Below are 57,671 nucleotides of genomic sequence, written 5' to 3' on the forward strand. Positions count from 1 at the left end.
TTTCTGCCCTCCTATAAATGCAACTAATGCCTCGATTTCTTCAAATCATGTTGGATCACATACTATTGATTTTGATAAGCCAGTATTGAATCCTCGTTTAATGATAAGTTCAATGAATACAGGAGCAACGTTCCCTCATGATGTAATTGTAATTCAAGGAGGCGTGGCTACCGTTCGAAATAATATTTCAGGTTGTGAGTGTGATGCTACAGTAATTTTCCCGGGTGTATATAATCAAATTACTTGGACTGGTGGAGGTAACGAAAATAGTATGAGTATTAGTGTGACTCTTGAAAACGTCATGTCAACAGGCACCGTTCCTTATATTCAAACGGATATTACCTTAGGAGAGTGTATCGATATTGTTACAGATCAAGATACTGATGGTGATTCTATTCCTGATAGACTAGATTTAGATTCTGATGGTGATGGTTGTTCGGATAGTGTAGAATCAGGAAATATCTCAATAGCTAGTAATGACATTGCTAATTATAATACAGGTACTGATGCCAATATGAATGGTTTGTTAGATGAATTTGAAGATGGAGCAACAGGTAGCATAAACTATACTTCAACTTATGAACAATATGCCTTAAGTGATTTCTTAAACTTTTGTGTAGACACTGATGGAGATGGAATTAATGATTTAGTTGACTTAGATGATGATAATGATGGTGTTTTAGATGCCACAGAATCTCCAAATTGTTACTATACATTATCTGAAATAGCAGTACCTTCTGAGGTTACTACGGAGTTAACTACCAGATCAAATGAAGGAATTGAGAGAAGTTTTGATAATGATTTAGCTACTTATTCATCTTTTAATCCAACACAAAATATTGTCAATATTACACTATTTGAAATAACCCCAGTAGCACCAATTGCTATTAATGCAATTAATTTTGAAATGGTTAGCTGGTACATGACTACTAATGCGAGTTCTGAGGTTAAACTTCAAGGCTATGATGGAAGTACATGGATTGATTTATCATTGGCAGAAGCGCATAATACCATAGCCAATGGAGTTGATACTTTTATAAATACGATCCACCCGAATACGGTTTATGAAAAGTATAGAATTTATGGTGTTGCAGGAACCAATTATTACAGTGGGGTTAAAGAGATCACATTCGATATAAATAATTTTATTTCTGAGTTATATCCTAAACCTACCTGTTCTTCAGATACTGATGGAGATTCAGTTTACAATCATTTAGATTTAGATAGCGATGGAGACGGTTGTAGTGATGGTGTAGAAGCAGGAAATACCTCTATTTCAAATAACGATGTTACAAATTACAATACAGGAAGCGATTCAAATCAAAATGGCTTATTAGATCAGTTTGAAGAGAGTACCACGGGTACAATCAATTATACGTCAAGCTATACAGAGTATGCCTTATCTGATTTCTTAAATTTTTGTGTAGATACAGATGGTGATGGAATTAATGATTTAATTGATTTAGATGATGATAACGATGGTGCGTTGGATGCAACAGAATCACCAGATTGTTACTATACTGCAGACGAGGTGGTCATTTCAAATGTTACAACCACGCTAACAAATTACAATACAAGCTCTTCTTATCAGTTTTCAGAATTGTATAATGGTATTTTAAATGACATAGCTTCCTATGGAGTGTACGATACAGATATTGCTGGTGAAACTGTTTATGAATTAGAAATGTTATTTCCAGTAGAATTATCTGAGATAGAAGTTATTTTCAATTATAGTATTTTTAGAACTACGGCCACCTTTAAATGGCAAGGGTATGATGGGACAAATTGGGTTGATGTAACAGGCGTTTTAAATGAAACAGAAACTACAAATAACACGTATACTTATTCTTTTAATGCAACAGGTAGTACTTATTCAAAATATCGTTTGTTGGGTATTTCAGGGAAAACCTATTATAACCGTATTTATGAAATCATACCTAAAGTTGATGCTAATGTATACCAATCTTCTTTGCATCCAAAATCGAGTTGTACCAATGATACAGATGAAGATTCAGTTTACAATCATTTAGATTTAGATAGTGATGGAGATGGCTGTTCCGATAGCGTAGAATCAGGGAATACTTTAGTAAATGATAACGATATTGCTAATTATAATTCAGGGGCAGATTCAAATCAAAATGGATTATTAGATCAGTTTGAAGATGGAACCTCAGGTACTATTAATTATACTTCTACCTATAATTATGCTAATTATAGCAACTTAAATGCCTGTTTAGATACCGACGGGGATGGTGTTGGTGATTTAATTGATATCGATGATGATAATGATGGGATCTTAGATATTGATGAGTTAGCTTGTGAAGCTTCAGGTATAAACGATTATATTGGACCAACCTATATAGAAAGTATATCTGTTGAAAATATTGGTACTATTAACAATACTGATGTAATTTTTCCAGATCATCTTATTGATGGGGATACTGTATTAGGTAATACCCATTGGATAGATATAAGCGGTGATGATTCTAACTATGATATACCAATTTTATATAATTTAACCTTGGTAGCCCCTCTTACGGTTACTGGTTTTTTAATTTATCAAGATTATGTAATTCCAGCAGATGGAATTGCTGAGGCAACTATTTTTATATATGATGAAAATAATTTTTTATTAGGAGAAGAATACCTATCAAGTATACCAAATGATCCAAATGGGGCAACCTATGTTGATTTTTCTAAATTGTATTATAATGTCAAAAGATTTGTAGTATCTCAAACTAAAACATTTCCTGGTGGTGGTGCAGGAAATACTACCCAAATTAGAGAAATGGGATTATTTTCTAGCTTTGTTTGTACAAATGATACTGATGATGATGGTATTTCAAATGCTTTAGATTTAGATAGTGATGGAGATGGATGTTCTGATAGTGTTGAAGCAGGTAATACCGCAATAGATGGCAATGACATTGCTAACTATAATTCTGGTACAGATGCAAATTCAAATGGATTGTTAGATCAGTTTGAAGACGGTAATACGGGTAACATAAACTATAGCTCGACCTATTTGCAATATGGAGTCAGAGATTTCTTAAATTTTTGTATGGATACTGATGGAGATGGAATTAATGATTTAATTGACTTAGATGATGATAATGATGGTGTTTTAGATGCCACAGAATCTCCAAATTGTTACTATACATTATCTGAAATAGCAGTACCTTCTGAGGTTACTACCGAGTTAACCACCAGATCAAACGAAGGAATTGAAAGAAGTTTTGATAACGATTTAGCTACTTATTCATCATTCAATCCAACACAAAATATTGTTAACGTTACGCTTTTTGAAATTACACCAGTAGCACCAATTGCTATCAACGCAATTAATTTTGAAATGGTGAACTGGTATATGACAAGTAATGCGAGCTCTACGGTTAAACTTCAAGGCTATGATGGAAGTATATGGATTGATTTATCATTAGCAAAAGCGCATAATACGGTTTCCAATGGAACTGATACTTTTATAAATACCATCAATCCAAATACTGTTTATGAAAAATATAGAGTTTATGGTGTTGCGGGAACTAATTATTACAGTGGGGTCAAAGAGATCACATTCGATATAAATAATTTTATTTCTGAGTTATATCCTAAACCTACCTGTTCTTCAGATACTGATGGAGATTCAGTTTACAATCATTTAGATTTAGATAGCGATGGAGACGGTTGTAGTGATGGTGTAGAAGCAGGAAATACATCTATCTCAAATAATGATTTAATTAGTTACAATCTAGGAGCTGACGCAAACAGTAATGGGTTACTCGATCAGTTTGAAGATGGTATTACAGGAAATATAAATTATATTTCTACTTATGAATCATTTGCATTGGATGCTAGTACTAATGCATGTACAGATACTGATGGAGATGGAATTAATGATTTGGTTGATATTGATGATGATAATGATGGAGTATTAGATACAGATGAACAGAATTGTAATGTATTGGAAGTTACAAAATCAGGAGATATAACTTGGCATGGAACAGCTGAATCCAATGTGCAATCGCCTATTTCAACAACTTTATCAGTTACAGGAACTGCATGGTCAACTGCTTACTCTGATCAAATTTTCACTTTACCATTAGTAATAGAAGGTACTGTTACATCAGCATCTAATGGAATGATAGGTTTTTTACCAGTTAGCGGAACAGAAATTACAGGTTCAAATTGGGATGATGGAGGATATAAATTCCAATTTGATGCGTCTAATGGAATGTATGTTCGCCACGGAACCGCAGTTAGTGGATGGCATGGTCCTTCGATTTTAGGAACTACATTTAGGTTAGAAGTAGATGTTGCAGGAAATATGAGTTATATTCATAATGGAACGATTGTTTACACTGGTATAGTTCCATTGGAAGATTATAAAATAACTATTTCAACGGGACCTTTTAATATTGAAAATTTTACAGTTTCAGATAAATCAACTACCTGTTCCGATATCGATAATGATGGAGATACGATTCCAGATCATCTCGATTTAGATAGTGATGATGATGGTTGCTCCGATGATGTTGAAGCAGGTAATACCTTTGCAACAGAAAATGATACTGTTGGATATAATACTGGAATTGATGCCAATAAAAACGGATTATTAGATCAATTTGAGGAAGGAGTGTCAGGAAATATTAATTATGTTTCTACTTACAGCCAATATGCATTAGATGATGCTCAAAATTTATGTAATGATTGGGATGGAGATGGTATTGGAGATATTATTGATGTGGATGATGATAATGACGGAATTTTTGATACAGATGAAAGAAATTGTAACCCAATAGCATCAACAAATCCAGAAAATTTGTCTTGGCACGGAGCAGCTGCTTTAGATATCACCGCTCCAATAACGACTAGGCTACAAGTTGATGGAGCAGCTTGGGCAACGGCTTATTCCGATCAAACCTTTACCTTACCAATCATAATGGAAGGAACCATAACTAATGCAGGAAACGGAATGATAGGCTTTTTCCCCGTTAGTGGAACGGAAATTACAGGAAATAACTGGGATGATGGTGGATACAAGTTTCAATTCGACTCAGCGAATGGGATGTACATACGTCATGGAGCTGCGAATAGCGGTTGGTACGGACCATCTATTATTGGAGCTACCTTTAGATTGGAAGTAGACGAATTGGGAAATATGACATATACCCATAATGGAACTACGGTGTATACAGGTACTGTTCCTCTGGAAAACTATAAGATAACCGTAACACGTGGTGGCTTTACTATAGAGAATTACACGGTATCTGGAAGACTAGAAGGATGTTTCGATATTGATAGTGATGGGGATACAATTCCTGATTATTTAGATTTGGATAGTGATAATGATGGGTGTTCTGATGCCAATGAAGCCTATGGAAACCTTGTCGATGGAAGTGATGGAGGGCAGTACGGAACTGGAGATCCTCTTACTGTAGCAGGAGGTCAAGTAAATTCTGACGGGTCTGTTATTGGTGCTTCTTATACGACAGGAGTAGTCATTGCAGTTACGGATGACACAATATCAATTGTTTGCCCAGATGATATCGACAAAGATGGCGTTATTGATGTTATAGATTTAGATAATGATAATGATGGTATTTTAGATGTTGATGAAAAATCATTGACATCTTTTGTTACAGAATCAAGTGGGAATTGGAGTTTGTCAACTGGTTTTTTAACTGGTTTTGGAAATTATAATTGTTGTGGAGTATCAGCTACAGAAGGTACAGATATTTTACATTGGAATAGTAGTAATACAAATTCGGTTGGGACGGCTTTTATTGATTTAGGAAGTTTTAATGTAGCTGGTGAATATAAGGTTTTGGTTGATATTATGAATTTTAATAATCAAGGATATCCTACGAACATCAATTCAGGTCTCACTCAAAATGGATCGTCAGGCGATTCTCCTGGTGATATTATCTTGGATCAAACCTCTAGAACTCCAGTTCCTGTAAGTGGTCAAACACTTACTTGGGAATATACAATAATTTTAAATCCTGGAGATCCTCGCATAGGGACTAATTTAGGATTTTATTTTAATATCGATTTTAACGGACAACCTAATAATTTAGGAATAGATAATTTAAGAGTTTACAGTCCGATAGATACAGATGGAGATGGGATATACGATCACTTAGACACCGATAGTGATAACGATGGTTGTTTTGATGCATTGGAAGGAGCAGGAAGTTATGTATATACACAACTGTCATCAGGAGCATTTACAGGAGGAGTAGATGCTAATGGTGTTCCTTCAGTAACTTCTGGAGGTCAATCTACCGCAGCTCCAGTTACTGATAGTTCTGATAGTATATCATGTTGTGATGTTTCTATTTCTGGTTTTGCAGATAATGATTCAGATGGTGTAGCTGATTCCTGTGATTTGGATAATGATAATGATGGGATATTAGATGCTGTTGAAAATAAAGGATCATGTATTATAACGGATGTAGGTAGTAGTAGTGGAGATACGACAGGTTCTTACTTAAATGATTTTGGCGAAATAGTCAATTATACTGCGACTTCTCCTGGTCCGTATTTGATTGGGAATAGTTGTTTGTCAGGTGCTGGTCGTGATTGTTCAGGAGAAGATTATACCTCCGTTGTTGGTGCTACGAATATTAATATAGGTAGAACTTTTACAGTAACTTTTGATAGGGTTGTAAATGAAGTTACTTTTATTATGGGATGTATGGAGGATACAGAAAGTGGAGATTTCATTACAAATACAACAGGAAGCCAATCTGTAATATCTAATTGTCCTAGCGAGACTACTATCGTTAATAATAGTTCTGTTAATACTTCTGTATCACATAGCTCAATGTCTACGGTAGAATTAACCCTTTCTTCAGTAGTTGGTTTTACAGAAGTTTCTTATACAGTTACATCTACTAATCATGGTACTGTAAACATGAAAATTTGTTCTTCAGTAGATACAGATGGAGATGGAATACAAGACTATCTTGATTTAGATAGTGATAACGATGGCTGTTATGATGTTTTAGAATCAGGAGGAACCGATGGCGATTCTGATGGATACTTAGACGGAACAGGATTTGATGGTAATGGACAAGTTACCGGAGGAACAGGAGGTTATGATGGTTTAACGGGTAACGAAATAGAAGCCAGTAGTTTACAAGTAGATACCCAACCTAGCGATACCACCATCTGTTTAGGTGAGAATGTAACCTTTACGGGAGCAGCTTCCTCTTTAAGTACAACGACATTTACAGGTACAGCACCGGCAACCATACCAGATTATAGCGGAAGTACACCCAATACTGCAGATTTAGTATATCAATGGCAAGAACAATTAAATACTAGTAGCTCATGGACTAATATTCCTAACGGAGGAATTTATAGCAATGCAACAACAGCAAGTTTAACTTTAACGAATCCTTTGGTAGGAGCTTCGAATAATAAATACAGATTGTTAGTAACCAGTACAAAAAACGGATGTGCTAGTGTAACGACTTCGGAAGCTACTTTAATTATAAATGATGTAACAGGTGGAACTGTTGGATCAAATCAAACAATTTGTTTAGGAGATGATCCGGTCGCCTTTACAGAAACAGTAGCTTCCACAGGAAGCGGAACTTTGAGTTATCAATGGGAAAGTAGCACCGACGGATCTATCTTTACACCTATTGGAGGAGCTACTAATGCCACGTATGATGCAGGAGTGCTTACTCAGACCATGTGGTATAGAAGAGAAGTATCTTCTTTACTTAATGGAGTTACTTGTACTGCCTTAAGCAATGTTGTACAAATTACTGTAGATCCAGTTCCGACGATTAGCATTGATGATGTTACGGTTGCTGAAGGAACCATAGCAAATTTTACAGCTACTATAAGCCAAGCGATAGCCTGTGATGTTACTTTTGATGTAACTACGAGTGATGGCACGGCAATGGGAGGAAGTGATTACACATCACAAACGAGTCAAAGTTACACGATTACCGCAGGAAATACTACGGTAACGATTCCAGTAGTAACGACTAATGATAGTACGTATGAACCAACGAATGAAACGTATACAGTAACATTGAGTAATGTTCAGACAGGAACGGGAACTTTAATTACAACAACTGACTTGGTAGGATCCGGAACGATTACCGATTTAGGCGATAGTGCTCCAACGATTAGTATCGATGATATTACAGTTGTCGAAGGAAGTACAGCAAACTTTACGGCTACCTTAAGTCATCCCTCCCAATATGATGTTACTTTTGATGTAAGCACGAGTGATGGCTCGGCCACCGCAGGCGATGATTATACATCACAAAGTAGTCAAAGTTATACGATTCCAGCCGGAAGTACCACAGTAACGATTCCGGTGGTAACGATCAATGACACTACCTACGAGCCAACCAATGAGACCTATACTGTTACGATGAGTAATGTAAGTATTGGTTCAACTCCAGCAGAGGCCATTACAACAACTGACTTGGTAGGATCCGGAACGATTACCGATTTAGGTGATAGTGCTCCAACGATTAGTATCGATGATATTACAGTTGCCGAAGGAAGTACAGCAAACTTTACGGCTACTTTAAGTAATGCTGCTCAGTATGATGTTACTTTTGATGTAAGTACGAGTGATGGCTCGGCCACCGCAGGCGATGATTATTCATCACAAAGTAGTGTACTTTATACGATTTTAGCCGGAAGTACCACAGTAACGATTCCGGTGGTAACGATCAATGATACTACCTACGAGCCAACTAATGAGACCTATACTGTTACGATGAGTAACGTGAGTATTGGTTCAACTCCAGCAGAGGCCATTACAACAACGGACTTGGTAGGATCCGGAACGATTACCGATTTAGGTGATAGTGCTCCAACGATTAGTATCGATGATATTACAGTTGCCGAAGGAAGTACAGCAAACTTTACGGCTACCTTAAGTCATCCTTCCCAATATGATGTTACTTTTGATGTAAGCACGAGTGATGGCTCGGCCACCGCAGTCGATGATTATACATCACAAAGTAGTGTACTTTATACGATTTTAGCCGGAAGTACCACAGTAACGATTCCGGTGGTAACGATCAATGATACTACCTACGAGCCAACTGATGAGACCTATACTGTTACGATGAGTAATGTAAGTATTGGTTCAACTCCAGCAGAGGCCATTACAACAACGGACTTGGTAGGATCCGGAACGATTACCGATTTAGGTGATAGTGCTCCAACGATTAGTATCGATGATATTACAGTTGCCGAAGGAAGTACAGCAAACTTTACGGCTACCTTAAGTCATCCCTCCCAATATGATGTTACTTTTGATGTAAGCACGAGTGATGGCTCGGCCACCGCAGGCGATGATTATACATCACAAAGTAGTGTACGTTATACGATTCCAGTAGGAAGTACTACGGTAATTATTCCAGTAGCAACGACTGATGATAGTACGTATGAGCCAACTAATGAGACCTATACTGTTACGATGAGTAACGTGAGTATTGGTTCAACTCCAGCAGAGGCCATTACAACAACGGACTTGGTAGGATCCGGAACGATTACCGATTTAGGTGATAGTGCTCCAACGATTAGTATCGATGATATTACAGTTGCCGAAGGAAGTACAGCAAACTTTACGGCTACCTTAAGTCATCCCTCCCAATATGATGTTACTTTTGATGTAAGCACGAGTGATGGCTCGGCCACCGCAGGCGATGATTATACAGCCCAAAGTAGTGTACGTTATACGATTCCAGCCGGAAGTACCACAGTAACGATTCCGGTGGTAACGATCAATGACACTACCTACGAGCCAACCAATGAGACCTATACTGTTACGATGAGTAACGTAAGTATTGGTTCAACTCCAGCAGAGGCCATTACCACGACAGATTTGGTAGGATCCGGAACGATTACCGATTTAGGTGATAATGCTCCAACGATTAGTATCGATGATATTACAGTTGCCGAAGGAAGTACAGCAAACTTTACGGCTACCTTAAGTCATCCCTCCCAATATGATGTTACTTTTGATGTAAGCACGAGTGATGGCTCGGCCACCGCAGGCGATGATTATACAGCCCAAAGTAGTGTACGTTATACGATTCCAGCAGGAAGTACTACGGTAATTATTCCAGTAGCAACGACTGATGATAGTACGTATGAGCCAACTAATGAGACCTATACTGTTACGATGAGTAACGTGAGTATTGGTTCAACTCTAGCAGAGGCCATTACAACAACGGACTTGGTAGGATCCGGAACGATTACCGATTTAGGTGATAGTGCTCCAACGATTAGTATCGATGATATTACAGTTGCCGAAGGAAGTACAGCAAACTTTACGGCTACCTTAAGTCATCCCTCCCAATATGATGTTACTTTTGATGTAAGCACGAGTGATGGCTCGGCCACCGCAGGCGATGATTATACAGCCCAAAGTAGTGTACGTTATACGATTCCAGCCGGAAGTACCACAGTAACGATTCCGGTGGTAACGATCAATGACACTACCTACGAGCCAACCAATGAGACCTATACTGTTACAATGAGTAACGTAAGTATTGGTTCAACTCCAGCAGAGGCCATTACAACAACTGACTTGGTAGGATCCGGAACGATTACCGATTTAGGTGATAGTGCTCCAACGATTAGTATCGATGATATTACAGTTGCCGAAGGAAGTACAGCAAACTTTACGGCTACCTTAAGTCATCCCTCCCAATATGATGTTACTTTTGATGTAAGCACGAGTGATGGCTCGGCCACCGCAGGCGATGATTATACGTCACAAACGAGTCAGATATATACAATTACCGCAGGAAGTACCACAGTAACGATTCCGGTGGTAACGATCAATGATACTACGTATGAGCCAACTGATGAGACCTATACTGTTACGATGAGTAATGTAAGTATTGGTTCAACTCCAGCAGAGGCTATTACAACAACTGACTTGGTAGGATCCGGAACGATTACCGATTTAGGTGATAGTGCTCCAACGATTAGTATCGATGATATTACAGTTGCCGAAGGAAGTATAGCAAACTTTACGGCTACCTTAAGTCATCCCTCCCAATATGATGTTACTTTTGATGTAAGCACGAGTGATGGCTCGGCCACCGCAGGCGATGATTATACATCACAAAGTAGTGTACGTTATACGATTCCAGCCGGAAGTACCACAGTAATGATTCCGGTGGTAACGATCAATGACACTACCTACGAGCCAACCAATGAGACCTATACTGTTACGATGAGTAATGTAAGTATTGGTTCAACTCCAGCAGAGGCCATTACAACAACTGACTTGGTAGGATCCGGAACGATTACCGATTTAGGTGATAGTGCTCCAACGATTAGTATCGATGATATTACAGTTGCCGAAGGAAGTACAGCAAACTTTACGGCTACCTTAAGTCATCCCTCCCAATATGATGTTACTTTTGATGTAAGCACGAGTGATGGCTCGGCCACCGCAGGCGATGATTATACAGCTCAAAGTAGTATTCTTTATACGATTCCAGCCGGAAGTACCACAGTAACGATTCCGGTGGTAACGACTGATGATAGTACGTATGAGCCAACCAATGAGACCTATACTGTTACGATGAGTAACGTGAGTATTGGTTCAACTCCAGTAGAGGCCATTACAACAACTGACTTGGTAGGATCCGGAACGATTACCGATTTAGGTGATAGTGCTCCAACGATTAGTATCGATGATATTACAGTTGCCGAAGGAAGTACAGTAAACTTTACGGCTACTTTAAGTCATCCCTCCCAATATGATGTTACTTTTGATGTAAGCACGAGTGATGGCTCGGCCACCGCAGGCGATGATTATACATCACAAAGTAGTCAAAGTTATACGATTTTAGCCGGAAGTACCACAGTAACGATTCCGGTAGTAACGATCAATGATACTACCTACGAGCCAACCAATGAGACCTATACTGTTACGATGAGTAACGTGAGTATTGGTTCAACTCCAGCAGAGGCCATTACCACGACAGATTTGGTAGGATCCGGAACGATTACCGATTTAGGTGATAGTGCTCCAACGATTAGTATCGATGATATTACAGTTGCCGAAGGAAGTACAGCAAACTTTACGGCTACTTTAAGTCATCCCTCCCAATATGATGTTACTTTTGATGTAAGTACGAGTGATGGCTCGGCCACTGCAAGCGATGATTATACGTCACAAACGAGTCAGATATATACAATTACCGCAGGAAGTACCACGGTTACGATTCCAGTTGTAACGATTAATGATACTACCTACGAGCCAACCAATGAGACCTATACTGTTACGATGAGTAACGTGAGTATTGGTTCAACTCCAGCAGAGGCCATTACAACAACTGACTTGGTAGGATCCGGAACGATTACCGATTTAGGCGATAGTGCTCCAACGATTAGTATCGATGATATTACAGTTGCCGAAGGAAGTATAGCAAACTTTACGGCTACCTTAAGTCATCCCTCCCAATATGATGTTATTTTTGATGTAAGCACTAGTGATGGCTCGGCCACCGCAGGCGATGATTATACATCACAAAGTAGTGTACTTTATACGATTTTAGCCGGAAGTACCACAGTAACGATTCCGGTGGTAACGATCAATGACACTACCTACGAGCCAACCAATGAGACCTATACTGTTACGATGAGTAATGTGAGTATTGGTTCAACTCCAGCAGAGGCCATTACAACAACGGACTTGGTAGGATCCGGAACGATTACCGATTTAGGCGATAGTGCTCCAACGATTAGTATCGATGATATTATAGTTGCCGAAGGAAGTACAGCAAACTTTACGGCTACTTTAAGTAATCCTTCACAATATGATGTTACTTTTGATGTAAGCACGAGTGATGGCTCGGCCACCGCAGGCGATGATTATACAGCTCAAAGTAGTATTCTTTATACGATTCCAGCCGGAAGTACCGTAGTAACGATTCCGGTAGTAACGATCAATGACACTACCTACGAGCCAACTAATGAGACCTATACTGTTACGATGAGTAACGTAAGTATTGGTTCAACTCCAGCAGAGGCTATTACAACAACTGACTTGGTAGGATCCGGAACGATTACCGATTTAGGTGATAGTGCTCCAACGATTAGTATCGATGATATTACAGTTGCCGAAGGAAGTACAGCAAACTTTACCGCTATTTTAAGTAATCCTTCACAATATGATGTTACTTTTGATGTAAGTACGAGTGATGGCTCGGCCACCGCAGGCGATGATTATACATCACAAAGTAGTGTACTTTATACGATTTTAGCCGGAAGTACCACAGTAACGATTCCGGTGGTAACGATCAATGACACTACCTATGAGCCAACCAATGAGACCTATACTGTTACGATGAGTAACGTGAGTATTGGTTCAACTCCAGCAGAGGCCATTACCACGACAGATTTGGTAGGATCCGGAACGATTACCGATTTAGGTGATAGTGCTCCAACGATTAGTATCGATGATATTACAGTTGCCGAAGGAAGTACAGCAAACTTTACGGCTACCTTAAGTCATCCTTCACAATATGATGTTACTTTTGATGTAAGCACTAGTGATGGCTCGGCCACCGCAGGCGATGATTATACAGCCCAAAGTAGTGTACTTTATACGATTCCAGCCGGAAGTACCGTAGTAACGATTCCGGTGGTAACGATTAATGATACTACCTATGAGCCAACTAATGAGACCTATACTGTTACGATGAGTAACGTGAGTATTGGTTCAACTCCAGCAGAGGCCATTACAACAACGGACTTGGTAGGATCCGGAACGATTACCGATTTAGGTGATAGTGCTCCAACGATTAGTATCGATGATATTACAGTTGCCGAAGGAAGTACAGCAAACTTTACGGCTACTTTAAGTAATGCTGCTCAGTATGATGTTACTTTTGATGTAAGCACGAGTGATGGCTTTGCCACCGCAGGCGATGATTATACATCACAAAGTAGTGTACGTTATACGATTTTAGCCGGAAGTACCACAGTAACGATTCCGGTGGTAACGATTAATGATACTACCTATGAGCCAACTAATGAGACCTATACTGTTACGATGAGTAACGTGAGTATTGGTTCAACTCCAGCAGAGGCCATTACAACAACGGACTTGGTAGGATCCGGAACGATTACCGATTTAGGTGATAGTGCTCCAACGATTAGTATCGATGATATTACAGTTGCCGAAGGAAGTACAGCAAACTTTACGGCTACTTTAAGTAATGCTGCTCAGTATGATGTTACTTTTGATGTAAGCACGAGTGATGGCTCGGCCACCGCAGGCGATGATTATACATCACAAAGTAGTGTACTTTATACGATTTTAGCCGGAAGTACCACAGTAACGATTCCGGTAGTAACGACTGATGACACTACCTACGAGCCAACCAATGAGACCTATACTGTTACGATGAGTAACGTGAGTATTGGTTCAACTCCAGCAGAGGCTATTACAACAACTGACTTAGTAGGAGCCGGAACGATTACCGATTTAGGTGATAGTGCTCCAACGATTAGTATCGATGATATTACAGTTGCCGAAGGAAGTACAGCAAACTTTACGGCTACCTTAAGCAACCCCTCCCAATATGATGTTACTTTTGATGTAAGCACGAGTGATGGCTCGGCCACCGCAAGCGATGATTATACATCACAAAGTAGTGTACGTTATACGATTCTAGCAGGAAGTACCACTGTAATGATTCCGGTGGTAACGATCAATGATACTACGTATGAGCCAACCAATGAGACCTATACTGTTACGATGAGTAATGTAAGTATTGGTTCAACTCCAGCAGAGGCCATTACAACAACTGACTTGGTAGGATCCGGAACGATTACCGATTTAGGTGATAATGCTCCAACGATTAGTATCGATGATATTACAGTTGCCGAAGGAAGTATAGCAAACTTTACGGCTACTTTAAGTAATGCATCGCAGTACGATGTAACGTTTGATGTTTCAACCAATGATTTAACTGCTACATTTGGAACCGATTATTTACAACAAATCAATGTAAGTTATACAATACCTGAAGGAAGTACAACAGTTATTATTCCAATAACAACTATTGACAATAATGTTTATGAGACAACAGAAACTTATGAAGTCTTATTGAGTAATGTTTTTATAGGTTCCCCAAGTCCCGAGGCGATAACTATGACAGATTTAGTTGGTGGAGGAACAATTACAGATAATGATGTAAACAATCCATGTTTACCAGATTCAACAGATACTGATGGCGATGGTTATTGTGATGCTATAGATCCAGGTCCCAATGATCCTTGTATTCCCGATAATACCGATGCTGATAATGATGGCGTTTGTGATACGGTTGATCCAGATCCAAGTGATCCATGTATTCCTGACAATACCGATGCTGACAATGACGGTGTATGTGATACAGTAGATCCGAATCCAAGCGATCCCTGTATACCAGATGCTACCGATGCCGATGGTGACGGTTATTGTGATACAGTAGATCCGAATCCGAGTGATCCTTGTATACCAGATAGTACGGATGCTGATAATGATGGCGTTTGTGATACGATAGATCCAAATCCTACAGATCCTTGCGTTCCTGATAATACCGATGCTGATAATGATGGCGTTTGTGACACGGTAGATCCAAACCCGAGTGATTCTTGTGTTCCCAAAAGTACTGACACAGATGGTGATGGTTATTGTGATATTGTTGATCCAGGTCCCAATGATCCGTGTATACCAGATGCGACTGATAGTGATGGCGATGGTTATTGTGATACTGTTGATCCAGGTCCCAATGATCCGTGTATTCCAGACGCTATAGATGCCGATGGCGATGGCGTTTGTGATACTGTAGATCCAGAAGTTGTAACACCTTGTAGCTCTCTTGATTTAGATAGCGATGGCGACGGGATATGCGATAGTGTTGATCCTAACCCAACAAATCCATGCGTTCCCAATGGAGCAGATAGTGATGGCGATGGCGTTTGTGATATTATAGATCCAAATCCAAGTGATCCATGTGATCCCAATTCATTAGATGAAGATGGCGATGGTTATTGTGACACGGTAGATCCAAATCCCACAGATCCATGTATACCAGATGCGACAGATGCTGATGGTGATGGCGTTTGTGATACGATAGACCCAAATCCCAATGATCCATGTAATCCAAATTCTATGGATGAAGATGGTGATGGTTATTGTGATACTATAGACCCGAATCCCACTGATCCCTGTATACCAGATGCTACAGATGCTGATGGTGATGGCGTTTGTGATACCATAGATCCGAATCCGAATGATCCATGTGATTCAGATAGTGCAGATAGTGATGGTGATGGTTATTGTGATACTGTAGATCCCAATCCCACAGATCCCTGTATTCCAGATGCCAGGGATGCAGATGGCGATGGAATCTGTGATACGATAGACCCAAATCCAAATGAGTCATGTGATCCGAATTCAGTTGATGCTGATAATGATGGCGTTTGTGATACGGTTGATCCAGATCCAAGTGATCCCTGTATACCGAATGCTACAGATGCCGATGGTGACGGCGTTTGTGATACGGTTGATCCAAATCCAAATGATCCCTGCATTCCTACTGGAAGTGATATAGATGGTGATGGCATTTGTGATGTTGTTGATCCGATAGTCACTGACCCCTGTCCTGTAGGAGCTCCAGATAGCGATGGTGATGGTGTTTGTGATACGGTTGATCCAGATCCAAGCGATCCCTGTATACCAGATGCTACCGATGCCGATGGTGATGGCGTTTGTGATACGGTTGATCCAGATCCAAATGATCCCTGTATACCCGATAATACAGATGCCGATGCAGATGGTGTTTGTGATACGGTTGATCCAGATCCAGGTAATCCATGTATCCCAAATAGTCATGATGAAGATATGGATGGTGTTTGCGATACTATAGATCCCGATATAACAGAACCTTGTGTGCCTGATAGCGCCGATAGTGATGGTGATGGTATTTGTGATGTCATAGACCCAAATCCGAGTGATCCTTGTATTCCAAATAGTAACGATGAAGATATGGATGGCGTTTGTGATACAGTTGATCCAGATCCCACAGATCCATGTGTTCCAAATAATACAGATGCTGATAATGATGGGGTCTGTGATGTAATAGATCCAGATCCAGGTAATCCATGTATTCCCAATAGTCATGATGAAGATATGGATGGTGTTTGCGATACAGTAGATCCCGATATAACAGACCCATGTATTCCAGATAACACAGATGCAGATGGTGATGGGGTCTGTGATGTAATAGATCCAGATCCAAGTAATCCATGTATTCCAGACAATACAGACAGTGATGGTGATGGTACTTGTGATATTTTGGATGTTGTGCCTAATGATTCTTGTATGCCAGATCTATTTGCTATAGGAACAGCAGACTGTGATGGTGATGGTATTAGTAATGCTGATGAATACGATTCGAATGGTGACGGCAGTGGTCCTGATGATCAGGATGGTGATGGAATATTAGATGTATTAGATATCGATGATGATGGTGATGGTATTTTAACTAGCGTAGAAGTAGGAGATGATAGAACGAATCCTGACGATACTGATGGTGATGGAGTTCCTGATTACCAAGATTTGGATAGTGATAATGATGGTATTTCTGATTTAGTAGAAGGAGGAGGAGATTCTAATTTGGATGCTAATAATGATGGTGTTATTGATGATCAAACAGATAGTGATAATGATGGCTTACCCGATTTGGTTGATTCAGATAATGGAGGCACAGTTTCCAATACTCCTGATACTGATGGCGATGGTGTTCCAGATTATCAAGATTTAGATAGTGATGGTGACGGAATTAATGATGTTATTGAAGCAGGCGGAGCTGATACTAACAATGACGGTCAAATAGATACCGGTAATTTGATTGATGGTAATACCTTACCAGATGAAGATGGCGATGGAACTCCAGATGTAGAGGAACCGAATAATCCAGACCTACAAGGAAGTTTAGATACAGATGGGGATGGCGTTATCGATGACCAAACCGATAGTGATGGGGATGGTATTTCAGATTCGGTTGATGGTTTAGGTGGCTTTGGTGATGCCTTGACAACGGATACAGATGGCGATGGTGTAGAAGATTTATATGATCTGGATGATGATAATGATGGTATTTTGGATGTTGTAGAACAGTTAGGTGACGAAAATAGAGATACTGATAATGACGGTGTTCCAGATCATTTAGATTTAGATAGTGATGGTGATGGAATTTTAGATTTAGTAGAAAGTGGGCAGAATGCGATTATACTTGATGCCAATAGTGATGGTGTTTTAGATAGTACAACAGATGCCGATAACGATGGTATTATTGATACAGCAGACAATGATGACTTAGATGTATCTGCAGGAGGAATTACTGTCCCCACTGATACAGATGGTGATGGCATATCAGATTTCCAAGATTTAGATAGTGATAATGATGGTATTTCAGATTTAGTAGAAAGTGGTACAGATATATCATTAGATATTGATGGAGATGGCGTTATCGATGATCAAAGTGATACTGATGGCGATGGTTTAGCTGACGTTGTAGATCCAAATCGAGGAGGAACAAGCCCTGGTATTCCAGATACAGATACTGATGGTATTCCAGATTATCAGGATATAGATAGTGATGATGATGGCGTTACGGATTTACAAGAAGGAGGCAGTGATCCATTATTGGATCTTGATGGTGATGGTATACTAGATACTTTCCTTGACAGTGATGGCGATGGTATGTTAGACTCAGTAGATCCTGATACTAATGGAGATGTGCCAGATACTCCAGATTTTGATGGTGATGGTTTACCAGATTACCAAGATATCGATGATGATGATGATGGTATTTTAACGATTTTAGAAGATGTTGATGGCGATGGTAATTTAAGTAACGACGATAGTGATGGCGATGGACTTCCCGACTATTTAGATATCGACGATGATGGTGATGGTATAGCCACGATTGATGAGTCAGCAGATCAAAATGGCGATGGAGGTCCAGAGGATGCATTGGATACAGATGAAGATGGAACTCCAGATTATTTAGACCCAGATACACTACCATGTTTGACGGTTTATAATGAGTTTACTCCCAATGGTGATGGTGCTAATGATACCTTCGTAATTTCTTGTATAGGGGAGGAACGTTATAAGCACAATCGATTAGAGATTTATAATCGTTGGGGGGTATTGGTTTATAGCAAGAATCGATATGATAATAGTTGGTCGGGAGAATCTACAGGTCGATTTAGCATCCAAGTAAAAAAGCAATTACCATCAGGTACTTATTATTATGTATTGGATTTAGGGACTGGAGCTAGTCCAAGGATTGGTTGGCTATATATCAATAGGGAATAAATTATAAAAGTGTTTTTCTTTAGTTATTATAACTAAAAGCATATGTAATTATATTAAGTGCATTTAGCATATCATTTGTTTAAATGCACTTAATTTTATTTAAATCTCCTATACTACATGCTAGATGAATTGGTCATTATTAACGATATTCTGTTTAACATCTTAAAAAGAAGTTTAGTCTAAAGGTATAGTTATCATGCCGTCATAACTTATAATTATATTGGTTAAAGAATTACCTTAGTTTACATACGGGTAGGGGTATTTTAAACAAACATATAATAAATAATAATCGAGACGTGTAGTATAATTATAAACCCCTAAAGTATACGAAGATGAATAAGATAGTACAGAACCTTATAATGCTAGGCCTTTTATTTACAGGCGCTACCCTTTATAGTCAACAAGATCCACATTATACACAGTACATGTTTAATACGATGAGTGTTAATCCTGCTTATGTAGGCTCTAAGGGACATGGAGTTATCAATTTATTAGGCCGAGTCCAATGGGTTGGTATTGAAGGCGCTCCTCAGACGTTTAATTTAAGTTATGATACTCCATTAGGCTATAGTGGAGTTGGTTTAGGTATCAATTTGGTAAATGATGTTATAGGTCCTTCACGTGAAACTTATATAGATGCGAATGTATCTTATACAGTGCGGACTTCTAAGGAAGGTAATTTATCTTTTGGCTTGAAACTAGGTGGAAGGTTATTCAATATAGATTGGACTAAGGGGATTTACAGAGATAAGGGCGATGAACAATTATCAGTTCCTATTAATAGATTTTTACCAACGATAGGAGCAGGTGTTTATTATTATACGAATAAATGGTATTTAGGTTTGGCTGTTCCTAATATTTTACGGACAGAACATTATGATGACACTTTAGCTGGAGGTAGTGTTGCCGTTGAGCGTATGCATTACTTTTTTATAGCGGGTTATGTTTTCGCTTTAAGTAAAAGTGTCAAGTTTAAACCAGCTTTACTAACTAAGGTTGTTAGTGGGGCACCATTGTCATTAGATGTTTCAGCTAACTTTTTATTCAATGAGAAGTTTCGCGCAGGTATTGCATGGCGTTGGGATGATTCGATTAGTGCTTTGTTAGGTTTTCAAGTAAGCAGATCATTATCTTTAGGTTATGCTTATGATTTAACAACATCGAATTATAGTAATTATAATTCGGGTACCCATGAATTCTTATTGCGTTATGAGTTATTTAGACCTCAAACGGTGAAATCACCCAGATTTTTTTAACATAATATAATAATTACAAAAACAGGAGATTATGAAACGGATTATAGTTATACTATTATTAGTTGTTTTTTTTAGCAGTTATGGTCAACGACGTTATGCTGCTGATCGTTACTTTGAAGAGTATGCTTACAGTAAATCAGCGGAGTTATATCAAGGACTTTATGATAAAGGAGATCGTTCTTATGAAGTTATTAGTAAGTTGGCAGATTCTTATTATTTTATTTCATCATATGCTCAGGCGTCTAATTTTTACGAAGTTTTAATGTCTGACTATCAGGGAGTAGCTTCTCCGGAGCATTTATTTCGATATTCACAAGTGTTAAAGAGTACAGGAAACACGATAGATTCCGATAAGTGGTTGTTGAAGTTAAAAAATTTAAAGAGTGATGATAGTAGGGTTATATCATTAGAGGGTAATACGAGTTATTTTTCAGACTATACCAATCGTCCTAAGACATATATTCATATTGAAAATATAGCTGTTAATACAAGATATTCAGATTTTGGAGGTTTTGTTCATGATGGGTATTTATATTTTTCATCCACCCAACCCGATTCGGATAATAAGAAGTTATACAAGTGGAATAATCAACCTTATTTAAATATTTATAGGTCATTAGAGGATCCGTTAAAAGAAGGAGCTAGTTTAAATGTTGGATCCTCTGAGAAGTTGAGTTCTTTAAGTAGTTCCCTTCACGAGTCCAATGCAATTATCAATAAAGAAGGTACGATTATTTATTTTACAAGAGATAACACTTCAGGAGATAAGAGCAAGACCGCTAAATTGAAGATTTATAGAGGCTATAAACAGAATGATGGTAGTTGGGGAGCGATAGAAGAATTACCTTTCAATGATGATGATTACTCAGTGGGTCACCCTTCATTAAGTTTTGATGAAAGTACGCTTTATTTTGTGTCAGATATGCCAGGGGGCTTTGGTGAGACTGATTTATATAAAGTATCGATTTCATCAGATGGGAGTTATGGAGTTCCGGAGAACTTGGGAGGTATCATTAACACAGAAGGTAGAGAGATGTTTCCTTACATTGGTTCTAATAGCCGATTGTATTTTGCTTCAGACGGACATTTAGGGTTGGGCGCATTGGATGTTTTTGAGAGTAGTATTGAAGGATCAGATTACGAGAAACCGATGAATTTAGGATCTCCAATAAATGGTCCTATGGATGATTTTGGTTTTATTTTAGATGATGTTCGTAAAGCGGGTTATTTTTCATCAAACAGGGATGGCGGTAAAGGCGATGATGATATTTATAGTTTTCGTATCTATCAGTGTAAAGAGTCAATAAGTGGTATTATAAGTGATTCTGTTACAGGTTCTGCGATTTCAGGGGCTTCAGTTCGTTTGATAAATAATAAAGGAGAACCACTATCAGAGCAGTTAACAGATAGTAATGGGTCTTATAATTTTACAGAGCTTGATTGTGATCAAGATTTTACAGTAGTAGCATCACAGTCAGATTACAAGCAAGGACAATTAGAGCAATCCACACTTGATGAAGATAAGAAGTCGCTTGAGGTAAATATATCATTACGTTCGTTAATAGTTGATGATCAAATAGTTATTAATCCTATTTATTTTGATTATGGGTCAGCTGCTATCCGTGCAGATGCTGAGTATGAATTGGAACATATTGTTAGTGTAATGAATAGCCATCCTACGATGGTGATTTGTATTGAATCTCACACAGATAACAGGAGCTCAGTATTATTTAATCAACGATTATCACAGCAGAGGGCAAACGCTACACGATCATATCTTTTATCAAGAGGTATTACCCCTGATCGTATAGAAAGTGCGATAGGTTATGGAGAGAGCCAGCCTCAGAATGATTGCGGATCAAATTGTTCGGAAGAAGAACATGAGCAAAACAGAAGGTCTTATTTTTTTATAACAAAAGGATATAAAGGAATATAAGATAGTTAGGGTTATTTTTTAAAATGATTTTTGAGTATAATGATAATAATTTAAAAAATACGCTGTCTTTTTGCTTCAAAAGTTAAAATAGCAGCCGCTACAGAAACATTCATTGAGTCAATTTTCCCATACATTGGTATGTTAATGTTTCGACAATATTCATTTCTCCACAGATTTGTCAATCCGGAGGCTTCTGTTCCTAAAACAATGGCTGAAGGACCAGTGTAATCATTTTTATAATACTCATTTGAATTCTGGAGAGTAGCACTATATATATTTATTTTTTTTTCTTGTAAGAAAGAATAAATCTCCTCAGAGGTTCCTACTCCTATTTGATTTGTAAATACACATCCCACACTTGAACGAATAATATTAGGATTAAAAATATCTGTTTTTGGATTAGCGATCAGAACAGCATCTACATTAGCGGCATCTGCAGTCCTTAAAATAGCTCCTATGTTACCAGGCTTTTCAAGTCCTTCCAAAACTAAAATTAAAGGAGTTTTATTTTTAAAATCGATAAATTCCAAATCAAATTTTTTTGTTTTGACTATACCTACTATTCCTTCTGTTGAATCACGGTAAGCTATTTTCTTATAAACGTCTTTTGAAATTTCGAAAATTTTATTCTCCGAGATTTCAAATTTGGCTATTTTATTTCTTTCAAATAACGAAGGTTCAATCAAAATATTTTCAATTTCATAACCACTTTTTATAGCTAAAGACAACTCTCTTTGACCTTCTATGAGAAAAAGTTCTTTTTTGCGTCGTTCTCGAGATTTACTCTGAAGCTTTATAATGTCTTTGATGAAATGATTCTGCAGACTCTTAATTATTTTCATGAGGCAAAAATACTATTATGAGGATAACAATAAGTAAAATACCTTATAAAAATCAACACCAAGAAATAATTTATTGTTTTTTTATATTTAGTCTTGAAGTTAAATAAAATAAATTAAATAAAGCACGTTTTCTATAAACGTTACTATATTTACCTTGTCTAAGAGGTCTTCCTACAAAATTTTAATTTTAAAATTTTTACGGTTTGAAATGTATAAAATAAATATTTCGATATTTTTTTAACGGAACATTAACGATATCAATATGATGAACTCTTAATTTTATTATAAATTTAAATTAGTTAAGAAAAGATATATGAAGTTTAAGAATGTAATTACGCTAATTGTTTTATTGGTACTTAATGTTTATTTAGTTGAAGCACAGTTAAACTATAGGTATAGGGCGGAGAATGAGAAAAAGTTTGAATTAAAACATACTAAATTAAAAGTTGATTTTAATTTTAATGAAAAAAAGTTGAATGGTGAAGAATGGGTGACAATGAGTCCTTATTTTTATGAAGCTAAAAAAGTTATTTTAGATGCGAAAGGAATGTTAATCAAAAATGTTTCTTTAAATGGAAAAAATCTTGAATATACGTATAATGATTTAAAGTTGTCTATTGTCTTACCAAGGCTATATAAAAGAGAAGAAGAGTTTACATTATATATAAAATATATAGCGAGACCAGAAAAAGTAAAACAGAAAGGTAGTATTGCAATAACCTCAGCAAAAGGTTTGTATTTTATTAATTCTGATGGGAAGGATAAAGACAAACCAACGCAGATTTGGACACAAGGAGAAACAGAAGCAAGTAGTTGCTGGTTTCCGACCATAGATAGTCCTAATCAGAAAACTTCTCAAGAGATTTATATAACGGTCCCTAGCAAATATATTACATTATCTAATGGTAAACTTGAGCATCAAACTAACCATAATAATGGTACCAGGACAGACTATTGGAACTTTAAACAAAAACACGCACCATATTTATTTTTTATGGGCGTCGGTGAATACGAAATAATCAAAGACAAGTATAAAAATATTCCTGTTGATTATTACGTTGAAAAAGAGTATGCTCCCTTTGCTAAAGATATTTTTGGTAATACCCCAGAAATGTTAGCTTTCTTCTCAAAAATAACAGGTATAGAGTACCCATGGAATAAATATGCTCAAATTGTTGGTAGAGATTATGTAAGCGGAGCCATGGAAAATACTACTGCTGTAATACATGGCGAAAGAGCATATCAAATGCCAGGACAGTTAATAGATCAAAATATACATGAAAATACAATTGCGCATGAAGCTTTTCATCATTGGTTTGGTAATTTAGTTACTGCAGAAAGTTGGAGTAATTTAACTGTAAATGAGAGTTTTGCTAATTATAGCGAATATTTGTGGTTGGAATATAAATATGGAAGAGATGAAGCAGATGCTCATTTATATGAAGATAGGGAAGCATATAAAAAGGGGCAAAATTCAGATAAAAATTTAGTTCGCTTTTATTATGAAAATAGAGAGGATATGTTTGATGCTGTAAGTTATAATAAAGGAGGTGCAATATTACATATGTTGCGCAATTATATAGGTAATGAAGCTTTTAATTTAGGTATGAATACTTATTTAAAAGACAATAAATATGGAACAGCGGAAGCACATCAGTTACGTTTGGCTTTTGAAAAGGTTTCTGGTAAGGATTTAAATTGGTTTTTTAATCAATGGTATTTCAGTAATGGGCATCCAAAGTTGGATATTTCATATGATTATAACAAATTAGAAAAAACGGTAACAGTTAATATAAATCAATTGCAGCCTAAAGGTTTTAAATTCCCTTTAGCGATTGATGTTTTTGAAGGTTCTAAAAGAATAAGACATAATGTTTTTATTGATAAAAAAGACACTTCTTTTAAATTAGCTTACAGCATACGACCTAATTTAATTATTATTAATTCCGATGGTGTGTTGTTATGCGATATAAATGAAAATAAAGTCATGAATGATTATATTTTTCAGCTTCAACATGCTACCAACTTTTATCATAAAAAAGAAGCTTTACAGCAGATGACGAATAGCCAACAAGATAAAAAAGTGTTTGAAGCGATTGCAGAAGCGTTAAATGATAAGTTTTACAAAATTAGAATACTAGCGTTGGAAAATATCAGTTTAGCAAATAAATATGCTAAAAAAGAGGTTATATCTAAAATTAAGTTTTTAGCAATAAATGATAAGAAAACATTAGTTCAAGCCGCGGCAATTGAAACCTTAGGAAAACTTACTGATCCTGAACTTAAGCCTATTTTTGAAAAAGGACTTAAAAGTAAATCATATGCAGTTTTAGGAAAATCCTTGGTAGGTATGTATTATATTGATAAGAAATTGGCAATAGAGAAATCAAAAACATTACCTATTGAGGTCAAAAAAATTATAGCGACACCATTGACTAGAATATATTTAGAAGAAAATGATAATGACGAATTAGATTTTATAGCGAGTAATGTAATGTCAGGAATGTTTTTGAGTCAAAATAAAAACATACAATCTTTATATAAAAAGGCCTATGACAAGATAGCAAGTAGTGATAATTTAAAAGCGATTAACAATTTAGTTGATGATATAGTTGAAAAAGGATTAAAGTATAAGCAATATAATTTTGATAAAGTAGGAATTAATTTATTAAGACAAATGATTCAAAATCAAAAAAATAGTTCTTCAGAAAATCGATTTAAAAATATAGAGGTTATCAAATTAGGAATGGAAAAATTATTATAATAATGCATTATATTAAAATATTAATAATTTTATTAATAGGAGGTGTTTTTTCTAAGGCACCTAAGAATTCTTTGTTTCAAGAAAAACAAGAAGGTTTAAAGGTCGCATACTTTGCGAGTGGTTGTTTTTGGTGTGTTGAAGCTATTTTTGAAAGTGTTGAAGGTGTTGAAGAAGCGATTTCTGGTTATTCAGGAGGTAAAACAAAAAAGCCAACGTATTTAAAAGTAGGCAGAGGAAATACAGGTCATGCCGAAACTGTTGCAGTTTTTTATGATTCAAAAAAGGTGAGTTTTAAAACATTAGTGGCTATTTTCTTTGGTTCTCATAACCCAACGACTAAAAATGGACAACATCCAGATTATGGATCACAATACAGATCAATTGCTTTTTATCAAAGTGAAAAAGAAAAGGAGATAATACATAATTATATTAAAACTTTGAGCGCTAGTGGAGATTATGCTCAGGAGATAGTAACTGAGGTTGTCAAATTTGAAAAATTTTATAAAGCAGAAGAGTACCATCAAGATTACGAAAAATTACATCCAAATAATCCTTATGTAAAAAGCGTTTCAATTCCCAGGCTGAATAGATTCAAGAAAAGTTTTACACATTTATTGAAAAAACAACCCCATAAATAGCATTAGGGGGTTGTTTTTTTATTTATAATGTTTTGTTAATAAATTCTTTATTCATTTTTACATAAGTGGTATTTCCTGCTTTTTCGGCACTAGCTAATGAAGCTTTGGCTGCTTTGATGGCTCCATTTTTATCTCCTGATTTAGCTAATATCAATGATTGTTGACGTAAGTACCAAAATCGAGGTTCATCTTTTGTTAATTCAACAGCTTTATTGATCCAATCTTTTGCTTGATTGATATTTTTTCCATTTTGGAAATAGTAAACAGCAGCAGAATAATAATCTCCTGCAGATGGACCGTTCATAACTTCTGAAATACTAGCTTCAACACTTTTTTCCGTTGGTGTATTTAATTTGAGTCCTACATATGTATTTTCCCAAGAGAAAGCAATAATTGCTGAATTGGAAGTAATGTTATCAAAAGAAATAGTAAAAGTTTCTACTTTTATAGGGGTGTTTTTTACTTTAGAAGTTGTTTTTAGAGCAACTTTGCTATCATCCCACTTTCTGGGTGTTCCCCAATTATTTGTGTCAGAGTAGAAAACAATTTCCCAAGAATTTTTATTAGGTTTTGTAAAAATAGCATAAGAGCCTTTTTTTAAATTTTTACCATCAATTACAACATCATCACTAAAAGTAACAATAGTATTTTTATTAGCTCCTGTTCTCCAAAACTCGTCATAAGGTACAAGTTCTCCAAAAATAGCTCTATTTTTTACTCCTGGTCGAGAATATTCAATTGTTACATCAGTTAAGCCTACTTTTTGTTCTATTTTAGAAATAGGGCTTGAAGCAGGCGTTTTTACTTGTGAATTAATACTTGTAACTATTGTTGTCATAAGTAAAGTTAAAAGAAGTTTTTTAATCATTTTAAGTGGTTTTATTTTAATAATTCTCTAAAATTACAAGTAAAATAACGTATAAATGTTAACAAAACCTTAAAGTTGAGAGAGTTATATTTACAATTTTTAAAAATATTATAAACCATTTAACAAGTGAAAAAATATATTTCTGAATTGATAGGTACTTTTGCATTAATTTTTTGTGGAACAGGAGCGATGACTATAAGTGAAATAACAAATGGAACTGATTTAACTCATACTGGAATTGCCATGACATGGGGGTTAATAGTAATGGCTATGATTTATGCGTTCGGTGATATTTCAGGAGCACATTTTAATCCTGCTGTAACAATTGCATTCGCTTTTGCAAAAAAATTTAAATGGAAAGAAGTTCCATTTTATATTACAGCTCAATTATTGGGCGCAATATGCGCCAGTATAATTTTATGGGTATTATTTCCTGCAAGTGAGTACTATGGAGCTACTATTCCTGTTGTAGATGATTACCGAGCTTTCCTTTTAGAGTTTTTGCTTACTTTCTTTTTGATGGTAACAATTATCAATGTTTCAACAGGAAGTAAAGAAACAGGCGTAATGGCTGGAATTGCAATTGGAGGAGTTGTTTTGTTAGAAGCCATGTTTGCAGGTCCAATCACTAAGGCATCTATGAACCCTGCAAGGTCTATTGCTCCTGCTATAATTTCAGGACATTTCGAACATTTATGGCTGTATATAGCAGCTCCTATTTTAGGAGGTATTGTAGCAGTTTTATCTTGCAAATGGGTAAAAGATGATCAATGTTGTTAATTATATAATAAGTAAAAAGAATTATTTTATATTTTTGAATATCTTCTTTTTCTTAAATAATTAAAAGCTACTGCAAAAATAATTAACAGAGTGATTGGCATAATAATGTTTAATAATTGCCAATTTCGTTTTTCATTAAAAGCTTTCTTTTTATCAATTAAATTTATTTGTAAAGTTTTATTTCTAAGTGAAATTAATTCTGATTCATTTAGTAAATAATCTACAGAGTTTAATAAAAATTCTTTGTTTCCATAGATGGCTCCTGTCCATTTATCCATTTCTAAATCGTGAGGTTTTCCTTTTAATATTTGATTTTTAGCAATATCACCATCTGATATTACAATCATTTTATTATCAGCACTTTCCTCAATAAAATTATCTGTTATATTGAAAGGTTTTGTTCTATTTTTATAAGCTGATGGAAATTTCCCCTCTAATAGAATAGCAAATATTTGTGGTCCAGCTTTGTATTCATTTTGTTTGGGTTTTTCGGCAATGCTATTAAGCTCAATAAACGTCGGGGTACCTATTTTTTTAGTCAATCCAGATGAAACTAGTAGTGGTGTTTTTTTTATATCGCCCTTAAGAATGTCTATTTGCGTTGTAAACTCGAATTTTACTGGAGATATATTTTTGGTAATTGAATGATTAGGGTTCCCATTTACCAAAGGATTGTAAAACCAATTTAAATGCTGGAATTGTGTCTGTTTTCCAATATTACCAGTTGCTAAGGGAATTTTAGCACTATAAAGATCTTGAATTAGTTTATTATTTATTCTGATTTGATAGTTAAAAAGTAAATCTGTCAGATTTAAATCTCTCGGAAATGCCATCATTTTACCTTCATTATAAAGACTGTCAGTATCCGAAAAATTATTATCTATCATCCATATAGACTTCCCTCCGTTAGCAATATATTGATCTAAAACAAATTTTTCTTTCTCAGTAAATCGTTGTGTTGGCTTTGCGATTAAGGCTAAGTCATAGCTTTTCAAATCGTTTAGTGTTTCTTTTGGTTTTTTTTGAACACTATCTAGCGTAAATTTGGCTAGTTTGTATTTATTTTTGATCGTAGATAAAAAGCTGTATAAATAAAGATCATCTAATTCTCCGTTTCCTGAGAGTACGGCAATTGACGGTTTTTTAGATTTTAATAATGAAGAAATGTGAATGGCGAATGAATATTCTAATTTTTCAACAGCATTCTGCAATTTTGATTCTTGGTTCTTGAATATTTTATTTGATAGTAATGAAACATTTTCTCTTTTATTCCTGTATGAAATTTCTGCCCAAGGGAATATAATCGTTTCTGTAATTTTCCCTTCATCTTGATTTGTTAATTGAGAAGGAATCATTCCTTTTTTAATTAATTTTTCTCTAATATTATCTGGATTGATAAATTGAAAATGGATGTTATTGTTTAAAGACTTTAATTCATCTAAAAATTGACGAGTTTCTATTTGCAATCGCTTAAATTCTGAAGGAAAGTCACCTTCTAAGTATACATTTATTATTAAAGGATCTTTGATAGTACTTACAAGGTCACTTGTCATTTCTGATAGTGTATAACGTTGATCAGCAGTAATATCAAATCTCTTGTACAATTTTTCGCCGGCACTATTTAAAATAAGTAAGAAAAATAAAATAGTGATGATGTTAATGATATTTTTTTTATTCATTTTTTAATTGCTGTTTGGTAAGGAATAAAAAGAAAAATATGACACTTGCAAAATAAATAAGATCTCTTGTGTCAACAACTCCTTTACTGATACTTTTGTAGTGTTGATTAATTCCAAAATTTTTAATAAACCAAAGGTCATTTCCTAATGTGTCTGAGATAATATCAAACCCATTCAGCATAAAAAAACAAATTACAATAGCTAAAATAAAGGCTATAATCTGATTATTTGAAATAGAGGAAGTAAATAGCCCAATGGAAGTATATATAAAGGCAATAAAAACAATGCCACAATACGAGCCAAAAGTACTTCCAATATCAAGATTTCCTTCAGGTTTTCCTAATTTATAAATGCTGTAGATGTACGTCAAAGTAGGTAAAATGGCAAAAAGAATTATAGAGATTGATGCAAGAAATTTTGCTGTAATAATTTGTATGTCAGATAAAGGTTTTGTTTTTAGTATTTCTATTGTCCCGTTTGTATACTCATCGGTGAAAGATTTCATTGTAATTGAAGGGATTAAAAATAAAAATAACCAAGGAGCTAAATAAAAATAACTAGTTAGATCAGCATATCCAGCATTTAAAATATTGAATTCTCCCTTCAAAACCCATAAAAATAATCCATTTACAAGAAGGTAGACACTTATGACTAGATAAGCAACAGGAGAGGCAAAAAAAGAGCTCAACTCCTTTCTAAATATGGAAATCATAGGTTGTTTATTTTTAAAGTTAAATTGACTATTTTTTTTGTTTTGATATTCATGGTAGATCGATTGATGAGTTTGCCCTAGTAAATAATGTATTTTTTCAAAAGTAACTATTTATTTTAGTCAAATCATCCATAGTAAATATTCTAAAGCTAATATTTTTTAAAATAGAGAAAAAATAAATTGCATAACAAACCATAAGAATTGTTTTTCATAGAAGTTTTTGTTGTTCAATAGTTCTTGAAATAATAAATACAAAATATATTTTTTGTTTATTTAATAATTAAATATTATTGATTATTAATCAGGTTTTTGAGGAGTCTAGCTTGTTTACACTCCACGCCATCGGTTTGTCATTAAATAATATTTTAATTTTTACCCAAATACTTTTAAACAATTCTGAGTTTTTGTACGACTCTAAATATTCCTCAGAATCCCAATAACTATAGGTGAAAAAAATATTAGGATTCTCTTTATCTCTATATAATTCTAATAAACGGCAACCTTTGAAATTTCGTATATTTTTTTCGTTTATGTTAAAAATTTCTATAAACTCATTAATATTTTTGGGATTAAAGCTCAATTTAACAATTCTTATTAGCATGATTATGGATTTATTGGAATAAATTCAGGATGTTCAATATCTTCAAATTCGATCATTATTGTATCTCTATACTTTAAGCCTAGTAATGTTGATGCCCCTCCAACGGTTTCTAAATTACTTTTATAGATAGCAATTTCTAGAAATCCAGCTGAATTAAAAATGGCTAACTTCTCTCCATCGTATTGTCTTTTTTCAAGAGGGATTTCATAATTAATTATACCATTATAAGTATTGAAGACTTTATTGAATTTGTAACGACCTGCAACAATTTTAAAATTGCGCCCCTTTCCAATAGAAGTAAAAAGTTTTTGATTAATATTGGTAATGACATTCCCATAATTGTCAATATGAATAACTCCTCCTTTTATGATATTTTGTTTTTGATTTGTTTTTGGTTGAATTTCAACTAATTTTTTAAGTTCTTGAATTTCTTTACCAATTATATTTAAATTTCCTCCCCTTGCAATGTGTGCAGCGACTTTTACAAAAACATCCAACACAGGAAAGCTTGAATTTAGGTGGTCATGAATATTGATTTCAACAATTTTTGTTGGTTTTATTTCGGAAGCAATCATTGATATTAAGCCATTATCAGGGCAAACAAAATACTGATTATCTAAATTAATTACTAGATGTTTATTCTCATTACTTAACTCTGAGTCTACACCAATAATATGAATTGTTCCTTCTGGAAAGCTTTTGTACGCATTTTTTAACACGTAGGCAGTTTCGGTTATATTAAACGGTGATATGTGGTGTGTAATATCAACAATATTTACATTCGGTAGCTCCGAATACAAAGCACCTTTAACAGCACCAACAAAGTGATCTTTAATTCCAAAATCAGTGGTTAAAGTAATGATAGGCATTTAGTTGAGTCCTTTTTAAAATTTTTTGAATCAGAATCGTAATGATAATTTAGAGCAAAATTAAGCAATTGAAAAAAAATAATTGTTACTTTTAGAATTAATAATAAAAAAAAACTAAAACATTTGAACGAGCGCATTATTGAATTAACCGAAATTAATCCAAATGATTTTTTTGGTGCACAGGATAGCACTATCACTCAATTACGAACGTACTTCCCTAAAATTAAAATTGTAGCAAGAGGAAATAAGCTTAAAATTTATGGTGAGTCTGAGATATTAGATGAGTTTGAGAAACGACTTGAAATGCTAATAAAGTATTTTAATAGATACAACAGACTTGACGAAAATAGTATAGAAAGAATACTCACATCAACTGGCAAAGAAGAAGAAATTAGGAAGACTGTGGGAAATAGTGATGTTTTAGTTCATGGTATTAATGGCAAGTTAATTAAACCAGAAACAAAAAATCAACGGAGTATGGTTTCTTTAATGAACGAAAATGATATGTTGTTTGCCGTAGGGCCTGCAGGAACAGGAAAAACATATACAGCTGTTGCTTTAGCAGTGAGGGCACTAAAAGAGAAGCAAGTAAAAAGAATTATATTAACTAGACCAGCTGTAGAATCTGGTGAAAATTTAGGTTTTTTACCAGGAGATTTAAAAGAAAAGTTAGATCCTTATATGCAACCATTATATGATGCATTAAGGGATATGATACCTCATGAAAAATTACAGGCTTACCTTGAAAATGGGACTATTCAAATAGCGCCTTTAGCTTTTATGAGGGGGCGTACTTTAGATAACGCTTTCGTTATTTTAGATGAGGCACAAAATACAACGCACTCCCAAATGAAAATGTTTTTAACTCGTATGGGGAGGCATGCTAAGTTCATAATAACAGGAGATCCTGGGCAGATTGACTTACCTAGAAAGCAAGTTTCAGGATTAAAGGAATCTTTACTCGCTCTCAGAGATATAGAAGGAATTGGCCATGTCTACTTGGATGACAAAGATGTAATTCGTCATAAGCTAGTGAAGAGAATTATTTCAGCCTATAAAAGTATAGAGACAGAATAAAATTGAAAAAATTATCTTACAAAAACAAATTATTAATAGATTTTAATAGTTTGTTTTTATTTTTCTATTTTGTAAATTCCGGGTAATTGTTGTTTTATGTTCGTTTCCTAATTAATTTTTAGCATCAAGTTTTTAACTTTATTTTTCATTTTCTAATTCTATATTTTATTTATAGAGTAAGTCATATTTAATAAATCATTAAGCTTTTTTGAAATGAAAATATAAGTTGAAGATTTTCAATATAGAAAGTCTTAAAAACATTTTACTTTAGTTGCTTTTATAACTGACTTAGTTATTCAAAATGCTTTTTCTATTTTTATAAAATCAATATTGAATTTAGTTATTTTATATTTCCCCTATAATTCTTCTCCATTAATCAACCCCGAATATTTATAATAAGATAAAAAACCAGCAGCATTAAAAAGTATACAAAACCTAAAAAATAATTTTTTGATGGAGTTTGTATCTATTATAAATTCACTTTTTCAAATAAAAGAAAAGAAGGTACAAACTACCATAAAATAGAGTCTTAGATTAAAAACTATTTGATTTCGTCTTAAAAGAAAACTACAGTAATTTATTATCATAATTTTATATGATTTAGATCATAAAATAGACAGCAATACTTCAATTAATTTCGCCAGCTTATGAAAATAAATCCAATATCATTAAATGATTTTTTGGACTCAAATAGACTTATTTATTTTCAAATATTAAAAATAAAATAGATTATGGCTAGTAAAAAAACAATAGCGATTGTAAAATCAACAGCACCAATATTACAACAACATGGGGAATCGATTACTAAAGTGTTTTATGAATTACTTTTTCATAAACATCCAGAGTTGAAAAATATCTTTAACATGGTAAATCAAAAAAAAGGAACGCAACAAAGAGCCTTGGCTAATGCAGTATTTCAATACGCAGTTCATATCGAGCAATTAGAACAGCTTGGCGAAGCGGTTGAAAAAATAGCACAAAAACACGTGAGTTTATCCATTCCAAAAGAGGCTTACCCAATTGTAGGGGAAAATTTGTTACTCGCGATCAAGAAGGTTTTAGGGGAAGGAGCTACAAACGATGTTATGGAAGCATGGGAAGAAGCATACAATGATTTAGCTAAAATATTTACAAGTAGAGAAGAAGTACTTTATACAACAAGAGAAAATAGCCCAGGAGGTTACAAAGGAATGAAAGAGTATACGGTAATAAAAAAAATAAAGGAGAGCTCCAACATAACATCTTTTTATTTAAAAAGAAAAGATGAGGAGCAGATTCCTTATTTTTTACCGGGGCAGTATATAACAGTAACCGTAGACATAGCAGGAACAGATCATAAGCACACGAGAAATTATAGCTTGTCTGATTCTATTGATAAAAATTATTTAAGATTAAGTATTAAAAGAGAAGATGGAAAACCTGAAGGAATTGTTTCGAATTATATACATGATAATATTCATGTTGGATCTTTTTTGAATTTAGGAATGCCTTCAGGTGAATTTATTTTAAAACAAACAGAAAATCCAATTGTTTTTATTAGTGGGGGGGTTGGCATTACACCTTTGCTCAGTATGCTTAAGGAAGCTGTAAAATTTCAAAAAAACATATATTTTATCCAATGTGTTTTAAATTCTGATCATCAGTCTTTTAATTCAGAGATATCTAGCTTATTTGAAAATAAATCTAGATATATTAAGCTTTTTAGTAAGCCTTTACAAACAGATGTTTTAGGGGTAGATTATGATTTTAAAGGATTTATTAATTCCAAAATACTAATTGATCTAGACGTTCCGAAGAACAGTGATTTTTATTTTTGTGGGCCAACACCCTTTATGGCGAATGTTTTGGAAATCATGAATGAATTAAAAGTAAAAAAAGAAAGTATCAACTATGAATTTTTTGGTCCTGTTGAAGAATTGGTTAAATAAAATATGTGTTAAACCTAGTTTTTTAAAATTTAAGATCGTTTGCAGGGTGATTTTATTATTTGGTAATCAGTTGTTTGTGTTGAGAATACAGCGTGACTTAGCATTTGAATAAATACCAAATAAAAAAATTAGAAATCTATTTCAGATTACTGTTAAGTACAAAATAAAATTGTAAAAATTTCATTAAAAAACTTACTTTTGTATGCGACAACACAATAAACACAGTAATGAAAACAATAAATGAAACCAATTTCCAGTTTCCAAATCAGAAATCGGTTTACAAAGGAAAAGTAAGAGAAGTATACAATATTAATGATGAAGTTATAGTAATGGTTGCTTCAGATAGGTTGTCGGCTTTTGATGTTGTATTACCGAAGCAAATCCCATACAAGGGACAAATATTGAATCAAATTGCATCAAAAATGATGAGTGAAACGTCCGATATTGTGCCTAATTGGTTGGTGGCTAACCCAGATGAAAACGTTTCTGTAGGTCATTTGTGTGAGCCTTTTAAGGTAGAAATGGTTATCAGGGGATATCTATCAGGGCATGCAGCAAGAGAGTATAAGGCAGGAAAAAGAGTTATTTGTGGCGTCAAAATGCCAGAAGGTTTAAACGAAAATGATAAATTTCCTGAGCCGATTATAACTCCTTCAACTAAGGCGGCTAAAGGTGACCATGATGAAGATATTTCTAGAGAAGAAATTTTGGCAAAAGGAATTGTTTTAGAGGAAGATTATTTAATTTTAGAAAATTATACAAGAAAATTATTTCAAAGAGGGACTGAAATAGCAAAAAAAAGAGGATTGATTTTAGTTGATACGAAATATGAATTTGGTAAAAAGAAAAATGGCGAGATTGTTTTGATTGATGAAATTCATACACCAGACTCTTCAAGATATTTTTATGCAGATGGATACCAAGAGCGACAAGAAAGAGGTGAGAAACAAAGACAATTATCTAAAGAATTTGTGCGATTATGGCTAATTGAAAATGGATTCCAAGGAAAAGAAGGTCAGAAACTACCTGAAATTTCTGATAATAAAATAAAAGAAATTTCCGATAGATATATAGAATTGTATGAACTAATTACAGGCGAAAAATTTATAAAAGCAAATACAGACAATATTTTGAAAAGAGTTGAAAATAACATTACTAGTTTTCTGAATGAGTGATAAAAGAAAAAATAGACCTATTTTGAATTTATCAGCAATAAAACAAAATGAAAATTTTCAAAATTCAATTATGCGTCCTGTATTAAAATTACAACATGAAATAATTACAGGCATATTCATTCATGCTATTAGAAAGAATAGAATTGATATACTCAAAAATACTTCGGATGATTCTTATATTCAATTAATAGAAAAAATAATTGGTAAAAATTTAATTTTAAGAAATCAACTTTTAGGTATTGTCATTGGACAATTTGATAACGATGAGTTCAATATATATACTAAAAATGCATCTGAATTTAATAAAAGAATTGTTGCTATGATAAAGCAAAAGCTACTTGATAGTGAGAATGAAATAAAAATTAAAATAAAAAATATTACATAACTTAATTCTTAATTTGATACCGAGCTTTTTAAAATGGTTGTAATTTAACTCTAAGTCAACTTGATTTGGAACTGAAAATTTTTACTATTAATTTTTGAAATATCTTTAACTTACTTTTTTATCGACAAATTTAAAACCATAAGGTATTTATTAACATTCGTTTTTAATAACCTAAGATCGCTTTGAAAAACTATTAAAAAAAGATTATTTTCGCATAATACTAAAAATCAAAAAGTAAAAATGGTTAAAGATTTATTTGAGAGAATCAAAGGAGATAAAGGACCTTTAGGAAAGTGGGCTGATAAAGCGGAAGGATACTATGTGTTTCCTAAATTAGAAGGACCAATATCAAATAGAATGTCTTTCAATGGAAAAAAAGTCATTACTTGGAGTATAAATGATTATTTGGGTTTAGCAAATCACCCAGAAGTTTTAAAAGTAGATGGAGAATCCGCAACTCAACACGGTATGGCTTATCCTATGGGAGCAAGAATGATGTCCGGTCATACAAAGTATCATGAACAGTTAGAAAGAGAATGCGCTGAATTTGTTGAAAAAGAAGCTGCTTATTTAGTTAATTTTGGATATCAAGGTATGGTGTCGGCTATCGATGCATTAGTGTCTAAGGATGATATAATTGTTTATGATGTTGATACACATGCCTGCATAATTGATGGAGTTCGTTTGCATGCAGGAAAACGATTTGTTTATCGACATAATGATATAGAAAGCTGTGAGAAAAATTTAATGAGAGCTACCAAAATGGCTGAGAAAACGGGTGGAGGTATATTACTTGTCTCCGAAGGTGTTTTTGGTATGAGAGGAGAGCAAGGACGTTTATCTGAAATTGTTGCTTTGAAGAAAAAATATAATTTTCGCCTTTTAGTAGATGATGCTCATGGTTTTGGTACTCTCGGTAAAGGAGGAAGAGGAACAGGTTTTGAGCAAGGTGTTCAAGATGAGATAGATGTTTATTTTGCTACTTTTGCAAAATCGATGGCAGGGATAGGTGCTTTTTTTGCAGGAGACGAAGATATCATACAATTTTTACAATATAATATGAGATCTCAGATGTTCGCAAAATCATTACCAATGCCTATGGTAAAAGGAGCTTTGAAACGTTTGGATATGATACGAACAATGCCAGAGTTAAAAGATAGATTGTGGGAAATAACCAATGCGTTACAAACAGGCTTGCGTAAGGCAGGATTTGATCTTGGAACTACACAAACATGCATAACTCCAGTTTATTTAAAAGGAGAAATACCTGAGGCGATGGCAATGGTTCAAGATTTAAGAGAAAATTATGGGGTTTTTTGCTCAATTGTTGTATACCCTGTTATACCAAAAGGACTTATAATATTAAGATTAATTCCGACGGCTCGCCACAAAATTGAAGACGTTGAAGAAACGATAAAAGCTTTTTCAGCAATTAGAGAGAAATTAGAAAAGGGTATATATAAAAGACAAGCAGAAAGTATTATGGCTGGTTAGTCTTAATTACTAGTGATTTGAATATATACAAAAAAGCTCGGAAAATTTTTTTCGAGCTTTTTAAGAAACTAATATAAATGAATTAAGTGCGTTGTTTGTTTACTATACTTCAATGAATAATAATAAAACGGTAAAAACTACATTTATTTATTAATAGTAAATAATTTTCTAATTAAATTAGCTTTTAAATTAATTAATTTTGATACAAATATAGAATCATAAGAAGTTTTGAACCATGATAAAAATCATAGTTTGTAAAACTTATTAGTTACTCATTTTAATATTTATATTTGCCCCCATCTATGCAGAAAAATATAAACATACAAAATAGAAAAGCCCGTTTCGAGTATGAATTAATTGAAAAATACACGGCAGGAATTCAATTGACAGGAACGGAAATAAAATCGATAAGACAAAGCAAAGCAAGAATAACTGAGAGCTTCTGTGAATTTAATGAAAGAGGTGAGTTATTCGTTGTAAACATGTACATTGAAGAGTATGCTTTTGGCAATCACTATAATCACAAACCTAAAAGTGAAAGGAGGTTACTGCTAAATAAGAGAGAGCTAAAAAAACTTTCTAAAGAAGTTGAAACAAAAGGAAATACAATTGTTCCTTTGAATTTATTCATAAATGAAAATGGATGGGCTAAATTAACGATAGCTCTTGCAAAGGGTAAAAAAATCCACGACAAAAGGCAAACAATGAAAGACAGGGATAATAAGAAGAGTTTAGCTAGGATTAAAAAGAGCTATAGTTAATGAGTTTGAATAAGTTTTTTGAAATTATTAATTGGAGGAAGTTAATATATTTAATTCTTATACAATTACTTTTTAAAATTTGTTTTCTTTATGATCTTGGATTTGAGACAACAATATCTTCTTTTTTTACTTTTTTTTTATTGTCATTTGCAACAATTATAATGTTAGCTTCAGGTTACTTAATAAGTTATTACAACAAATATAAGTTCGATAGAGTAGAAGAAAAAGTTGCAAAAAGAGCATATTCTATAGGTATATTTTGTTCAATAATAAGTGTTATACTAGGTACTTTTGTGTCGATTTCAATTGGAAAACCATACCATAGTTTCATAGGGGTTATTATAGCTTTATTATTAATAGCATATCTCCACTATAACACGGATAAAGATTTTCTTAGTATTGTTCTTGAGCCTTGTATAAATGCATTGTGTATATTTATAATTTGGTGGTTTGACACCCCCGTAGATACAACAGATAAACAATGGGAAGAGTATTTTAATTTTCAGTTAATTGCTATTGTTTATGTTTTTTTATCAATAGTAGGGAATATTGTCTATCAAATTATTAAAGATATTGTTAACTTTAATAATGACTACATTAAAAATATTAAAACATTACCGGTTCTATTAGGAAGAAGGAGAGGCAAATCCATAGCATTATTCTTTACAGTTACAGGATGTTTAACTGTTTTAGGGTTCGCTATTAATTATATTGATAATATTTTTATTTTATCTATTATTTTCTTCATGGGAACACTACCTGAACTCTGTCTTATTTATCTTATCTCAAAAGCTAATACAGAAAAAGAATTTAAAAAAGTACTTAAAATGTCTAATTTAACCTACCTTTTAGGAATTGTTAGTATTCCTCTGGTTGCTTATTACTTTCGATATGCTTGCTGATACGTTAAAAAAATATAATTTAATTTTGGCTTCAGGTTCTCCAAGAAGACAGGCATTATTAAAGGATCTTAATATTAATTTTACAGTTAAAGTAAAAAATATTAAAGAGAGCTATCCTGATTATTTAATAGGTTCTCAGATAACAGACTATTTATCAGAATTGAAAGCAAACGCTTACAGAAAGGACCTTAAACAGAATGATATCTTAATAACTTCTGATACTATTGTTTGGTTTCAAAATAAAGCCTTAGGAAAGCCAAGTAATTATCAAGAGGCTTTTAATATGTTGATGAGCTTGTCAAACAAAGAGCATGAAGTAATTACATCGGTTTATGTCAATATAGGAAATAATAAGAGCATACTTATAAATGATATTGCTAAAGTATATTTTAAAGAATTACAAAAAACTGAAGTAGATTATTACATTAAAGAGTATAAGCCTTTTGATAAAGCAGGAGCTTATGGTATTCAAGAATGGATAGGTAAAATAGGAATTAAAAAAATTGAAGGAAACTATTTTACGGTAATGGGCTTTCCTGTTCATAAACTTTATAAAGAATTAAAAAATTTATGACTACATTTTAGTTTAAAAGTTTATTTTTGATTCCTTTTAACAACACAAACTAAATGAAAAAATATACATATACAGAAAAAAAAGACACTCGTTCTGGTTTCGGTGATGGGTTAACTGAGTTAGGTAAGTTAAATCCAAACGTTGTTGCTTTGTGTGCTGATCTAACAGGGTCTTTAAAGATGAATGCTTTTGCGGATAATCACCCAGAAAGATTTTTTCAAGTAGGTATTGCTGAGGCAAATATGATGGGAATGGCTGCAGGACTTACAATTGGTGGAAAAATACCATTTACAGGTACTTTTGCTAATTTCTCTACAGGTCGTGTTTACGATCAGATACGCCAATCTATAGCCTATTCAGATAAAAACGTAAAGATCTGTGCTTCACATGCAGGTTTAACTTTAGGGGAAGATGGAGCAACACATCAAATATTGGAAGACATTGGCTTAATGAAAATGTTACCAGGAATGACGGTTATTAATCCATGTGATTATAGTCAAACAAAAGCTGCTACTATAGCAATAGCAAATCATCAAGGACCTGTTTATTTACGTTTTGGACGTCCAAAAGTACCTGTTTTTATGAAAGATCAGCCTTTTGAAATTGGTAAAGCTATACAATTGATTGAAGGTACAGATGTAACAATATTGGCTACAGGTCATTTGGTTTGGGAGTCTATTCAAGCGGCAGAATATTTACATACAAAAGGTATTTCTTGTGAGGTACTAAATATTCATACAATAAAGCCATTAGATGAACAAGCTATTTTAACGTCTATAGCGAAGACAGGTTGTGTAGTTACTGCAGAAGAGCACAATATATATGGTGGTTTAGGAGAAAGTGTTGCGAGGTGTTTGGTATTAAATAATCCTGTTCCTCAGGAATTTGTTGCTGTAAATGATAGCTTCGGAGAATCGGCCACACCAGCGGAGCTTATGAATAAATATAAATTAAATGACAAGGCGATAATCAAAGCTGTTGAAAAAGTAATTTCAAAAAAATAATACTAATATTAAATCGTTAAATAACAAAATTAAATAAAGATATTATGAAAAAATTTGTTTTATGTACCATATTACTTTTCGGTGTTTCACAGATTTCTTTTTCTCAAATTCATTTTGGAGTTAAAGCGGGAATCAATTATAACTCTGATTCATTTCAAGAAGTATCACAAGACGTTTTAGAAGGAGGTAAAAGTAAAACCGGATTTCATGCAGGTGTATGGACACGTTTTAAAATACCCGTTATTGGTTTGTATCTTCGACCAGAATTGGTGTATACAAGTTTAAAAAGTGAGTATTCTTCCAAGGCTATTCCAAATATTAAGGCGACTTATGATTTTCAAAAAATTGATATTCCTGTTTTATTAGGTAAAAAGTTTTTAAAGGTTTTAAATGTATTTGCTGGACCTTCTTTTCAGTACATAATTGATGGCGATTTTAATTTTGAGTCATTGGGAGATATAAAAACAGAGGCTGATGGTTTAACTGTAGGTGTCCAATTAGGAGCAGGAGTTGAACTAGGTAAGCTAGGTTTAGATCTGAGATGGGAAAGAGCTTTTTCAGATAAAGAATCTGAATTAATTAGTAACGAAGGATTGTCTCAAAGATTCGATACTAGAGTTAACCAAATTATCGTAGGGCTTTCATATAGATTTTAAAAAAATAAATGTAGTAATTTAAGGTTACATTACATATATTAAAATTTAGTAACGAATCTATTCAAATCTCCATTAAAATGCTTTTTTAATGGAGATTTTTGGATTTATAATACTCATATATTAATATTATATAGCTAAATATAAACGATTGAGATGTGGGGAATAGTCTTTGACTTTTTTAAATAGAAGGGGGTCGAATTTATATTTATTGAGGAATGTATAAAAGTATTTTACAGAAAAAATAGCCAGAAAGTATAAACTTAAAAACGATTATTTAATGATTGAACTAACATATTCTAAAACATTACCATCATTCTGATAGTGTTAAAAATCATATTTATTGAAAAGATTCTCAAAATAATAAATAATAGTTTTTTAAAAAAGAATATTAGTTTTATTTTCTATTCAGTTTTAACCAATCATGGTATTTATCCTTATGCTTGTATCTCTTATGTGTCCATAAGTAACATTCTGGTTGCTCTGCAACCGATTTTTCAACAATGTCAAAGTAACGGTCAGTTAATTGATAATTTTCAAACTCTTTTGGGGTATTAGTAATCAACGAAAATTCAGTCTCATAATAACCTCTTCTTATTTTTTTTGTGGTATAATTTACTATAGAAAAATTATATTTTTTAGCTATTACTTCTGCTCCTGTGTGGACAGGTACTTTAGTGTGAAAAAAATTTCTCCAGTAATAGGTTTTGTGAAGCATAGGAGATTGATCACTCAACAAAAGGTACATACTTTGAATCTTTTTATTGTAGTTTTCATGAATATTTTTTATGGTTCTTGAAGTCTTTACAGCTATAAGTCCAAACTTAGTTCTATTTTTTTTAATTCTTCTATCAAAATAAGGATTTGCTAGTTTGCTATAAGTTCCGTAAATATTGATATCTAATACCAAAGGAAGACTAACTGACCACTCCCAATTAGCTAGGTGTGCTCCAACTAAAACAATACTATTACCTTCTTTAACGATAGAATTAACTAGCTCTGGATTTTTGTAAGAAAACCTTTTAAGCATTTCTTTTTTAGAAATAGAAAATGTCTTGACACTTTCCATCATAACATCTATAAAATGTCTAAAACACTTTTTAGCTAGCTTTTCAAGCTCATCCTTTTTTTTATCAGGAAAAGATAACTTTAGGTTTTCTCGAACTACATTTTTTCGATAACCAATTAAGTAATACACAAGTATAAAGATAAGATCTGATATCCAATATAAAACTCTCATAGGAAGCAAAGAGAAGGTCCAAATAAAAGGATATGAAATTATGTATATAATCAAGTTCATTAGTAGATTTTATCGCAAATATCGTGTTTTATATTATAAGTAAAAAAGAAGAGCTAGATGAAAGGTATATATTTTATAATTATTTTATTTTTAGTTAAATATAACATTGCAATTCTAGTTATTGATTTTTTATAGGTTTTTAACAATTTGTCATTTTAAGTTTTTCATTTTACTATAATAATTATTTAATAAGCTTTTGTTTTTAACTTGCTGTATTTCATTTTGTTGTGTTTTTTGTTGATCTTTTTGTTAGAACTTTAAACTTTTTTATTGTCTATTGAAATCGAACCATAATTAATTCAAAAAGTATTAAAATTACGTTAAACAATTTTGTAACTTTGGACTAAAATTTAAATAATTTAACCATGAAAAAATTTCTAAACGTTTTTTTCCTTATAAGCTACTTGTGTACGTTTTCACAGGTAACAACCTCTAAGATTAAAGGGATTGTTACAGACGAAGAAGGTGAGTCTTTATTTGGAGCTAACGTTGCTGTACTACATGTTCCAACAGGTACTTTATCTGGTGCAGTATCCCAAGATAACGGAAAGTATACAATTCCTAATTTACGTGTTGGAGGTCCTTATACTATAACTGTAAGTTATATGGGGTTTACAACATTCGAAGCGAAAAATGTGTTTTTAACCCTTGGTAAAACTACTATTATTGATGCAATTTTATCCGAAGATGGTGATTCGTTGCTACAAGAAGTTGTTGTTTCAGGTTCAAGGAGTAAAACATTTAATTCTGATAGAACAGGAGCACAAACAAGTGTAAGTGCTGTTCAATTAAAAACGTTGCCAACTATTTCACGTTCAGCAGCTGATTTTACAAGATTAGAGCCGACAGCTAGTAATGGTTCTTTTGGAGGAAGAAATGACCAGTTTAATAATTTTTCATTAGATGGATCAATTTTTAATAATCCATTTGGGTTGGATGCGGCAACACCAGGAGGACAGACAAATTCACAACCAATTTCTTTAGATGCTATAGAACAAATATCTGTATCAACAGCTCCATATGATGTAACTTTATCAGGCTTCACAGGTGCCTCTGTAGATGCCGTAACAAAAAGTGGAACAAATGAGTTCAAAGGTACTGCTTACGGATTTTACAGAAATCAAGACTTAACAGGAGGAAAAATAAAGGAAGAAGATGTATTGAAGGCTAAGTTAGCCCAAAGTCAGTATGGTGTTAGTATTGGAGGTCCATTAGTAAAGGATAAACTATTCTTCTTTGCTAATTTTGAAAAGGATGAGAGAGAAGATCTTGGAACAGAAGGATGGATTCCTGATAATAATGATGGAGTAGTTGCTGTTAATGAAGCTTCCGTTTTGGAGTCGGATTTAGTAGCAGTAAGTAATGCTCTTAAAAATTTAGGATATGATTCAGGAGCCTATTCAGGATTTAATTATGATTCAGGATCGACAAAAGGTATTTTTAAGCTCGATTGGAATATCAATGAAAAACACAGATTAGCGCTAATCTATAATTTCTTACGAGCTTCAAGAGAAGCCCCTGCACATCCAACTTCTCTGGGATTAAGAGGGCCTAGTGCTAATATCCTTCAGTTTGAAAACTCAGGATATGAAATAAATAATCATATTGATTCTTTTCTGATGGAAGTGAATTCTACGTTTAATCAGAGTACAACTAATAAATTACAAATTGGATATACTTATTTTGATGATTTTAGAAATCCATTATCTTCACCAGCTCCTAGCATCCTTATAAAGGACGGAAATGGAAGTAATTATATCGTGGCAGGTCATGAGCCTTTTTCTATACACAATAAGTTAAATCAAAAAGTATTTCAATTAACCAATAATATGAATTTCTTTAAAGGAGACCATACGATTACTGTTGGATTTGCTTTTGAAAAATTTATGTTTGATAATTCCTTTAACCTTGGACTATACGGGGGGACTTTTGGTTTTGATGTTAACGGTACTCCTTCTAATTTTGACGATGACCGACATTTTACAAGTGTGACTGACTTTTTAACCTTTGCCCAACCAGGCGGATTGATAGATAACTTAATTAATGGTGCAGAAACTTCTTTTAATAGAAATAATAACTTAGAAGTTGGTGCTGTTGGAGGATGGTCTTTAGCAGAGACAAATGTAGGGCAATTGGCTTTTTATTTGCAAGATGAGTGGGAAGTTAACAATGCTTTTAAATTAACTTATGGGGTAAGATTTGACAAACCATTATTCTTTAATACCAAAGAAAAAATTCAAGAAAACATCGACAGAAAAGGAACTTATCAGCCTAATAATATTTATACTGATCCATCTACTAATCAATCGACAACTTTGAGTTCTTTAGATTTACCGTCAAATAATTGGTTAATTTCTCCTAGATTAGGATTTAACTGGAATGTGAACGATGAAAGTAAGCTTCAAATAAGAGGTGGGACAGGTATTTTTACAGGACGATTGCCTTTCGTATGGTTAGGAAATCAAGTACAAGGAGTTGATTTTTTCTTTTATCAAACGGTTGACGAAGATTTTAAATTCCCTCAAGTATGGAGATCAAACATAGGAGGTGATTATCGCTTTGAAAATGGTTTGGTTTTATCGACTGATCTTGCATACACTAAGGATATCAACGGGGCTCATGTTCAAAACTGGGCATTAAATTCACCTTCAGGTAATTTGAATTCACCAGGGGACAACAGAGCAATCTATTTAAATGGAGATAGATCAATAAATCAATTTGGAGGACCAACAAATGCTTATGTCTTTACAAATTCCGATAAAGGAAGAATTTTAAATGCCTCTTTTAAGGTAGAAAAATCATTCAGAAATGGTTTGTATGCTAATTTAGCCTACAGTTATTTAAATGCAAAAGATGTTAATTCTATAGAAGCTGAAATTACAGGTGATGCTTTTGCATCTAATCCAACGATAGGAAATGCCAATAACGATGTTTTATCATATTCAAAATATGGAGATACACATAGAATTATTGGTGTAGCTTCAAAAAAATTCACTTACGGAGGAGAAAAATTTGCAACGACAATTTCAACCTTTTTTGAGTATGCTCGTGGTGGTAGGTTTAACTATACTTATGGAGGAGATATTAATAATGATGGTTCTATTGTAAATGATCTTTTATATGTGCCAACTAGTGCTGAATTAGATCAAATGCAATTTACAGATGGAGCACAAAAAGAAGCCTTTGAAAATTATATACAGCAAGATGAATATTTGAGTTCAAGAAGAGGTCAATATGTTGAAAGATATGGTGCACTATCTCCATGGAGAGGTCGTTGGGATGTGAAAATCTTACAAGACTTTAATTTTAATGTCAAGGGAGATAAGCAGCATACCGTGCAGTTAAGCTTAGATATTTTAAATTTTGGAAATTTGATTGATTCAGATTTAGGAATTGTTCAAAAACCTAATAATATACAACCATTGGGTGTTTCATTTCCTGACGGAAATTCTGATCCAAATATTTTCCAACCTGACTACAGTCAACAACCTATTTATAGTTTTAATCCTAACTTAAAAGAAACTTTTAGTCCCGATAGTAGTTTGCTATCAAGATGGCAGATGCAAGTTGGTTTAAGATATATATTCTAATAATAAAAAAACCTGAGTAAATTTACTCAGGTTTTTTTATTACTTTTTTAAGAAAATTTAGTAGCAACTTTCTTTGCAATACCTATTATGACTTCAGTTGCTTTTAAAATACTTTCAACAGGTACATACTCATAACGTCCGTGAAAATTATGCCCACCAGCAAATATATTAGGGCAGGGTAATCCTTTGTATGATAACTGTGATCCATCAGTGCCACCTCTTATAGGTTTAATTAAAGGTGTTATACCTAGGTCTTTCATTACTTCTTCTGCAATATCAACGATATGCATCACTGGTGTAACTTTTTCTTTCATATTGTAATATTGATCTTTAATTTCAACAGTAATCAATTCTTTTTGTAATTTGCTGTTAATAGATTCAGCTAAATCTAATATTACTTGTTTTCGGTCGTTAAAGAGTTCCATGTTATGATCTCTTATAATATAATGAAGTGTTGTTTGCTCAACCTTACCTTCTATATGATGCAAGTGAAAAAAACCTTCATATCCAGACGTTTTTTCTGGTACCTCATTTTGAGGTAAACTATTTATAAATTCACTCGCAATAGTCATAGAGTTTATCATTTTACCTTTGGCGTATCCAGGATGTACTATTTTCCCATTAATTGTAATTTTGGCTCCGGCGGCATTAAAATTTTCATACTCTAATTCACCAACCTGACTTCCATCCATAGTATATGCCCATTCAGCTCCAAACTTTTCAACATCAAATAAATGAGCTCCTTTACCTACTTCTTCATCAGGAGTAAAACAAATCCGAATTTTACCATGTTTAATTTCTGGATGCTGAACTAAATATTCCATAGCAGAAACAATTTCAGTAACTCCAGCTTTATCATCTGCACCCAATAGAGTGGTTCCATTAGTTGTTATTATTGTTTGGCCTTTGTATTGAAGTAAATCATCGAAATAGTTTGGGGATAAAACAATATTTTCTTCCTTATTTAAAACGATATCACCTCCATTATAATTATTATGTATTTGAGGCTTTACATTAGCTCCCGTAAAATCAGGACTTGTATCAATATGGGCAACAAAACCAATTGTAGGTACTTCATGATCTACATTACTTGGTAATGTAGCCATTAAATAACAATTTTCATCTAGCTCAACATCTTCTAGACCAATATTATTTAATTCTTTTTCGAGAATTCGAGCTAAATTCCATTGTTTTTCTGTACTTGGAAAAGCTGGATTGTTAGGATCACTTTCAGTATCGACTGTTACATAGCTTATAAAACGGTCAATTATATGCTGTTTATTCATTATATTTTATTTATGGTTTTAAAATAATTATACCAAATTAAGAGATGGATTATTATGAAATAATATTGGGTTTAAGTTTTATTTGAACTTAATAGACTCTATTAAGTTTATTGATTTACATAATCGTTCAGTAACCAAAGAGTCTCCATATATCTCAGTTTTTGTATGCAAAGTGTTGTTAGTATTTACTATTGTGAATATGTTTAATACATGATAGTTAAATTTACCTTTTTTTCCGTGGGCAAGTGAAAAATAAGCATCCCTATCCAGGTGTTTAATATTTTTTTTCTTAATTTCATTAAGATTCATATTTTCATAGTCATTAATTAATTTTTTCTTAAAATTATTGTCAAATGACATAGTGCTGTGAATGTATGATACATCTAATAATATAGTTTTAGTTAAATCTACAGTAGTATCTGCAGCATATATAGAGGACAACCCATTATCATAGTAAAGATTAATTTTCCAGATTTCAGGAAGGTTAATAGAAAAAAAGTTTCTAACATCTTCAACGTTAGATAGATTATAATTTATGCGATTTTTACAAGAAAATTCCTTTTGTAAGTCGGTTGAATTACAAGAAATCATAAAAAAATTTAAAGAAATAAAGATTATAAATGTGTTTTTCATTGATTTTTAATGATTTATTACTTTGAGTATGATTGTTTATAATAAGCTATTAATAAGTCTACAACATAGCTGTATGAATGAATTCCTTTTGCTTGATTATTTGCTTTTAAATATGAATTATACCCTCTTTTTATGATAGGTTCAATTGGATTTTCATAGGATTTCCAAAACAAATTACTGTCCTTATAGTCTTTATAAATACCTGTATTTACTTTCTTTTTTATTTTATTCGCCAAAGTTTTATCTCTTCTAAATAATTCTCTTATACAATACTGATATGCCATTCTGTAACCAGCATATCTAAAATATATATCCTCATTGTAAATAGATGTTAGAAAACTTATAAAATTAGCTTCATTTTCAGCAGCCCAACCAATTTGATGAGCCATTTCATGACATACTGTTGCAGGATATCCAGTTTTAGGTATTAAAGAATTAATTTGAGCCTCACCAGTAATAGGATTAATGTATCCAGAAGTACCATTATAGGATTGGACAAAGCTTACTATTGAATTTTTAATAGATGGGAAACGATAAGCAAATTCGGGATATATTTTTGAAAGTTTGTTAAACCCATTGGGAGCAATATCATGTATTTGATCAATAGTATATGGGATATCAATTTTTGACGTATCATTTTTTGTAATGATAAGATGGCTGTTATTAAGAAGTGAAACAATTGTATCAGTTGTTTTTAAAAGATCTTCCGTGGTATAATCTGAATGCTTCAATCCAAGTTTATGAGACAGGGGAGACCTAAAATAATTAAACCCCCAAAAAAGGTAAAAACAAAAATATAAAGCAGATAAGAATAAAGTTAAATTAACTGCTTTTTGAATCCAATTCGTAAATTTAGATTTTATGAGTAAGTAGATGTTTTTTAAAAAGTAAAAAAGGAGAAAAAAACCTAGTAAATCACCAAAGGAAAAAGGTATCCACCCTAAAAAGAACCTGAATGTTTTTGATATAAAAGGATAGAGACCCATACTGTAATATTTTTCTATTAAAGCAGGTTCTCGAGCTAAAAGTTGTACAAATGTATATTGTATTGGTATAGCTAATATAACTAATCCTATTTTTTTAGAAAGTTTCATAGTCCCCAAAAATAAGAAACATTAAATGGTATCAATATGTTAGCAACATATTTTTTACTAAAAAAATATATGAAGTTGGATGGTTTTAATCTTCTTTTTTGATTATTAAAGAATTAATTTGAGTATAACCAGTAATTAGTATTAACGTAGCAATAAGTCTCTTTTTTATGTCTCTGAAAGTTTATTTAACGCATTAAGATTATTATTTACGTATTTGATTTTAAGCGTAAAGAATATTAATTTTTGAAGTATTGCTTTTGATAGTGTCAAGATGCCTCCTAATATTTAAATATAATTCAATTGTACTTAGTCTTTTTAAGAGTTCTTTTGCAATATAATTTGAATTTTGAAAATCAGTTTTTTACATAGTTGAAAGCAAAAATAATTGACTTTAAGATAAGGCGATACTAAAAATGTAAAGTAGTTAAAAAGAAGCTTAAAATAATTCTTTTTTGAATCCAATTTGTAAAAATGTATTTTATTATTGAGCAGATATTTTTTAAAGAAAAATAGTATAAAATTTAGTTAATTACGAAAGTAAAAGGGAGCTTTTTCTAAAATAATCCGAACGTTATTGAATAAAAGTACAGAAACTTCTGCTGTAGTATTTTTCTGCTAAATTTGTTTTTTTAGCAAAAAAGTTAAATTAATGTATTTTGAATTGGTGTTACCGATATATTCACGTCTATTTTTTCAGTAATCTTTATAGCCCTAAAAAAGAAAGAAACATAAAATGTTGTTAACAAGTTAGTAACATTTTTTTTACTAAAAATGTGCAAAAAGAAAACGATACGAAATTGAATAATTTTGAACTTAAAAAGTTACATTTGCCTTCATGGAAAGAACGCATTCACTAAGAGGCAAAAAAGTAGATAAATCACGTATCATTAATCTTGAAAAAGGAAAATTACCGCCACAAGCAATCGATTTAGAAGAGGCAGTTCTTGGTGCAATGATGATAGATAAAAAAGGAATTGATACTGTAATAGACATACTTCATCCAGAAGCTTTTTACGATAAGCGCCATCAAGAGATTTATGAAGCAATTTATACGCTCTTTCAAAATTCTGAACCTATTGATATTTTATCGGTATCAAATCAACTAAGAAAAAGTGCAAAACTTGAGTTAGTAGGAGGTGACTTTTATTTAATTGGTCTTACACAGAAAGTAGCTTCTTCTGCGCACATTGAGTTTCATTCAAGGATTATTCTTGAGAGATATATCAAAAGAAAGCTAATTACAATTTCTTCTGAACTAATAGAAAGTTCTTATGATGAAACAATAGATGTATTTGATTTATTAGATGATGCTGAAAGTAAATTATTTGAAGTTACACAAGGAAATTTAAAAAAGGGTGCTGAAAAAGCAGACTCTCTAGTTCAACAGTCAATCAATAAAATTCAAGAAATTTCAACAAAAGAAGGAATGAGCGGATTGGCAACAGGTTTTACTAAATTAGATGCTCTAACTTCTGGTTGGCAGCCAACAGACTTAATCATTATAGCAGCTCGTCCAGGTATGGGTAAAACAGCTTTTGTTATTTCTATGGCAAAAAATATGGCAATTGATTTTAACCATGCGGTAGCTGTTTTTTCTTTGGAAATGTCTTCAGTTCAGTTGATTACAAGAATGATTTCTTCAGAAACTGGTTTGACTTCCGAAAAACTACGTAAAGGAAATCTAGAACCTCACGAATGGGAGCAATTAAATGTTAAGGTAAAAAAATTATCAGATGCTCCGATTTTTATTGATGATACGCCAGCACTCTCGATATTTGACTTAAGGGCGAAAGCACGACGTTTAGTTTCACAACATAATGTTAGAATATTAATTATCGATTATTTACAATTAATGACTGCAGGAGGATCTGGTGCTGGAAATAGAGAACAAGAAATTTCTACTATTTCTCGTAATTTAAAAGCTTTGGCTAAAGAATTAAATGTACCTGTTATAGCATTGTCTCAATTATCTCGTTCGGTAGAAACCCGTGGAGGAAGTAAAAGGCCGTTATTATCTGATCTTCGTGAATCAGGAGCTATAGAACAGGATGCTGATATTGTATCATTTATATTTAGACCTGAATACTACGGTATGACAGAATGGGATGACGATGATCATTCGCCATGTGAAGGTCAAGGGGAGTTTATAGTAGCAAAGCATCGTAATGGAGGACTTGATAATATTCGTTTAAAGTTTACAGGACACTTAGCAAAATTCTCTGATTTAGAAGAAGGTTTTAGCAGTGAATTTCAATCAAGTATGAATTCGGGTTTTAATGAAGAAGTTTCTTCAAGCAATTTTGCTTCACCTGAAGACGCTTTCGGAACCAATGGAAATTCAGGGATAGATGATGTTCCTTTTTAAATAAGTTTGTATTAGTTTACTCCAAATAGTTGATTTGTTTTGTGCTTATTTTGGGTTTGTATTTTTGAAATATAATAATTATGTTGGACTCTCTTAAAGAAATTGTTGTTGAGTAATTAATTATAATCGGATAAATACGTATTTTACACTCAAATTCACTAATAATTAAACTTTTGAAAAAACAAATATATATTCTAGTTTTACTGATGTTTACAAATTCATTGTGTGCTAATTTTATTTATTTGCCAATGAGTTCTGAAAATCAAAAAAACCATTTAAAAGCTTATGGTATTGTTTACTATGCATTACAAAATGGTTTAAAAGCAAAATGGTTATTAAATTATGATGGTGGAGCTTTTTTAGTAGAAAATAATAACTTTTTAGAAAAGGAGTGTAAGATTAGAGGTATTTCATATCAAATAATTTCAGAAGCAAAAGCACAGTTAATTTTAGAAGAAATTTCTTCTCCTTCGAAAAATCAAGAAGCTGTTCCTTTGGAAAAAGCACCAAAAATAGCAGTATATTCACCTAAAGATAAAATGCCATGGGATGATGCAGTTACCATGGTTTTGACGTATGCAGAAATTCCATTTGATGTAGTTTACGATGAGGAAGTGTTAAATGATAAATTATTATTATATGAATGGCTACATTTACATCATGAAGATTTTACAGGTCAGTATGGACGATTTTATGGAGCATATCGTGCGGCTCCTTGGTATATAAAACAAAAAAAAGGTTCAGAAGCTTTAGCGACAAAATTGGGATATTCGAAAGTATCTAAGGAAAAAGGCGCTGTAGCAAAAAAAATTAGAGATTACGTCGTTGGGGGGGGGTTTATGTTTGCCATGTGTTCTGCTACGGATAGTTTTGATATAGCACTTGCGGCAGATGGAGTTGACATTTGTGAGAGTATGTTTGATGGAGACCCATCAGAACCAAATTACCAATCTAAAATAGATTATACTAAAACCATGGCTTTTAAAAATTTTGAACTCATAAAAAATCCTACTACTTATGAATTTTCATCTATTGATATGACCAGAAAAAGAAGAATTAATAAAGAAACAGATTACTTTACTTTAAAAGAATTTTCTGCTAAATGGGATCAAGTTCCTACAATGCTTACTCAGAATCATACGCAATTAGTAAAAGGATTCATGGGACAAACAACCTCATTTGATAATAAATACGTTAAGTCTAATGTTATGATTTTGGGTGAAAGTAAGAACCATGGCGAATCTCGTTATATTCACGGAGTTAAAGGTAAGGGAATGTTTACTTTTTATGGAGGGCATGATCCAGAGGATTATCAGCATAGAGTAGGAGATCCAAAAACAGAATTAGATCTGCACCCTACATCACCAGGATATCGTTTAATTTTAAATAATGTTCTGTTCCCAGCAGCTAAAAAGAAAAAGCAAAAAACTTAGTATAATTGCTTATATTTCTTTTTCCAACTGCAAGTTTATTTTAGTTAGAATAATTTTCATAATTATCGTAAAGAAAATTAATTGATAATTAATTTTCCATTCTGTATTTTAGTTTCTGTTTCAATAGTGTAAAAATAAATTCCAGAGGGTAATGAGGGGGTTTTTAAAGAGGTTTTACTTTTTATAATTTTTTTGAAAATTTGTTTACCGTTTTGGTCATGTAGTATTAATTTGGTGGTACCCTTTACATTACTAAAGTAGAGATAATCTCCTTTATTTAGTGGATTAGGAAACAAAATAAACTTACTTTTATTTTGATCAATTATATTAAGCGTTTCTTTACTACCAATATAAAACTGTCCAAAAGAATTTAAACCACCTGTGTTAGAGAAAGTAACACTAAGATCAGCAGTATTAATATCAGTGGCATTTTCGATACTTGATCCCCAATCTGCTGTGCCATCCGAATTAGAGTTCCTTTTGAAGAGTACAATATCACCAGCATTCGAATTGTTAATGCCATTAATATCTGAAAAAGTAATGGTTTCTAAAGCATCAAAAACTTGATTTTCTCCGTATGTATTAATAATCCAAAAAGAGGAATCTATAGTATTAATATTAGGGATTGAAATAGGATCTAAATTGATTTTAGAAACAACTACATTTCCATCAGGGTTGGTTCCATTACTATTAAAAGTCATTTTGCAATTTGCGTTTATAAAGTTAGCAGTTTCTACTGAGTTAATATCCAATAAGCTACTTTTTCCAGAACCAACGGGGGCGTTGGAATCAACCAAAATAGCATTCCCGTTCAATTTAAGGTCATTGCTACCCTTTTTATCATAGATTGTTCCAAAGGCATTATTATTGAATTGATAATATGCTATTATATCATTATTATTATTTACATTGTCTTTGGTAAGGTGTCTCGTCAATCGTACTTCTTCCTTTGTAAGTGTTTTTTTCCAAAAAGTAGCCTCTTCAATTAATCCTTTATAGTTTCTTGATTCCCATTGGTAATATGTGCCTAAGTTTATTTTTGTTAAGTTAAAAGGGGCAGTGGTTAGATTCCAAGAATGAGAATCTTCATTCAAATATAAAGTTATTTTTGATGGTGTAACGGTAATTGCCACATAAGACCATTCGTTTGCAGGAACTTCAAGGTTAGAGTCCCACCACCAATATGATCCTCCTTTCCAATGAATCCCTAATGTATTGTTTGATTCTCTAAAGTTTAAAACGCATCCTTCTGATAAACTAAAAATTGCTGAATAGTTAGGCTGTATGCCATTGGGCTTTATCCAACACGTAAAGCTAAAATTGGATATTTCAGCTTCGTTTACGGAGTTGTTTGTGGCATAATCATTGTTTTGTGAACACACTAAAGCTTTTTTCGGCTCTGATTCCGTAGCGCAATAATCGTCGCCAACAGTTATTAATTTTGTAACTATTTTGCTACTAATATTTCCTTGTTTATCAGTTACTTTAAGGCTAACATCATATTCTCCTGTGGAAGGATAAATTACTTGAGGATTTCTTATATTATTGGTTGTAATGAGGTTTCCTCCAGGAAAATTCCATTCCCATGAAGCTTGGTCATGGTTTAGAATAGAAAAGTCTTCAAATTGCACTATATACCTATTGCAATTAATTGTTTGTTTAATTACCATGGGTTGTGCTTTGGGTAACGAACTCTCAAAAAAATCGGTTTCCCAAATTCCACGATTGGAAGCGATTCGAAGCTTTTCTTTTTTGTAGAAAGGAAGTATTTTAATAATTCTCAGATGTAGAGGAAGATTGTCTGAAAAAGTTTGCCACTCAGTATGTCCATTATTTCGATACCAGATCATTTTGTTAGAGGTTATGTAAATGCCTCCATCTGTTCCATCTTGAACATTAATATTTGTTATCTTTTCTCCATTTAATGCTGAGGTGGTTAAATTATTCCATGAGCTACCCCAGTCACTAGATTTGAAAATTTTGTTAGCGTTATTACCACCATTATTCAAACCAAGAAAGAGTTCATCATTTGTATTAAGTGATAAATACATGGTTTGATGGTTAGCTGGTATCGATATTTCTGTCCAATTTTGTCCGCTGTCGACAGACTTCCATAGTTTTCCAGAGTTACCATGCTTCTGAGTTATAAAAATAATATTAGGATCGTTTCTTGAAATTTCAATTGCTTTTACCAAATTGTTTGTGTCTGATCCAAACTCTTTTACTAAAGAAAAAGATTGACCTCCGTTATTACTTCTCCATAATTTATTTTCTTTTCCTAGATATAGGGTGTTCCAATATCTAGGATCATTAACAATTTCGCTTTTTTCTGAATGAACATAGCTTTCATTAGGGAAAAGGGAGTACTTAGCTATGTCAGTTATGTTTCCATTGATTTCTTTTGGGATTTCTTTGCCGGAAATATCACTATGATATACTTTTCTATTTTCACCTTTATTGACGTATCCTGTCGCGGATTCACCACCACCCAATGATAAGAACTTTCCAAAAGGATAGTTTTCGTAGAAAGTGGCATTGCCATTATGGTATCTTCCCCCAACAAATACATCATGATTCCACCCTTGATCAAAACCCCAATAATCAGCGCCATTGATACCATTATTTCTAGATTCAATAAAATCCAAATTAGCATCATAATAGTCAATTCCACCATCACTACAAACCCAAATATCATTTCCATTCATTTCTATCTCCTGAATGTCAGGATGTCTATATTCGCTTCCACATCCTGTACATCCATAGCCTCCCCATTGTGTATAAGTAACACCTCCGTTTTCAGATTTAAATAGGTTTAAAGACCCCATCATGATATGATCTGGATTGATATCAGAAACTTCAATATCTAAGTCATAGTATCCTTGATTGTATCCTGTTGTAGTTACCCCAAAGTGTGTAAAGCACCAATGGTTATTACTGTAAGGTCCTCCTGGTTCATTATCAGGAGAGCCATCATTATTTCCATCATAAGGCGTGGTCCAAATTTCTCCAGCATTATCACTTCGATAAATGCCGATATAATTATTATCATCAACATCGTCGTTTTCTTCTCCCAGAAGAACTACATAAATTCTGTCAGGATCGGCGTTTGTAACTCCTATTCTGGCTCCGCCGTCACTAGAAGCTACACCACCAATAGGAGAAAACCACCCGTTATTTTTTACGTTAAAAGTAACCCCGTTGTCCGTTGATTTTAATAGTTCTGTAATATTCTTATTAGTGTTTCTCTTTGCTAGGAAAATAGTACTTGGATCATCAGTTTTTAGTTTAATATCCCAGCATCGATCTGTAAATAATGTAGTCCAACTAGCACCACCATCCGTACTTCTTTTAAGTCCATTGTTCCCCGCTATTAATACTATCTGCGGGTTGCTACTATTAATGGTGATAGCTGAAATTTTTGAATTCCACTCACTAAGTATAACATTCCAAGTACTACCTCCATCAATAGTTTTATAAACTTTATTGCTAGTACCTATATAAACAATATCAGGATTCGTTGGATCAATTTCTATTGATTGAATCGCCCCGTCGTTAAAAACAAAATCACCAATTGAAGTCCAGTTTAATCCCTTATCAATAGATTTATAAACTCCTGCAGTTTCTGCACCTGTATATAAAATATTTGGGTTTGCAGTTGATTGGGCAAAGGCATAAGCATTAACCT

At 33.4% G+C, this 57,671-nt stretch carries 30 protein-coding genes (2 of these 30 cut by a window edge); 19 read left to right on the forward strand and 11 right to left on the reverse strand.

Annotation, left to right across the window (positions count from 1 at the left end):
- The 3 genes from ACSIGE_RS00185 to ACSIGE_RS00195 form a co-directional block, all read left to right on the forward strand.
- Nucleotides 1-19,387, forward strand: partial view of a Calx-beta domain-containing protein gene (locus tag ACSIGE_RS00185; protein WP_440880785.1) — the 3' portion only. 18,377 nt of this gene lie to the left of the window's left edge; only the last 19,387 of its 37,764 coding nucleotides appear in the window; the start codon falls outside the window, past its left edge; its stop codon occupies nucleotides 19,385-19,387.
- Between the two features lie 332 nt (nucleotides 19,388-19,719).
- The gene (locus ACSIGE_RS00190) at nucleotides 19,720-20,643 is read left to right on the forward strand and encodes a PorP/SprF family type IX secretion system membrane protein (RefSeq protein ID WP_440880725.1); all 924 of its coding nucleotides are present in this window, start codon (nucleotides 19,720-19,722) and stop codon (nucleotides 20,641-20,643) included.
- 31 nt (nucleotides 20,644-20,674) lie between these two features.
- Complete coding sequence (locus ACSIGE_RS00195) at nucleotides 20,675-22,579, forward strand: OmpA family protein (protein WP_440880726.1); 1,905 nt, start codon at nucleotides 20,675-20,677, stop codon at nucleotides 22,577-22,579.
- Between the two features lie 50 nt (nucleotides 22,580-22,629).
- Here the strand turns inward: ACSIGE_RS00195 and ACSIGE_RS00200 are convergent, their stop codons facing one another.
- Nucleotides 22,630-23,421, reverse strand: coding sequence for a TrmH family RNA methyltransferase (locus ACSIGE_RS00200; RefSeq protein ID WP_440880786.1), 792 nt, complete (start codon nucleotides 23,419-23,421; stop codon nucleotides 22,630-22,632).
- A gap of 313 nt (nucleotides 23,422-23,734) precedes the next feature.
- On the opposite strand from ACSIGE_RS00200, the gene ACSIGE_RS00205 reads away from it, so the two are divergent.
- Nucleotides 23,735-26,185 (forward strand): M1 family aminopeptidase, encoded by a 2,451-nt coding sequence (locus ACSIGE_RS00205; protein ID WP_440880787.1) that lies wholly within the window; start codon nucleotides 23,735-23,737, stop codon nucleotides 26,183-26,185.
- Between the two features lie 2 nt (nucleotides 26,186-26,187).
- Nucleotides 26,188-26,823 carry a peptide-methionine (S)-S-oxide reductase MsrA gene (gene msrA / locus ACSIGE_RS00210; protein ID WP_440880788.1) on the forward strand — a complete coding sequence of 212 codons (636 nt, stop codon included), beginning with the start codon at nucleotides 26,188-26,190 and terminating at the stop codon, nucleotides 26,821-26,823.
- Nucleotides 26,824-26,845: 22 nt separating this feature from the next.
- On the opposite strand, the gene ACSIGE_RS00215 is transcribed toward msrA, so the two are convergent.
- Nucleotides 26,846-27,691 (reverse strand): DUF2911 domain-containing protein, encoded by an 846-nt coding sequence (locus ACSIGE_RS00215; RefSeq protein ID WP_440880789.1) that lies wholly within the window; start codon nucleotides 27,689-27,691, stop codon nucleotides 26,846-26,848.
- Between the two features lie 126 nt (nucleotides 27,692-27,817).
- Here ACSIGE_RS00215 and ACSIGE_RS00220 point away from each other — a divergent pair, with 126 nt between their 5' ends.
- The gene (locus ACSIGE_RS00220; RefSeq protein ID WP_440880790.1) at nucleotides 27,818-28,471 is read left to right on the forward strand and encodes an MIP family channel protein; all 654 of its coding nucleotides are present in this window, start codon (nucleotides 27,818-27,820) and stop codon (nucleotides 28,469-28,471) included.
- 26 nt (nucleotides 28,472-28,497) lie between these two features.
- On the opposite strand, the gene gldG is transcribed toward ACSIGE_RS00220, so the two are convergent.
- The 4 genes from gldG to ACSIGE_RS00240 form a co-directional block, all read right to left on the reverse strand.
- Nucleotides 28,498-30,150, reverse strand: coding sequence for a gliding motility-associated ABC transporter substrate-binding protein GldG (gldG, locus tag ACSIGE_RS00225; protein ID WP_440880791.1), 1,653 nt, complete (start codon nucleotides 30,148-30,150; stop codon nucleotides 28,498-28,500).
- Nucleotides 30,143-30,862: a gliding motility-associated ABC transporter permease subunit GldF gene (gene gldF, locus ACSIGE_RS00230; protein WP_440880792.1), complete on the reverse strand. Its 720-nt coding sequence runs from the start codon at nucleotides 30,860-30,862 to the stop codon at nucleotides 30,143-30,145. Before gldF ends, gldG begins: the two co-directional genes overlap by 8 nt.
- Before the next feature lie 301 nt (nucleotides 30,863-31,163).
- Nucleotides 31,164-31,463 (reverse strand): putative quinol monooxygenase, encoded by a 300-nt coding sequence (locus tag ACSIGE_RS00235; protein ID WP_440880793.1) that lies wholly within the window; start codon nucleotides 31,461-31,463, stop codon nucleotides 31,164-31,166.
- 2 nt (nucleotides 31,464-31,465) lie between these two features.
- On the reverse strand, nucleotides 31,466-32,332 hold the full coding sequence (locus tag ACSIGE_RS00240; RefSeq protein WP_440880794.1) for an SAM hydrolase/SAM-dependent halogenase family protein: 867 nt from the start codon (nucleotides 32,330-32,332) through the stop codon (nucleotides 31,466-31,468).
- Nucleotides 32,333-32,455: 123 nt separating this feature from the next.
- Here ACSIGE_RS00240 and ACSIGE_RS00245 point away from each other — a divergent pair, with 123 nt between their 5' ends.
- From ACSIGE_RS00245 to ACSIGE_RS00290, 10 genes are all read left to right on the forward strand, one after another.
- Nucleotides 32,456-33,409, forward strand: a complete 954-nt coding sequence (locus tag ACSIGE_RS00245) for a PhoH family protein (RefSeq protein ID WP_440880795.1) — start codon at nucleotides 32,456-32,458, stop codon at nucleotides 33,407-33,409.
- A gap of 731 nt (nucleotides 33,410-34,140) precedes the next feature.
- Entirely contained in the window at nucleotides 34,141-35,337 is a 1,197-nt protein-coding gene (gene hmpA, locus ACSIGE_RS00250; protein WP_440880796.1) for an NO-inducible flavohemoprotein, read from the forward strand.
- Between the two features lie 227 nt (nucleotides 35,338-35,564).
- Nucleotides 35,565-36,512: a phosphoribosylaminoimidazolesuccinocarboxamide synthase gene (locus ACSIGE_RS00255; protein ID WP_440880797.1), complete on the forward strand. Its 948-nt coding sequence runs from the start codon at nucleotides 35,565-35,567 to the stop codon at nucleotides 36,510-36,512.
- Nucleotides 36,505-36,897: a hypothetical protein gene (locus ACSIGE_RS00260; RefSeq protein ID WP_440880798.1), complete on the forward strand. Its 393-nt coding sequence runs from the start codon at nucleotides 36,505-36,507 to the stop codon at nucleotides 36,895-36,897. Before ACSIGE_RS00255 ends, ACSIGE_RS00260 begins: the two co-directional genes overlap by 8 nt.
- 240 nt (nucleotides 36,898-37,137) lie before the next feature.
- On the forward strand, nucleotides 37,138-38,391 hold the full coding sequence (locus ACSIGE_RS00265) for an aminotransferase class I/II-fold pyridoxal phosphate-dependent enzyme (protein WP_440880799.1): 1,254 nt from the start codon (nucleotides 37,138-37,140) through the stop codon (nucleotides 38,389-38,391).
- A gap of 302 nt (nucleotides 38,392-38,693) precedes the next feature.
- A complete protein-coding gene (gene smpB, locus ACSIGE_RS00270; protein ID WP_440880800.1) occupies nucleotides 38,694-39,152 on the forward strand; it encodes an SsrA-binding protein SmpB in 459 nt (152 codons plus the stop codon).
- Entirely contained in the window at nucleotides 39,152-40,054 is a 903-nt protein-coding gene (locus tag ACSIGE_RS00275; protein ID WP_440880801.1) for a UbiA family prenyltransferase, read from the forward strand. The genes smpB and ACSIGE_RS00275 overlap by 1 nt, the downstream gene beginning before the upstream one ends.
- Nucleotides 40,044-40,628: a Maf family nucleotide pyrophosphatase gene (locus ACSIGE_RS00280; RefSeq protein WP_440880802.1), complete on the forward strand. Its 585-nt coding sequence runs from the start codon at nucleotides 40,044-40,046 to the stop codon at nucleotides 40,626-40,628. The genes ACSIGE_RS00275 and ACSIGE_RS00280 overlap by 11 nt, the downstream gene beginning before the upstream one ends.
- A gap of 53 nt (nucleotides 40,629-40,681) precedes the next feature.
- The gene (locus ACSIGE_RS00285; RefSeq protein WP_440880803.1) at nucleotides 40,682-41,632 is read left to right on the forward strand and encodes a transketolase family protein; all 951 of its coding nucleotides are present in this window, start codon (nucleotides 40,682-40,684) and stop codon (nucleotides 41,630-41,632) included.
- A gap of 44 nt (nucleotides 41,633-41,676) precedes the next feature.
- Nucleotides 41,677-42,288: a porin family protein gene (locus tag ACSIGE_RS00290; RefSeq protein ID WP_440880804.1), complete on the forward strand. Its 612-nt coding sequence runs from the start codon at nucleotides 41,677-41,679 to the stop codon at nucleotides 42,286-42,288.
- Nucleotides 42,289-42,682: 394 nt separating this feature from the next.
- Here the strand turns inward: ACSIGE_RS00290 and ACSIGE_RS00295 are convergent, their stop codons facing one another.
- Nucleotides 42,683-43,585 (reverse strand): lysophospholipid acyltransferase family protein, encoded by a 903-nt coding sequence (locus tag ACSIGE_RS00295; RefSeq protein WP_440880805.1) that lies wholly within the window; start codon nucleotides 43,583-43,585, stop codon nucleotides 42,683-42,685.
- Nucleotides 43,586-43,950: 365 nt separating this feature from the next.
- Here ACSIGE_RS00295 and ACSIGE_RS00300 point away from each other — a divergent pair, with 365 nt between their 5' ends.
- On the forward strand, nucleotides 43,951-47,175 hold the full coding sequence (locus ACSIGE_RS00300; RefSeq protein ID WP_440880806.1) for a TonB-dependent receptor: 3,225 nt from the start codon (nucleotides 43,951-43,953) through the stop codon (nucleotides 47,173-47,175).
- Nucleotides 47,176-47,222: 47 nt separating this feature from the next.
- Here ACSIGE_RS00300 and pepT read toward each other — a convergent pair whose 3' ends face one another.
- From pepT to ACSIGE_RS00315, 3 genes are all read right to left on the reverse strand, one after another.
- Nucleotides 47,223-48,464 (reverse strand): peptidase T, encoded by a 1,242-nt coding sequence (gene pepT / locus ACSIGE_RS00305; protein ID WP_440882226.1) that lies wholly within the window; start codon nucleotides 48,462-48,464, stop codon nucleotides 47,223-47,225.
- Nucleotides 48,465-48,539: 75 nt separating this feature from the next.
- The gene (locus ACSIGE_RS00310) at nucleotides 48,540-49,094 is read right to left on the reverse strand and encodes a hypothetical protein (RefSeq protein ID WP_440880807.1); all 555 of its coding nucleotides are present in this window, start codon (nucleotides 49,092-49,094) and stop codon (nucleotides 48,540-48,542) included.
- 17 nt (nucleotides 49,095-49,111) lie between these two features.
- The gene (locus ACSIGE_RS00315) at nucleotides 49,112-50,188 is read right to left on the reverse strand and encodes a DUF3810 domain-containing protein (RefSeq protein WP_440880808.1); all 1,077 of its coding nucleotides are present in this window, start codon (nucleotides 50,186-50,188) and stop codon (nucleotides 49,112-49,114) included.
- Nucleotides 50,189-51,023: 835 nt separating this feature from the next.
- On the opposite strand from ACSIGE_RS00315, the gene dnaB reads away from it, so the two are divergent.
- On the forward strand, nucleotides 51,024-52,553 hold the full coding sequence (gene dnaB / locus ACSIGE_RS00320) for a replicative DNA helicase (protein ID WP_440880809.1): 1,530 nt from the start codon (nucleotides 51,024-51,026) through the stop codon (nucleotides 52,551-52,553).
- Nucleotides 52,554-52,759: 206 nt separating this feature from the next.
- Nucleotides 52,760-53,986: an asparagine synthetase B gene (locus ACSIGE_RS00325; protein ID WP_440882227.1), complete on the forward strand. Its 1,227-nt coding sequence runs from the start codon at nucleotides 52,760-52,762 to the stop codon at nucleotides 53,984-53,986.
- 77 nt (nucleotides 53,987-54,063) lie between these two features.
- Here the strand turns inward: ACSIGE_RS00325 and ACSIGE_RS00330 are convergent, their stop codons facing one another.
- Nucleotides 54,064-57,671, reverse strand: the 3' portion of a protein-coding gene (locus ACSIGE_RS00330; protein WP_440880810.1) for a VPS10 domain-containing protein. It continues 457 nt past the right edge of the window; 3,608 of the gene's 4,065 nt are visible here — the last part of the coding sequence; the start codon falls outside the window, past its right edge; it ends in the stop codon at nucleotides 54,064-54,066.

The sequence above is a fragment of the Tenacibaculum profundi genome (genome assembly GCF_052050075.1).
GTDB lineage: Bacteria > Bacteroidota > Bacteroidia > Flavobacteriales > Flavobacteriaceae > Polaribacter.

What these genes read in the sequence shown, in the direction of transcription:
- ACSIGE_RS00205 (WP_440880787.1), top strand. Translation starts at nt 23,735, where the DNA reads ATGAAGTTTAAGAATGTAATTACGCTAATTGTTTTATTGGTACTTAAT.
- ACSIGE_RS00300 (WP_440880806.1), top strand. Translation starts at nt 43,951, where the DNA reads ATGAAAAAATTTCTAAACGTTTTTTTCCTTATAAGCTACTTGTGTACG.
- msrA (WP_440880788.1), top strand. Translation starts at nt 26,188, where the DNA reads ATGCATTATATTAAAATATTAATAATTTTATTAATAGGAGGTGTTTTT.
- ACSIGE_RS00265 (WP_440880799.1), top strand. Translation starts at nt 37,138, where the DNA reads ATGGTTAAAGATTTATTTGAGAGAATCAAAGGAGATAAAGGACCTTTA.
- smpB (WP_440880800.1), top strand. Translation starts at nt 38,694, where the DNA reads ATGCAGAAAAATATAAACATACAAAATAGAAAAGCCCGTTTCGAGTAT.
- ACSIGE_RS00215 (WP_440880789.1), bottom strand. Translation starts at nt 27,691, where the DNA reads ATGATTAAAAAACTTCTTTTAACTTTACTTATGACAACAATAGTTACA.
- ACSIGE_RS00190 (WP_440880725.1), top strand. Translation starts at nt 19,720, where the DNA reads ATGAATAAGATAGTACAGAACCTTATAATGCTAGGCCTTTTATTTACA.
- dnaB (WP_440880809.1), top strand. Translation starts at nt 51,024, where the DNA reads ATGGAAAGAACGCATTCACTAAGAGGCAAAAAAGTAGATAAATCACGT.
- ACSIGE_RS00310 (WP_440880807.1), bottom strand. Translation starts at nt 49,094, where the DNA reads ATGAAAAACACATTTATAATCTTTATTTCTTTAAATTTTTTTATGATT.
- ACSIGE_RS00295 (WP_440880805.1), bottom strand. Translation starts at nt 43,585, where the DNA reads ATGAACTTGATTATATACATAATTTCATATCCTTTTATTTGGACCTTC.
- ACSIGE_RS00200 (WP_440880786.1), bottom strand. Translation starts at nt 23,421, where the DNA reads ATGAAAATAATTAAGAGTCTGCAGAATCATTTCATCAAAGACATTATA.
- ACSIGE_RS00290 (WP_440880804.1), top strand. Translation starts at nt 41,677, where the DNA reads ATGAAAAAATTTGTTTTATGTACCATATTACTTTTCGGTGTTTCACAG.
- gldG (WP_440880791.1), bottom strand. Translation starts at nt 30,150, where the DNA reads ATGAATAAAAAAAATATCATTAACATCATCACTATTTTATTTTTCTTA.
- ACSIGE_RS00280 (WP_440880802.1), top strand. Translation starts at nt 40,044, where the DNA reads ATGCTTGCTGATACGTTAAAAAAATATAATTTAATTTTGGCTTCAGGT.
- ACSIGE_RS00315 (WP_440880808.1), bottom strand. Translation starts at nt 50,188, where the DNA reads ATGAAACTTTCTAAAAAAATAGGATTAGTTATATTAGCTATACCAATA.
- ACSIGE_RS00195 (WP_440880726.1), top strand. Translation starts at nt 20,675, where the DNA reads ATGAAACGGATTATAGTTATACTATTATTAGTTGTTTTTTTTAGCAGT.
- ACSIGE_RS00240 (WP_440880794.1), bottom strand. Translation starts at nt 32,332, where the DNA reads ATGCCTATCATTACTTTAACCACTGATTTTGGAATTAAAGATCACTTT.
- gldF (WP_440880792.1), bottom strand. Translation starts at nt 30,862, where the DNA reads ATGATTTCCATATTTAGAAAGGAGTTGAGCTCTTTTTTTGCCTCTCCT.
- ACSIGE_RS00285 (WP_440880803.1), top strand. Translation starts at nt 40,682, where the DNA reads ATGAAAAAATATACATATACAGAAAAAAAAGACACTCGTTCTGGTTTC.
- ACSIGE_RS00275 (WP_440880801.1), top strand. Translation starts at nt 39,152, where the DNA reads ATGAGTTTGAATAAGTTTTTTGAAATTATTAATTGGAGGAAGTTAATA.
- hmpA (WP_440880796.1), top strand. Translation starts at nt 34,141, where the DNA reads ATGGCTAGTAAAAAAACAATAGCGATTGTAAAATCAACAGCACCAATA.
- ACSIGE_RS00260 (WP_440880798.1), top strand. Translation starts at nt 36,505, where the DNA reads ATGAGTGATAAAAGAAAAAATAGACCTATTTTGAATTTATCAGCAATA.
- ACSIGE_RS00235 (WP_440880793.1), bottom strand. Translation starts at nt 31,463, where the DNA reads ATGCTAATAAGAATTGTTAAATTGAGCTTTAATCCCAAAAATATTAAT.
- ACSIGE_RS00325 (WP_440882227.1), top strand. Translation starts at nt 52,760, where the DNA reads ATGTTTACAAATTCATTGTGTGCTAATTTTATTTATTTGCCAATGAGT.
- ACSIGE_RS00255 (WP_440880797.1), top strand. Translation starts at nt 35,565, where the DNA reads ATGAAAACAATAAATGAAACCAATTTCCAGTTTCCAAATCAGAAATCG.